The sequence below is a fragment of the Porphyromonas sp. COT-108 OH2963 genome (assembly GCF_000768895.1).
Lineage (GTDB): Bacteria > Bacteroidota > Bacteroidia > Bacteroidales > Porphyromonadaceae > Porphyromonas_A > Porphyromonas_A canoris.
Genome location: NZ_JRAP01000008.1, coordinates 57,672 through 115,342 on the forward strand (window position 1 = coordinate 57,672; position 57,671 = coordinate 115,342).

44 protein-coding genes and 1 pseudogene (2 of these 45 cut by a window edge) are annotated in these 57,671 nt (G+C 44.6%); 31 read left to right on the forward strand and 14 right to left on the reverse strand.

The genetic code is table 11. From position 1 onward, the window contains the following. The 8 genes from purH to HQ39_RS09185 all read left to right on the forward strand — a co-directional run. A protein-coding gene (purH, locus tag HQ39_RS03980; RefSeq protein ID WP_036863989.1) for a bifunctional phosphoribosylaminoimidazolecarboxamide formyltransferase/IMP cyclohydrolase crosses the window boundary here: on the forward strand, positions 1-1,322 show its 3' portion. Its footprint begins 190 nt before the window's first position; only the last 1,322 of its 1,512 coding nucleotides appear in the window; its start codon lies beyond the left edge, outside the window; it ends in the stop codon at positions 1,320-1,322. A gap of 42 nt (positions 1,323-1,364) precedes the next feature. Beyond that, positions 1,365-2,384: a rod shape-determining protein gene (locus HQ39_RS03985; RefSeq protein ID WP_036845739.1), complete on the forward strand. Its 1,020-nt coding sequence runs from the start codon at positions 1,365-1,367 to the stop codon at positions 2,382-2,384. Between the two features lie 24 nt (positions 2,385-2,408). Next, the gene (mreC, locus tag HQ39_RS03990) at positions 2,409-3,260 is read left to right on the forward strand and encodes a rod shape-determining protein MreC (RefSeq protein WP_036863991.1); all 852 of its coding nucleotides are present in this window, start codon (positions 2,409-2,411) and stop codon (positions 3,258-3,260) included. A gap of 18 nt (positions 3,261-3,278) precedes the next feature. Continuing rightward, positions 3,279-3,800, forward strand: a complete 522-nt coding sequence (locus HQ39_RS03995) for a hypothetical protein (RefSeq protein ID WP_036863994.1) — start codon at positions 3,279-3,281, stop codon at positions 3,798-3,800. Further along, positions 3,797-5,680 (forward strand): penicillin-binding transpeptidase domain-containing protein, encoded by a 1,884-nt coding sequence (locus HQ39_RS04000; protein WP_036863996.1) that lies wholly within the window; start codon positions 3,797-3,799, stop codon positions 5,678-5,680. The genes HQ39_RS03995 and HQ39_RS04000 overlap by 4 nt, the downstream gene beginning before the upstream one ends. Continuing rightward, complete coding sequence (rodA, locus tag HQ39_RS04005) at positions 5,655-7,097, forward strand: rod shape-determining protein RodA (protein WP_036863997.1); 1,443 nt, start codon at positions 5,655-5,657, stop codon at positions 7,095-7,097. The genes HQ39_RS04000 and rodA overlap by 26 nt, the downstream gene beginning before the upstream one ends. Positions 7,098-7,150: 53 nt before the next feature. Further along, positions 7,151-9,022 carry a ribosomal protection-like ABC-F family protein gene (gene abc-f, locus HQ39_RS04010; protein WP_036863999.1) on the forward strand — a complete coding sequence of 624 codons (1,872 nt, stop codon included), beginning with the start codon at positions 7,151-7,153 and terminating at the stop codon, positions 9,020-9,022. A 106-nt stretch (positions 9,023-9,128) separates the two neighbouring features. Further along, positions 9,129-10,529, forward strand: coding sequence for a DUF3078 domain-containing protein (locus tag HQ39_RS09185; RefSeq protein WP_052079427.1), 1,401 nt, complete (start codon positions 9,129-9,131; stop codon positions 10,527-10,529). 1,052 nt (positions 10,530-11,581) lie between these two features. Here the strand turns inward: HQ39_RS09185 and HQ39_RS04025 are convergent. Further along, the gene (locus tag HQ39_RS04025; RefSeq protein ID WP_036791635.1) at positions 11,582-11,833 is read right to left on the reverse strand and encodes a DUF4248 domain-containing protein; all 252 of its coding nucleotides are present in this window, start codon (positions 11,831-11,833) and stop codon (positions 11,582-11,584) included. A 690-nt stretch (positions 11,834-12,523) separates the two neighbouring features. Here HQ39_RS04025 and HQ39_RS09190 point away from each other — a divergent pair. After that, positions 12,524-13,021: an HU family DNA-binding protein gene (locus HQ39_RS09190; RefSeq protein WP_052079428.1), complete on the forward strand. Its 498-nt coding sequence runs from the start codon at positions 12,524-12,526 to the stop codon at positions 13,019-13,021. Here HQ39_RS09190 and HQ39_RS09740 read toward each other — a convergent pair. Next, positions 13,018-13,143: a hypothetical protein gene (locus HQ39_RS09740; RefSeq protein WP_255359381.1), complete on the reverse strand. Its 126-nt coding sequence runs from the start codon at positions 13,141-13,143 to the stop codon at positions 13,018-13,020. The genes HQ39_RS09190 and HQ39_RS09740 overlap by 4 nt on opposite strands. Before the next feature lie 35 nt (positions 13,144-13,178). On the opposite strand from HQ39_RS09740, the gene HQ39_RS04040 reads away from it, so the two are divergent. The 3 genes and pseudogenes from HQ39_RS04040 to HQ39_RS04050 all read left to right on the forward strand — a co-directional run bounded on the left by HQ39_RS04040 (position 13,179) and on the right by HQ39_RS04050 (position 15,919). Then, a complete protein-coding gene (locus HQ39_RS04040; protein WP_036864006.1) occupies positions 13,179-13,640 on the forward strand; it encodes an N-acetylmuramoyl-L-alanine amidase in 462 nt (153 codons plus the stop codon). Positions 13,641-14,012: 372 nt separating this feature from the next. Next, a complete protein-coding gene (locus HQ39_RS09685) occupies positions 14,013-14,309 on the forward strand; it encodes a hypothetical protein (protein WP_235317638.1) in 297 nt (98 codons plus the stop codon). A gap of 302 nt (positions 14,310-14,611) precedes the next feature. Beyond that, positions 14,612-15,919, forward strand: a pseudogene (locus tag HQ39_RS04050) (IS5 family transposase). Positions 15,920-16,022: 103 nt separating this feature from the next. On the opposite strand, the gene HQ39_RS04055 reads toward HQ39_RS04050, so the two are convergent. Together HQ39_RS04055 and HQ39_RS04060 are read right to left on the reverse strand one after the other, a co-directional pair. Continuing rightward, on the reverse strand, positions 16,023-17,594 hold the full coding sequence (locus HQ39_RS04055; protein ID WP_036845725.1) for a RagB/SusD family nutrient uptake outer membrane protein: 1,572 nt from the start codon (positions 17,592-17,594) through the stop codon (positions 16,023-16,025). Between the two features lie 22 nt (positions 17,595-17,616). After that, positions 17,617-20,598 (reverse strand): SusC/RagA family TonB-linked outer membrane protein, encoded by a 2,982-nt coding sequence (locus HQ39_RS04060; protein WP_036846322.1) that lies wholly within the window; start codon positions 20,596-20,598, stop codon positions 17,617-17,619. Between the two features lie 667 nt (positions 20,599-21,265). Here HQ39_RS04060 and rnr point away from each other — a divergent pair. From rnr to HQ39_RS04075, 3 genes are all read left to right on the forward strand, one after another. After that, the gene (gene rnr / locus HQ39_RS04065) at positions 21,266-23,452 is read left to right on the forward strand and encodes a ribonuclease R (protein ID WP_052079430.1); all 2,187 of its coding nucleotides are present in this window, start codon (positions 21,266-21,268) and stop codon (positions 23,450-23,452) included. A gap of 19 nt (positions 23,453-23,471) precedes the next feature. Continuing rightward, positions 23,472-24,509 (forward strand): 23S rRNA (adenine(2503)-C(2))-methyltransferase RlmN, encoded by a 1,038-nt coding sequence (rlmN, locus tag HQ39_RS04070; protein WP_036864011.1) that lies wholly within the window; start codon positions 23,472-23,474, stop codon positions 24,507-24,509. Positions 24,510-24,573: 64 nt separating this feature from the next. Beyond that, positions 24,574-25,779: an aminopeptidase C gene (locus tag HQ39_RS04075; protein WP_036791622.1), complete on the forward strand. Its 1,206-nt coding sequence runs from the start codon at positions 24,574-24,576 to the stop codon at positions 25,777-25,779. A 162-nt stretch (positions 25,780-25,941) separates the two neighbouring features. Here the strand turns inward: HQ39_RS04075 and HQ39_RS04080 are convergent, their stop codons facing one another. Then, positions 25,942-27,588, reverse strand: a complete 1,647-nt coding sequence (locus HQ39_RS04080; RefSeq protein WP_036864014.1) for a PL29 family lyase N-terminal domain-containing protein — start codon at positions 27,586-27,588, stop codon at positions 25,942-25,944. A gap of 282 nt (positions 27,589-27,870) precedes the next feature. Then, a complete protein-coding gene (locus HQ39_RS04085; protein WP_036791615.1) occupies positions 27,871-28,569 on the reverse strand; it encodes a porin family protein in 699 nt (232 codons plus the stop codon). A gap of 491 nt (positions 28,570-29,060) precedes the next feature. Here HQ39_RS04085 and HQ39_RS04090 point away from each other — a divergent pair, with 491 nt between their 5' ends. The 14 genes from HQ39_RS04090 (at position 29,061) to tsf (ending at position 46,610) form a co-directional block, all read left to right on the forward strand. Beyond that, a complete protein-coding gene (locus tag HQ39_RS04090; protein WP_036864016.1) occupies positions 29,061-32,321 on the forward strand; it encodes a SusC/RagA family TonB-linked outer membrane protein in 3,261 nt (1,086 codons plus the stop codon). Between the two features lie 20 nt (positions 32,322-32,341). Further along, a complete protein-coding gene (locus HQ39_RS04095; RefSeq protein ID WP_036864019.1) occupies positions 32,342-34,342 on the forward strand; it encodes a RagB/SusD family nutrient uptake outer membrane protein in 2,001 nt (666 codons plus the stop codon). An 893-nt stretch (positions 34,343-35,235) separates the two neighbouring features. Continuing rightward, on the forward strand, positions 35,236-36,408 hold the full coding sequence (locus HQ39_RS04100; protein ID WP_036845717.1) for an AIR synthase related protein: 1,173 nt from the start codon (positions 35,236-35,238) through the stop codon (positions 36,406-36,408). Then, positions 36,409-37,497 carry a peptide chain release factor 1 gene (gene prfA, locus HQ39_RS04105; RefSeq protein ID WP_036845715.1) on the forward strand — a complete coding sequence of 363 codons (1,089 nt, stop codon included), beginning with the start codon at positions 36,409-36,411 and terminating at the stop codon, positions 37,495-37,497. Between the two features lie 25 nt (positions 37,498-37,522). Then, complete coding sequence (lpxD, locus tag HQ39_RS04110; RefSeq protein WP_036864022.1) at positions 37,523-38,587, forward strand: UDP-3-O-(3-hydroxymyristoyl)glucosamine N-acyltransferase; 1,065 nt, start codon at positions 37,523-37,525, stop codon at positions 38,585-38,587. Between the two features lie 18 nt (positions 38,588-38,605). Continuing rightward, on the forward strand, positions 38,606-39,988 hold the full coding sequence (locus tag HQ39_RS04115; RefSeq protein WP_036845698.1) for a bifunctional UDP-3-O-[3-hydroxymyristoyl] N-acetylglucosamine deacetylase/3-hydroxyacyl-ACP dehydratase: 1,383 nt from the start codon (positions 38,606-38,608) through the stop codon (positions 39,986-39,988). An 8-nt stretch (positions 39,989-39,996) separates the two neighbouring features. Continuing rightward, a complete protein-coding gene (gene lpxA, locus HQ39_RS04120; RefSeq protein ID WP_036791595.1) occupies positions 39,997-40,788 on the forward strand; it encodes an acyl-ACP--UDP-N-acetylglucosamine O-acyltransferase in 792 nt (263 codons plus the stop codon). Between the two features lie 37 nt (positions 40,789-40,825). Further along, positions 40,826-41,401 (forward strand): IS1096 element passenger TnpR family protein, encoded by a 576-nt coding sequence (locus HQ39_RS04125; protein ID WP_036845692.1) that lies wholly within the window; start codon positions 40,826-40,828, stop codon positions 41,399-41,401. Between the two features lie 7 nt (positions 41,402-41,408). Next, positions 41,409-42,323: a tRNA (adenosine(37)-N6)-dimethylallyltransferase MiaA gene (gene miaA / locus HQ39_RS04130; protein ID WP_036864510.1), complete on the forward strand. Its 915-nt coding sequence runs from the start codon at positions 41,409-41,411 to the stop codon at positions 42,321-42,323. Positions 42,324-42,342: 19 nt separating this feature from the next. Further along, positions 42,343-42,951, forward strand: a complete 609-nt coding sequence (gene yihA, locus HQ39_RS04135) for a ribosome biogenesis GTP-binding protein YihA/YsxC (protein WP_036864025.1) — start codon at positions 42,343-42,345, stop codon at positions 42,949-42,951. A 794-nt stretch (positions 42,952-43,745) separates the two neighbouring features. Then, positions 43,746-44,201 carry a 50S ribosomal protein L13 gene (gene rplM / locus HQ39_RS04140; RefSeq protein ID WP_036864027.1) on the forward strand — a complete coding sequence of 152 codons (456 nt, stop codon included), beginning with the start codon at positions 43,746-43,748 and terminating at the stop codon, positions 44,199-44,201. Between the two features lie 2 nt (positions 44,202-44,203). Next, the gene (gene rpsI / locus HQ39_RS04145; RefSeq protein ID WP_036791584.1) at positions 44,204-44,590 is read left to right on the forward strand and encodes a 30S ribosomal protein S9; all 387 of its coding nucleotides are present in this window, start codon (positions 44,204-44,206) and stop codon (positions 44,588-44,590) included. Between the two features lie 158 nt (positions 44,591-44,748). After that, entirely contained in the window at positions 44,749-45,597 is an 849-nt protein-coding gene (gene rpsB, locus HQ39_RS04150; RefSeq protein WP_036792721.1) for a 30S ribosomal protein S2, read from the forward strand. 188 nt (positions 45,598-45,785) lie between these two features. Next, positions 45,786-46,610, forward strand: coding sequence for a translation elongation factor Ts (gene tsf / locus HQ39_RS04155; RefSeq protein ID WP_036791581.1), 825 nt, complete (start codon positions 45,786-45,788; stop codon positions 46,608-46,610). 438 nt (positions 46,611-47,048) lie between these two features. Here tsf and HQ39_RS04160 read toward each other — a convergent pair whose 3' ends face one another. The 8 genes from HQ39_RS04160 to HQ39_RS04195 all read right to left on the reverse strand — a co-directional run bounded on the left by HQ39_RS04160 (position 47,049) and on the right by HQ39_RS04195 (position 53,997). Beyond that, a complete protein-coding gene (locus HQ39_RS04160; RefSeq protein WP_052079431.1) occupies positions 47,049-47,744 on the reverse strand; it encodes a GNA1162 family protein in 696 nt (231 codons plus the stop codon). Continuing rightward, entirely contained in the window at positions 47,741-48,106 is a 366-nt protein-coding gene (locus HQ39_RS04165; RefSeq protein WP_052079432.1) for a DUF4810 domain-containing protein, read from the reverse strand. The genes HQ39_RS04160 and HQ39_RS04165 overlap by 4 nt, the downstream gene beginning before the upstream one ends. Positions 48,107-48,121: 15 nt before the next feature. Beyond that, a complete protein-coding gene (locus HQ39_RS04170) occupies positions 48,122-48,478 on the reverse strand; it encodes a hypothetical protein (RefSeq protein WP_152565498.1) in 357 nt (118 codons plus the stop codon). Positions 48,479-48,487: 9 nt separating this feature from the next. Continuing rightward, the gene (locus HQ39_RS04175) at positions 48,488-49,426 is read right to left on the reverse strand and encodes a CsgG/HfaB family protein (RefSeq protein ID WP_036864033.1); all 939 of its coding nucleotides are present in this window, start codon (positions 49,424-49,426) and stop codon (positions 48,488-48,490) included. A gap of 90 nt (positions 49,427-49,516) precedes the next feature. Continuing rightward, entirely contained in the window at positions 49,517-50,671 is a 1,155-nt protein-coding gene (locus HQ39_RS04180; RefSeq protein WP_036864035.1) for a cytochrome d ubiquinol oxidase subunit II, read from the reverse strand. A gap of 33 nt (positions 50,672-50,704) precedes the next feature. After that, positions 50,705-52,267, reverse strand: a complete 1,563-nt coding sequence (locus HQ39_RS04185) for a cytochrome ubiquinol oxidase subunit I (RefSeq protein WP_036864038.1) — start codon at positions 52,265-52,267, stop codon at positions 50,705-50,707. Between the two features lie 54 nt (positions 52,268-52,321). Beyond that, positions 52,322-52,561, reverse strand: coding sequence for a DUF4492 domain-containing protein (locus tag HQ39_RS04190; protein ID WP_036791565.1), 240 nt, complete (start codon positions 52,559-52,561; stop codon positions 52,322-52,324). Positions 52,562-53,445: 884 nt separating this feature from the next. Further along, on the reverse strand, positions 53,446-53,997 hold the full coding sequence (locus HQ39_RS04195) for a Fe-S-containing hydro-lyase (RefSeq protein WP_036791563.1): 552 nt from the start codon (positions 53,995-53,997) through the stop codon (positions 53,446-53,448). Between the two features lie 209 nt (positions 53,998-54,206). On the opposite strand from HQ39_RS04195, the gene HQ39_RS04200 reads away from it, so the two are divergent. After that, the gene (locus HQ39_RS04200; protein WP_036864041.1) at positions 54,207-57,206 is read left to right on the forward strand and encodes a putative LPS assembly protein LptD; all 3,000 of its coding nucleotides are present in this window, start codon (positions 54,207-54,209) and stop codon (positions 57,204-57,206) included. Next, positions 57,166-57,671, forward strand: partial view of a CPBP family intramembrane glutamic endopeptidase gene (locus tag HQ39_RS04205; RefSeq protein ID WP_036864044.1) — the 5' portion only. 499 nt of this gene lie beyond the right edge of the window; 506 of the gene's 1,005 nt are visible here — the first part of the coding sequence; it begins with the start codon at positions 57,166-57,168; its stop codon lies beyond the right edge, outside the window. Before HQ39_RS04200 ends, HQ39_RS04205 begins: the two co-directional genes overlap by 41 nt.

The following is a 57,671-nucleotide window of genomic DNA, read 5'->3' on the forward strand; positions in this document are numbered from 1 at the left end:
CGATCTTTGGCGGACGAGTGAAGACTCTTCACCCAAGCATTATGGGTGGGATACTGGCAAGGCGTTCCAATGCCGATGATGACAAGCAGTGTGCAATGTACCAGATCCCGCACATAGATCTGGTGATCGTGGATCTCTATCCGTTTGTCGATACGATAAAGAGCGGTGCGGAGCATCAAGCCATCATAGAGAAGATAGACATAGGCGGTATCTCTTTGATACGGGCTGCTGCAAAAAACTATGCGGATGTCGTACTCTGCCCTTCGATAGCACACTACAAGACGATAGAAGGCATCCTTGAACGTGGCGGCATAACCTCGGAAGAGGAGAGACGTGCCTTGGCAACAGAAGGATTCAAGCTCTCTGCCATGTATGATGGAGCCATTGCGTCTTACCTCGCAGGGGAAAGCGTTGAGGAGTCCATGCCTTTGAGATACGGAGAGAACCCTCATCAAAAGGCGAGCTTTAGAGGAGACATTGATGCGTTTTTCACCAAACACAACGGGAAAGAGTTGTCCTACAATAATCTTCTCGACATAGATGCTGCTGTCGGGATCATAGAGGAGTTCAGTGCAAAACCGGCTTTTGCCATACTGAAACACAATAACCCATGCGGATTGGCAACAGGCGAAAATGTCAAAGATGCCTATATGAGAGCACTCTCTTGCGATCCGCTCTCTGCATTCGGAGGCATACTCGTAACCAACAGAGAGGTAGACCTCTCCGCCGCAGAGGAGATAGGCAAACTCTTTTTTGAGGTGATCGTTGCTCCCAAATACTCCGAAGAGGCTCTGAACACTCTTAGGGAGAAAAAGAACAGAATCATTTTGGAACGCAAAGAACACTCTACGCTTCAAGACCATCTGCTTCGCACCTGCCTCAATGGTACTCTCGTACAAGAGAGAAACTGCTCTTCTCAAAGCGAAGAAGAGTGCAAGACCGTAACAGAGAAGCAACCGACGGAAGCGGAGATAAGAGACATGCTCTTTGCTAATAAGATTGTGAAGCACTGTAAGAGCAATGCGATAGTTTTGGCTAAAGACGGACAGCTGTATGCCGCAGGTGTTGGACAAACTTCGAGAATAGATGCCTTGAAACAGGCGATAGAGAAAGCAGAACGCTTCGGCTTCTCTTTGCAAGGGGCTGTACTGGCTTCGGATGCGTTCTTTCCGTTTAGCGACTGCGTGGAAGAGGCCCACAAAGCCGGCATAACAGCAATCATACAACCCGGAGGCTCTGTCAGAGACGAAGAGTCGGTGGCTGCCTGCAACAACTTCGGTATAGCCATGTGCTTTACCGGAACAAGGCATTTCAAGCATTAAAAGGAAAAGAATAACAAGAATACACAGACACAGAGAAAAGATATGGGCTTTTTTTCATTCAAACATGAGTTGGCTATGGACTTGGGGACTGCTAATACCGTCATCATTCATGATGGAAAGGTGGTGGTGGATCAGCCCTCCTATGTCACGATCAATAAGAAGACAGACAAAGTGGAGGCTGTGGGAGATATGGCTTACAGCAACTTTGAAAAGGAGAATAACGATCTGCGTTCCATTCGTCCCTTGAGAGACGGTGTGGTGGCAGACTTGGAAGCGTGTCAGGTGATGATACGCGAACTGATCAGAAAGGCTATTCCGGGAAGAGGATTTCTTCCAAGATCTTTGAAGATCGTCATCTGTATCCCTTCCGGCAGTACCGACGTGGAGGTCCGAGCCGTAAAGGAGGCTGCAGAGAAAGCCGGCGCCAATGAGGTGTATCTGATACACGAACCGATGGCTGCGGCAATAGGAATAGGACTGAACGTTCTGGATCCGATGGGTAACATGGTAGTGGATATAGGTGGGGGTACTACCGAAATTGCCGTAATATCTCTCGGTGGTATCGTTTCCAATAAGTCCATAAAGGTTGCCGGAGATGAGCTCACGAACGATATAGTGAACTTCATGAAGACGGAACACAATATGAGGATAGGTGAACGTACGGCAGAACAGATCAAGAAGAGCGTAGGCTCTGCTTTGATCAACCTTGAAAATCCGCCCGAAGAGTTTGAGGTGTGCGGACAAGATCAGGTAGGCATACTTCCGAAGATCATAAAGGTGAGCCACAAGGATATTGCCGAATGTTGGGAAAAGTCCATACTGAAAATAGAAACCGCCATAGAGAATGCTCTTGACAACACTGCGCCTGAGCTGTATGCAGACATCGTTCGCAACGGAGTCTATCTTGCAGGCGGTGGTGCTCTTATCAAGGGATTGGACAGACGTTTCTCCAACAAGTTCAAGATACCTTTCCATGTGGCGGAAGATCCTCTTCACATGGTTTCCATGGGGACATACGAAGCTCTTAAGAACACAAGCAAATACAGACTGCTTATAAAGTAAGCGGAATAAAGCCTCTGCTCCGAAGTGCATAAACTCTTTGAACTCCTAAGGAGAAATATACATGTCTTGCTGTTTGTTCTTCTTGAGATCATAGCAGTAACGTTGATGTATAACAGAAACAACTACCACGGAAGTGTTCTCTTTGGCACATCTAACCGGCTGGTAGGGTATGTCATGTCTTATAAAGGGGAGTTCGATAAGTATAGAGGGCTGCATGATGCAAACTTGGAGCTGATGCGTTCCAACGCTTTACTGGAGAAAGAGCTGCTGAAACTGAATGCAACCATAGAGCGATATAAGGTAGACAGCCTTTCGTATAATACGGTCTTTGCAACGGAAGAGAGTCCGGCATCCGATTTTGAGTACTCTGTTGCCGAAGTGGTGGGGCGTACAAACCTCACGAAAACAATCTATCTTACAATAAATAAAGGTAGTCGGGACGGAGTCAAACTCGATATGGGCGTTCTTTCAACCAAGGGAGTCGTGGGGTCTGTCGTGGCTGTTGGAACACATTTTTCCAAAGTACTTCCTTTGATCAATAACTCTTTCTCTCTGAGTTGTAAACTTTCCAATCAGGAGTATTTGGGTAGTCTTCAATGGGATGGAGAAGATTTGACACACTCCGTGCTTACCAGATTGCCCAAACATCTTTCCTATACACCCGGAGATACGGTGCTGACAAGTGGTTTCTCCACAATCTTTCCGAAAGGTCTCTTTGTTGGTATCGTGGAAGGAGAGACCAAGTCCACAGACGATAACTTCCTATCTCTTCGGGTAAAGTTGGCTACCGATTTCGAGAGACTCCGATACGTATATATGGTGGAGAATATACACAAGTTTGAGAGGGATAGCCTGGATAAGGTTTCTATCAAATAGGATAAAGCTTTTCGTGAAATGTGGCGAAAAATCTCACTTCTGCTTCTTCAGCTGCTGCTGTTTGTGCTGCTTCAAGCTCTGTTCTTCAATCATATCAGAGTGTATCAGTATGCACTCCCTTTGGTCTATCTCTATCCCATATTCTCGGCCAGTGTAAAACTACCGCGCTGGAGCATTATCCTTTCAGCTTCTCTTGCCGGACTGCTGTTGGATGTATTCATGAATACCATGGGGATAAACATGTTTGCCGCAACCATTGTGGCATTTCTACGCAGACCATTCCTGCTCATCTTTATGGATGAAGAGGAGTTGGAAGAAGGGACAGGAAGGCCTGATACAAAAAGCTTAAAGCTGACGGGGTATCTTTTATACCTTCTCTTCTTTGTTACTCTGCTTGTGTCTCTCACCCTTTTTACGGAAGCATTCTCCGTCTACATGTTTTCCCATCTGCCGCCCTATATTGTAGGGACATCACTTCTGAGTATTCTTGTTACTCTTATCTTCCACTACTTCAATACCAGAGCTAACAAGCTGAAATGAGAAAGTCAAATCCCAGATTTGCCATCCGTAAGGTGTACATAGGGCTGGGGTTTACTCTGGTCATTCTGTTCTTTATATATCGTCTGTTTTATCTGCAGCTTCTCTCCGATGAGTACAAGATAAAAGCAGACGGTAATGCTTTCTACGAAAAGATAATCCACCCGTCGCGTGGAATGATATACGATGCCAAAGGAAAGCTTGTGGTGTATAATAAGTCCTCATCGAATATCATGGTTGTAACCAAAGAGGTTACTCCTTTCGATACGTTGGAGCTTGCACGGATACTGAATGTCGAGCCGGAGTATATTGCTCAACGTTTTGTGGAGATCCGAGATAAGAAAAAAAACAGAGGTTATACCCCTTTCCTTCCTCAGCTTCTTATCTCACAAATCTCGGATCAAGAGGTTGCGCTGCTACAAGAAAAGCTGTATCGTTTTCCCGGATTCAGTATAGAGAGTCGTACCGTTCGAGACTACAATCATCCCGTTGCCGCTCTCATTCTTGGCTCCATAGGCGAAGTTCAACCCGAAGATATAGAGCGAGATCCCTACTATATTCCGGGAGACTACTCTGGTCGTACCGGATTGGAAGCGAGCTATGAGAAAATACTGAGAGGTGTAAAAGGGGTAGAAGTTCTTCTTAGAGACTCCAAAGGTCGCATACAAGGGAAATATAAAAACGGGGAGTTGGATAAAGAGGTGGTCTCAGGGCATGACCTGCATCTCGGACTCGATATAGAACTCCAAGCATACGGCGAGAAACTGATGCTGGGAAAGCGAGGAGCAATAGTAATGATCGAGCCTGAGACAGGGCTTGTACGCTGTATGATTTCGGCTCCATCCTTCAACCCCGGTATGCTTGTAGGCAAAGAGAGAGGTAAGAATCACAATCTGTTAGCCAAAGATACTCATAAGCCGCTCTTTAATAGAGCGATTATGGGGACATATCCTCCCGGATCCACTTTCAAGCTGGCACAAGGAGCAGTCTTTTTGGCTGAGAATGTCATCACGCCTAACACCGTTTACAGTTGTCATGGCGGTTATCCTTTGCTCGGCGGACGCCCTAAGTGCCACCCTCATGGCTCTCCCTTGAGTATAGTTCCGGCTATCGCGACTTCATGTAATGCCTTTTTCTGTTGGGGGCTGCGAGCGATGTTGGAAAACAAATCCAAGTATGGATCTATCCAAAACAGCTTCGACATTTGGAAAGATCACATGGTTGCAATGGGATTCGGTTATCCTCTAAAAGTGGATCTGCCCGGAGAGAAAAGAGGATATATACCCAATAGTCAGGTCTACGATAATATTTTCAAGAAACAGTGGAACTCATCCTCCATTATCTCTATCTCCATCGGACAGGGTGAGATACTTACCACTCCACTACAAATAGCCAATTTAGCCACAATCATTGCCAACAAAGGACATTTCTATACTCCTCATATTGTCGAGAGAATAGATGGATTACCTGCCGATACGCTTCATGTAGAAAGAAGAAGTACCAAGATGCCGGCAGGCATCTTCCAATATCTTGATCAGGGAATGGCGGCAGCAGTAACCGGAGGTACGTGCAGAAAAGCAGCAATACCGGGCATCGAAGTATGTGGCAAGACCGGTACAGCAGAGAATGCCCATGGAGAAGACCACTCCATATTTATGGGATATGCCCCGAGAAACGCTCCCAAGATTGCGATCTGCGTCTATGTCGAAAATGCCGGCTTTGGAGCATCTTTTGCCGTACCGATAGCCCGACTTATGATGGAGAAGTATCTTAAACCCGATGAAGAGCTAAGCCCTGACGGTAAAGCATACGAACAAAAGATGCTCTCTACACAACTCATCCCAATACACCCGGAATATGGAGGACAAAATAAATCCCTTTAAGCAGCTGGACTATATCACTCTGCTTGTATATATACTGCTTGCGGCTGTGGGATGGTTTACCATAGCCTCTGCTACCTATGAGATGGACAATGCTCCACTGTTGGATTTCAGCGGCAGAGCAGGAGCGCAGCTGATTTGGATAGGAGCAACTCTGCTCATAGGCGGAGCATTGATGTTTATAGATCTGAATCTGATCAAGTCCTCTTCTTTCTATCTCTATGTCCTGATGCTTTTTGTGCTGCTGCTCACCATATTTATAGCTCCGGAAATTAAGGGTTCTCGTTCATGGATTGCCATCGGTTCGTTTCGGATACAGCCTGCGGAGTTTAGCAAGATGGTTACAGCGATGGCATTGGCAGCATGGATGGCAAGATACGAATTCGATCTCCGCAGCAGAAAAGAGTTTTTTGTGGCAGTCCTCATTGTTTTTGCCCCGATTCTTTTAATCATCGGACAGAATGAAACCGGCTCTGCCGTGGCTTTCTTCGGACTCATTCTTGTCTTTTATCGTGAAGGGTTAAGTGCTCTTTACCTTCTTCTCATCACGTTCGTTGCCTCTTTCGTGATATTGTCTATCCGCTTTTCGGGAGAAAATATAGGTGGCACCAATCTTGGTCTTCTCTTCTGCTTTTCACTCTTATATATTGTATCTGCCATCCTGGCTCTTCGCTATGTACGAGTAAGAAGACTATGGATACTGTGCCTTGGCATTCCGGTTGTTGCGGCTATCGGTTTCGGCATCGCCTCTCTCTTTATGCCTGTAAACTGGGCATGGGTTCCGATCTCTTCCGGTATCATATTCGCCATCATCGGAGGCCTGAACTATCTCTTTCGCAGACATCTTCCAAGCCTGCTCATTGTCGGCTTCATGCTCTCTTCCGTTGCCATATATTCGAGTGTCGATTACTTCTTTTACAATATCCTCCAGCCTCACCAGCAGATCCGTATTCGCAGTTCGTTGGGGATGGAAGACGATCCGAAAGGGATTGGATATAATGTCAATCAGTCCAAGATAGCTATCGGCTCCGGAGGACTCTTGGGCAAAGGATTTCACAACGGAACACAAACCAAGCTGAAATACGTACCGGAGCAGGAGACAGACTTTATCTTCTCTACCATCGGAGAGGAACAAGGATTTGTGGGAGCATCTGCCGTACTTCTCCTCTTCCTGTTTTTGGTTTGGCGGTTGCTGATAGTGGCAGATCGTCAATCCACTATATATGGCAGGGTCTACGGCTATTCTGTGGCATCATTCTTTATCATACATATTGTTATCAATATCGGCATGGTTCTCGGCATCACTCCCGTCATAGGCATTCCCCTTCCGTTCTTCAGTTATGGAGGCTCCTCCATGCTCAGCTTCTCTTTGCTCATCTTTCTTCTCCTTAAGATAGACTCGGCAAACAAGCCTCACTGATACGCTTTCAACTCTTTTTACCCTCTAAAGATCCAATAAATACGATACTCAAAATGGCAAATCCGTACCTACAAGTAGAAGATCTCACCAAGTCTTTCGGCAGTCTGTTGCTCTTTCAGGACATCTCTTTTGGCATTGCCGAAGGGCAACGCATAGGGCTGATTGCAAAAAACGGAACAGGGAAGACTACTCTGATGAATATTTTGGCAGGTAAAGAGGGCTACGATAGCGGGAATATTACCTATCGGAACGATCTTCGTGTAGGATACTTGGAGCAAGATCCGCACTACCCGGCAGACCTTACCGTATTGGAAGCATGCTTCATGCACGGCAACGAAACGGTGAACCTCATCCGCGAATATGAGCATTGCATGCAGACAAAAGGGCATCCCGGAATGGAGGAGCTGCTATCACGGATGGATGCCGCAGGGGCTTGGGAGTACGAGCAACAAGCCAAGCAGATACTTTCGCAGCTTAAAATCACCGATCTTGACCAAAAGATCGGAACACTTTCCGGCGGTCAGCTCAAGCGTGTAGCCCTTGCCAATGTCCTTATCACAGAGCCGGATCTGCTCTTTTTGGACGAGCCGACCAACCATTTGGACCTTGAAATGACGGAATGGTTGGAGAATCACCTCTCACGGACACGCATCAGCCTGCTCATGGTAACGCACGACAGATATTTTCTGGACAGGGTCTGCTCCGAAATCATAGAGATAGACCACAAGCAGCTCTACCAATACAAAGGCAATTACAGCTATTATCTCGAAAAGAGAGAAGAGCGCATGGAAGCTAAAAGTGCAGAGATAGAACGAGCCAACAACCTCTACCGCACCGAGCTGGAGTGGATGAGACGAATGCCTCAAGCCAGAGGACACAAAGCAAGATACCGCGAAGAAGCATTCTACGAGCTGGAAAAAGTGGCAAAGCAACGCTTCCAAAACGAAGAAGTAAAGCTCTCCGTGAAAGCCTCTTATATCGGCAGTAAAATCTTTGAAGCAGAAAATCTCTGCAAAAGATTCGGAGACCGCATCATACTTGACCGGTTCTCCTACATCTTTGCCCGCTATGAAAAGCTCGGCATTGTCGGCAACAACGGAACGGGCAAGTCCACATTTCTCAAAATTCTCTTGGGAGAGATCTTGCCGGACAGCGGTAGTTTAGAGATAGGCGAGACCGTCAGATTCGGGTACTACTCTCAAGCCGGACTCTCTTTCAACGAAGAGATGAAGGTGATAGACGTCATTCAGGAGATAGCCGAAGTGATAGAGTTGGGCAACGGGAAGCATCTCACCGCCTCTCAGTTTCTACAACACTTTCTCTTCTCTCCCGAAGCGCAGCACAGCTATGTACACAAGCTGAGTGGAGGAGAAAAAAGAAGACTCTATCTCTGTACCGTTCTGATGCGTAATCCCAACTTCCTCATACTGGATGAGCCTACGAACGATCTCGACATCATAACACTCAACATCCTCGAAGAGTATCTCCGTGAGTTCAAAGGCTGTGTCATCGTGGTCTCTCACGACAGATATTTCATGGACAAAGTGGTGGATCACCTGATGGTATTCAACGGTCAGGGAGACATTCGAGACTTTCCGGGCAACTACACACAGTATCGAGAGTGGCAGGAGCTCCACAAACAGCACGAGAAAGAAAACACCAAGCCGAAAGAAGAAAAAGTCGCACGCATCCGCCTGAACGATAAGCGCAAGCTCTCCTATAACGAAAAGAAAGAGCTGGAAAGACTGGAAACAGAGATTGCCGCTCTCGAATCCGAAAAAGAAGAGATAGAAACAGCTCTTTGCAGTGGAACATTGGATATTGATACTCTCACGAAGCACTCCATACGTCTTCCGGAATTATCCAACGAGATAGACGAAAAGACATTACGATGGATGGAACTGAGTGAGATAGAGCAAAGTTAGCAGAGCAGAGCAACTATCTTTTGTATATTTATTGTAACTTTGTGGCGAAAAGCACAGACTAAATACAACTAAATCCGGAAACACACATCCCCAAAGATCGTAAGTTATGAGACTGATATTTAGAAAAATTCCAGCTGTATTGTTGCTGGTTCTATCTCTCCATGCACTCAATATCACAGCCCAAAATAGCGAGACACCTCCCCCACCGTTACGGAATAGCTCCTCCTCCATTGCAGAGATTCTATCCAAGCAGATCGTTCCGATTCCGGAGGGATACACCTATAAAGACACAACGATATTCTCTCAGCTGTTTCTCCCTATCGTATTCGACATCAATAAGATGTGGGACGAAAGAGCATTCTCTCAAACCGTAGAAACACAAAAGGAGCAGGGATACAAGCTGCTCAATACACCTTCGGCACTTTCTCTGGTAGCTGTTGCAGACTCACTCTCCATAGAGCCGGCCGCTCCGGTAAGCTCGTTTGTAACATCGTGGCAGAATGGCAAATCTTTCCTTCGAGACTTTATGGCATCCAACGTGGCTCTCGTAAACATGACATCCGAAATGCTTCCGAAAGCCATCACCCTCGAGAAAGTGGATGCCGTGAAGTATGACAACCGTTTTGAGGTAAAGCAAGGACCCGCGATCTCTGCACAGGAAGAAAATTTCGAGACGGCAAAAGTAGACCCTATCTACTGGATCAAAGGTTTTGAAAGTACCATCCAATTCTCCCAGAACCATATTTCCAAGAACTGGCACAAGGGAGGAACAAGCAACCTGAACATCTTTGCCCGAAACTTCTTTAGCTTGAGCTATGTCAAAAACAAAGTGAAGTGGACCAATGAATTGGAGTCTAAAATCGGGATCTACAACGCTCCAAACGATACCGTAAACAAGTATAAGATCTCCGAAGACCTCCTGCGACTCTACTCCAACTTCGGTATCAAAGCAACCTCCAACTGGTACTACACACTTTCAGGAGAGCTTCGTACCCAGCTGCTTAAAAACAGAAAAGAGAACAGCAAAGACCTTATCACGGCACTCCTCTCCCCTCTTGCTGTGGATGCCGGTCTCGGTATGAAGTACGAGATAGACAAGAGGTTCGACAGTGATAAGTTCAAACGTCTTCGCTTTTCTGCCAATATCGCGCCCTTCTCCGTGAGCTACAAAGCGACCATCAGAGAGGATATAGACAAGGCCCGTGCCGGTCTCAATCCGGATCAGACCTACATCGTCGCTTTCGGATCCACGATGCGCGCGGCTCTCAACTTTGATATAAGCCAAACCGTCAACTGGCAAAGCCGATTCTATTATGGTACGACATTCAAGCGCATAGAGACAGAGTGGGAAAACACGCTATCCATATCGCTCAACCGCTACTTCTCCACCCGTCTCAACGTAAACCTCAGATACGATGATGCTGTAAAGAACACCGGCGGACGCTTCAGAGATCTTCTCCAGTTTACAGAGCTGTTTAGCTTCGGCTTCAACTACAAACTGCGTTAAACGCTCTACGGAACAAGCATAGAAAAGTCCTCTCAAGACAGTGTCTTGGGAGGACTTTTCCATTTTACCCCCTCCTTCAGAGCAACTTCTTTTCCCGTTCCCAAGAAGTCATTCCTTGTACCCTTTCTGCAAACAGAGAGTCCCGGCACAGAAAAAGAAAAGGCAAAAACCGGAAGAGAAAAAAGCGTAAGCAGAGAGCAAACGAAAGTGATTCCGGGACTCTATCTCACAACAGAAACCGATGTCAAGAATAAGGATAATTTGAGACATAAAAACAGGAGTAGTTTCTGCACTTTTCTCCCTCCTCGAAGCCTTCATTTTTATATATTCCATACCGCAAAAAGCCCACTTTTTTCCGTCTCTCTATTTTGATCGGAGGGGTCGTTTTCAGAGCAGCGCCCAATTTGTTAAATCAGCCTGTTTTATTAACATAAATTCCGATACCTGTTCACTCAAAACACTAAACGAGCATATTCTTTCGGCTTAACGTGTTTAATTTTTCAACGAACACGTTTACCGATTTCATTAAACACGTTTACCGGATTCGGTTAACGTGTTTAGCCAAAACAATCAATAAGCTGATTATCAACAAAGTAAACAATTTCAGCTAAAAACGCCCCCTTTTACCCACATTTTTGAGTTAAGATATATTCACAACGAGCCGCGCCAAAATCAACACTTATTAACGCAAAAAAGCCCCATGGAACGGACTGAGAAAAAATTTTTTCCAAATTCGAGATTTTGCCATATCAAATTGTAAACAAAAAGATTACATTAAAATGACTTCCTCAAAAATGAAAAAATCATTCCAAAATCTCATCTAAACAGCCTGACCAGCCACTCTCCATTTTTATATAAAAGCTCCCGGAAAAACGGGTTGTTTTTTTTATCCTCCGAGACAATGCTAAAGAAGATAATTCAGAACTTGCATTTCAACTTTAAGAAAACGAAATAGCCGTGATACAAATCCGATTTTCGGGATTTATACCACGGCTTCTTAAAAACGGGATTGAGTATTTCGGAAAGAGATAAAAGGAAAAAGGAGGGAGGCATTACACGTCCCATGCACCAAGATATTGCTTTAGAAGCTCCAGGTGGGCAGGGAAAAAGCTCCTTTTATTCATCTGCCAGCCATGCGCTTCCAATGCTTTCTTTAGCTCCGGATACTCTTCGATGTCTCTTCTGAACTTTTGAGAGGCATATCTTGGAGAGTAAGTTGGGTAATAGCATACGGCAACTTCTTTCACGGTCATCACGGCATATTTTGCTTTTTGTCTTTGAATAGTGTTTTGGTTCTGTGTCATGCTGTTTTCTGTTTTACTTGGTTACGATATGATGGTTTTATAGAATAATCTCTCACTCTTTAAGTTTGGAGCCCTTGAAACAGCTCTCAAATCAGAGTCTGTAAACGGCTTGAGTTTTAAGCAACCCGTTTTCTGTCTTTTCTTCAATCTCTTACCGGGAATAACGGATTGAAGAAAAGAGAAGAAAGAGTATGGCAAAAAAATAGAGAGAACAGGCTCTGTCTTCTCCCTCAACGAAACCAAACCATACTTTTTCCGGCTGCGAGGGCTCTCTTTGGCGCCTATTCCGCCCTCTTCCAAAACCTCCTTATATATATAGGTATGGCTTCCGGTGCTTCGCTCTCTTCCTTAAACAGAAAAAGGCAGGCTTTGCAACGCTCATGAGAGTCCCTCTTAAAACTCTTCGTCGCAAAGTTAAACAGTTATTTCCATTATTGCAACACTTTTCACTTTAAGAGAAAAGAGAGCCGGTTTGACAGGAAAAGAAGAAAAACAGATCACTTCTACAGCAAATAAATGATTAGTAAAGCGATTATTCAAATACGACCGAGAACGACCTCTTTTTACAGAAGTGCCATCCGGTGTGTTATAACTTTGCAATGTCTTAAGAGAGAAACGGCAACTCGCCACTCTCCAAAGGACACCAAAACCTAACTATTTTATTATTCACCATCTAAAAACATTTTTATTATGGCAATCTATTTCAAAGTTCAAGAATCGAAAAACGGCATCAACAAAAAGAGTGAAAAGCTCGTCTTTGCAAGAGCCAAAAGCATCGGAGACGTCGGAGTGGAGGATATGGCAAAGCTTATATCGGAACGCTCTTGTGTATCCACCGCAGATGTCAAAGCCACTTTGGACAACCTCGCATGGGCTTCGTCATTCTTCCTCAAGCAGGGTCTGCGTGTGAGTCTGGGCGATCTTGGAAGACTCTCTCTTGTGATCAAAAGCAAAAGCACAACGGACAAAGAAAGCTTCAACATCTCTAAGATCGAAGGAGCAAAACCGAGATTTCACGCCGGTAAATGGCTAAGAGCAGCCATCAAAGAGGCATCGCTGACCAACATAGAGGAGTACGCCAAAAAGAAGAACAAGCCGGAAGCAGGCGGTTCTGCCGATAACACTTCAGGCAGTGGCGCAGGAGACTCGACAGGAGAGCAGAACGGCGGCGGCGAAGGATCTTTCTAAGCGTACGCACCGACACCGACAGCCCCACTCTTTATCTCTCCGGGATGCTCTCTGACGGCTTCTGAGAGGATGAATGACAAAGACCGGAGCAACACCTCTCTTGCTCCGGTCTTCTTTCCCAAACAGATTTTTAACCATAATACCAAGACCTGTAACAATGGATAACAACAGACGAAAAATAAGACTCATAGTGCTGCATTGTAGCGCAACACGGATAGATGGCAACTACTCCGTTGAAGATTTGAGAAGAGATCACACTGCGCGCGGATTCCGAGGCATCGGCTATCACTTCTACATCCGTACAGATGGCTCTCTGCACAAAACCAGAGAGATAGAGGAAATAGGTGCACATGTTTACGGACACAATGTAAACTCCATAGGGATATGCTACGAAGGTGGCATAGGAAAGGATGGACAACCGGCAGATACTCGGACAGTGGAGCAGAAGCATACGATAAGAACTCTTCTGATAGCTCTAAAACACTTTTATCCGGATGCTGCGATAGTCGGGCATAGAGATTTAAGCCCCGATAGAAACAGAGATGGAAAAATTTCTCCTGATGAGTGGATAAAACTCTGTCCCTGCTTTGATGCCAAACAAGAATATAAACAGCTGTAAGGCTCTACCTCTCTGAAACAGATGGAAATAAAACAACCGGGCTTGAAAAAGCAGAGAGAAATACAAGAAATCCCTCTTGTAAAACAAGAAAAAGAAAAATATCCAAAGTTTGAGAGCAACTCAATAGCACCAATATTCCCTATCGCAAAACAGATGGATAAGAAGCAACAGAATTTGAAAAAGCAATCCGGAACAAAATGCAATTTTATTGTAAAACAGAGGAGAGCAATCCTTTCAAACATGGAGAGAGATTCAACCTCTCAAGCAGTCCCTAACACAATACAGATAAAAAAGAAACAACCGAACTTGAGAAAGCAATCTCAAGCACAACAGTCCCCTATTGTAAGACAGAGGAGAGCAAGCCATTCAAACATGAATAGCAATTCTATCGAGCAGATTGTTCCTATTGTAAATCGGATTATACCGGGCGATAGAGAAAAAGCATCCTCATCTCTCTTTTACAAAAAGATAAGATACACGATGGCTACATCCCTTCTTGTAGCAGGTGTTGTAGTAATCTTCTTCGGGCTTCTCTACGAACCTCAAGGCGAGATTCACCACTCAATCCTCACACTATTCGGAGAACTTGCCACATTTGCCTGCTTTCTATTAGGGATAGAACCTGAAAATAAAAGAGGAAAGAAGCTTTCAAAGCAGGAAAGTTATTAAAATAATAACTTATGGAGGTCTTTTTCAAAGGTCACTATTTGGCAAAAACCTCTTTCCCAAAAGCAATTTCGAGAAGTACTTCAGATACAAGTCACTGAGAGAGAAGAGAACGGAAGGTACTTACGATAAGACCAGATCCGAATCTTAAATAATACAGCGAATAAGGTACTCCCCAAAAGTCTCTTATTTAGTCGTCCCTTAAAAAGCTGTCTAATTACTGATATTCAGTATATTATATTGAAAATCCCTTTGATAAATCTGCAAGTTTTCTTATCTTTACAGTGAGAAACTTGCAGATTTTCATGATTAAAAAGCTTCATCATAGTCCTTCATTATTCAGCAGCTTATCAGACCTGTTGAATTCATCGCACCCACTCTATAAATTAGCCGACAAAATAGATTGGGCAAAATTCGATACGGCTTTCGAACCTTTGTATTCTCAGAACAATGGTCGCCCTGGTAAGCCGATTCGTCTGATGTGTGGCTTGTTGATTCTCAAGCATCTTCGCAATCTCTCAGATGAATCCATTGTGGAACAATGGAGTTAAAATGCTTATTATCAGTACTTTTGTGGCATGCAAGAGTTTACACCCTGTGCCCCCTGCGCCTCTTCTGAATTGGTGCATTTTCGCAATCGCATTGGGGAAAAGGGTATAGAACTTATTTTTCAGGAAAGCATTCGTGTCAATAACGAAGAAGACGATGAGCATCATCATGATACCGCCTTTATCGATTCTACCGTTCAAGAAAAGAATATCACCTTCCCAACTGATGCCAAGTTGCATAAAAAGATTGTCCGTAAGGTTCTGGATATCGTCGAAAAATTAGATCTTCCTCTTCGCCAAAGCTACACTTTCGTTTTGAAGCGCATTTATCGCGACCAACGTTTCCGCAATCACCCCAAGAACCTCAAGAAGGCACTGAAAGCAGACAAGAAATTGCGGACCATAGCGGGGAGATTAGTTCGAGAACTCAAGCGTAATCTTGGATCGGATTCTCGCCACACTGGATTAATTGAGAGGTTTGAAGCCATTCTTTCACAAAGACGTAACAGCCGGAAAAAGATTTATTCTATTCATGAACCCGAGGTGCAATGTATCAGTAAGGGGAAAGAGCACAAGAAGTACGAATTTGGCAATAAGGTATCTATCATACGTTCGGTTACAGGTATTATCCTTGGAGCCCAATCTTTTCGTAATGAATATGATGGTCACACCATAGAATCCTCGTTAGCACAAGTGGAACGTCTTACACGAAGAAAGATCAAAATACTTGCGGGCGACAGAGGTTATCGTGGCAAGAAAGAGATTAACGGCACTCAGATTTTAATTCCAGATTCCCCAAAATCCTCAGATAGCAGGTATCAGAAGTGCAAGAAACACAACCTATTCTGCAAGCGAGCAGGCATAGAACCCACCATTGGACACTTGAAATCAGATCATCGTTTAGGGCGCAACTTTTACAAGGGATTGGTAGGGGATGATATAAACATCCTGCTGGCAGCGGCTGCTTATAACTTCAAAAGAGCTATGAAAGCTCTTTTACACTTGCTCAAAATAATAAGCGAGAAGCCATTCATCCATGACTTCTCGCTTAGCAATGCTTTTTAAGGGACGACTAGGTACTATCTCCAGAATCAAACATAATATATAAAAAGAGAGGTTGCCTGCAGAGGCAACCTCTCTTTTTATCCAAACAAATATCAGATGTGGATTACCAACCCGGATTTTGTTGTCCTTTCAGATTCTTATTTATAAGCATATCATTCGCAGGAATTCCCCAAACGAACTTATTATGTCCAGCAGGAATTTCCAACTCATAATAAGGTTTAGATCCAGCCCCCCTAGATAAAGCTGCAATATTCTGAGGAGCTCTTCTTATCATAGGCATATTCCAACGTCGAAGATCCCAAAGCCTATGACCTTCAAAGGCAAGTTCCCGAGTACGCTCATTCTTAATTTCCTCAAACAACTCATTCCCTGAAAGATTTATAGGATCTAACCCTCTTGCACTCTTCAACTCATTTAAAAGTGTTTTAGCAATATCTTCTTTTCCGGACATGTAGGCTGATTCCATTGCTATCAAATAGGATTCTGCTATGCGAAATACCTTAGGAGCTTGTCGTCCTGTAGGAACAACACCAAAGAATCTATTATTTGTCAGATCTGCAAGAGTCGGATTACCCCAATACTTAATAATAGTGATAAGTCCTCCAAATACACCCACACCGCTAACGTATACACGATGCCTATTGTCCATTTCAAAATAGACTTTCTTTCTATAGTCTTTTTCACTATACAAATCCAACATCCACTGAGTAGGGAACCAATGAGCAGTTACAAACGGATAACGATTAGAATTTAAAGGAGAGAAATAGTTATTCACAGAAGAGGGTATCTCATCCGGTTTACTAACAAATAACTGTAAAATGTCCTCCGTAGAATCATCATGACGCCACATGTTAAATAGAGCTTCAGCTGAGTTAACCAAAGGGAATACCTTGGAATCAATAAGCTTCTTAGACAACTCTAAAGCTGTGGTATAATCTTTCTTCTCTAAACTAACTCTTGCTTCCAAAGCATCACAAGCAGCTGGAGAAAAGCGAGTATTTTTAGGTTTATTTTCAATTTTCTGTTCCATATAAACCTTTCTTGCAAAAGCAATATCTTCTGATATTTGCTTATAAACAGCTTCATTTGTCGCACGTCCCGGCTCTTCATTTATGTTATAGACTAAAACAAGAGGAACACAAAGATCACTTGCAGCAGTAGCTTGGTTATATATTGTCCCATAACGCTTAGCCAATTCTGCATAATAATAAGCTCTTACAAATCTGGCATTAGCTTCAAATAGTTGCAGAGTAGCAATATTCTCCTTACCCTCATCACTCGTAGCATCAAATGTAGCTGCTAATTTAGGCAAATTAGTCAGAATAAGATTGGCATTCTTTATCGCACTATAATAAGCTTCCCAAATACCAGAAATATCATAGTCTGAAGAAGTTAACTTTATCCAACCATGAGGGAACCCGGAATTGTTTCCAAAATCCTTCGCAGCATTGAGTTGATCAGCTTGGACATCGGCAATTTTAACAAAATCCCCATATTGACGCGCTCTAAAGGAGGAATACACTCCATTATCCCAATTCTTCGCATGCGCCATGGTTTCAAAAGAATTCTCAACCTCTCCCGGTATTGTACTTTTAGGAAGCCTTTCCATATCGCAAGATGAGAAAAACAGCGCTCCCAAGACAAAGGCCCCAATAAGATTTTTTATCTTTTTCATAATAAATCAACAATTAACTTTGTTAGAAATTCAGTTCAAGTCCCACAGAAACCTGTTTTGTATTAGGGTTAGCTCCAAGAGTCAAATTACTATCAACCTCAGGGTCGACACCATCAAACTTAGTAAAGGTTAGCAAGTTCCGTCCAGAAACAAAGACTTTTGCTCCTCTTATAATATTTTGCTTAGCCAATAGCGATTTAGGTAAAGTATAACCTAAAGTAAGATTTTTCAAACGTGCAAATGACGCATTTTTTATCATACGGCTATCGAATTCAACAAAGTTATGGGCCAAAGAAGGATACTTTGTTACATCTCCAGGGTTCTTCCAATAATCTAAGATCTCTTTTCGAACATTCATCGAAAACACATATGGGTTCTGAGAGAAAAAGTAGTCATCATTTGTGATCAAGTGCTTTCCTAACGTAAAAGCAAAGTCTGCCTGCAAACTAAACCCATAGAACTGTGCGTTCAAACCAAAACCGCCATTGATAGGAGCTTGACGTGAAATACCTGTATTCTGAGCTAACGCATCCGAACTAAAAGGCTCCTCATCGGTCGGAGTAAACACATCCTTGTCATCTTTATTAGTTATAGCATTGTTAGCTCCAGGATTATACCACTGAGGTGCTCCGGTATTAGGATCGACCCCCTTCCAAATAGGATAAAAGAAAGTAACTGGCTGTCCTACAACATAGGCAAGACCATAGTTGTGCATAATCCAAGTATCTAATCCTCTGAACAATTCAAGAATTTTATCTCGGTTGTAGTTGAAATTTCCGTATAGAGCGACAAAGTTTCCATTGCTCTTGTTATTATAGACATCAACATCCAAACGAATATCAACACCTCTATTCTGATATTTTCCCACATTTTCTTTTAGAGAAGAAAATCCCGAAGTATGGGGATAAGGAACATCCATCAGCATAGAAGAAGTCAACCTATTATAAACCTCGACATTCAGTCCTATTATATCTAATATTCTTGCATCAAAGCCGAGAGTCGTTTTCCATTGAGTCTCCCAAGTAAGTTTCGGATTTCCAGGAGAAGAAAGCCCCCAAGAAGCTCCAGAATCATATTGACCTATCTTACCAACTTGTTGTTGAGCTTCGTAATTGCCAATACCAGCATTACCAGAAGTACCGGTACTAAACTTCACTCTCAGATTATCCAACCAGTCAATATCCTTAAGAAAACTTTCATTTTTAGCTTTCCAAAGTAAACCGAGAGAACCAAATGAGGCATTTTTATTGTCAGCTCCAAATCTGGATGAAGCATCATTACGAGCGGTCAAATCAACAAAATACTTATCCCTATAACTGTAAGATAATTGGGCAAAATAAGACAAGAATGCGGATGCAGAATAAGACTCTCCTAGCTCTTTATCCTTAGTAACAGAAGACAATAGAATGAGCTTATCATCTATCAAACCCTGCCCTTCTCCCCTAAAGCTCTCATATCTATTATCTATATACTCCTGGCCTATTAGAGAAGTTATTTGATGATCATCTCCTATTCTAAACTTATATTCTGCCGTATTAGTAACTGTCCAGTTAATATCGCGTCCAAAAGACTGTCGTCTAAAACCATTTCCAAAGGAATCTCCGAAAGAAGGATAACGAGTAGTCGTTCCACGCGTATCAGTTAATTCGAGTCCTACCTGAGAGCGTATTGTCATGCCTTTAAACGGAGTAATAGTCAAGTTCCCTGCCGAAACCATTGTAAGAGATCTACTATTTGAAGGTATCTTATCCGCCAAGTAGCGAGGAGACCAACGGTTCCAACCAGGTATTTTAACGTCATAATACTCGTTTCCGTCCTTGTCGTAAGGAGAGTACCATGGAAGAGCTAAAGAAGAGAGACCTCCATTGGTACTGTTCCTTGTGTATTGATTTGTTTCAGAGACATCATAAGTAATGGCCGTATTTAGCCCAACCTTGATAATAGGGTTCAAATTACTATTGATATTGGCCCTTATATTATATCTTTCATACCCTGAACGATACCTTAGTCCTTGTTGTTGAAGAAAACCGGAGGAGATGTAGTAGTTAGTACTTCCTGATCCTCCGGAAAAAGCGATATCTGCGGTCCTTAGGGGTTGATTTTTCTTAAAATAATAATCGTGCCACTTTGTGTCAATACCGGATTCCCAAATTTTATTAATCTTCTCCTCAGTCTCATCATCATAAAATTTCAGATCCTTGTATAACTGTCCTAATTCCCTTGAGTTCATCAGAGACTCATAATAGTCCTTATTTGCAAGATTTGACACCCCATACTGAGTTCTAAATGTTATATTTCCTCTTTCAGAAACACGACCCTTTTTGGTAGTTATATAAATAACTCCATTCGCAGCACGAGCACCATAGATAGACGTAGCAGCGGCATCCTTTAAGACCTGGAAACTTTCGAAGTCGTTAGGATTCATACTCATTACAATCCCCGCACCCACAGGCATACCATCTAACACGTAAAGAGGAGTAGAGGAAGCTCCAAGAGAACCACTACCGTGAAGTCTTACAGAAGATATTTCAGAGGGTTCTCCAGAAGAAGAAAGCACCTGCAAACCAGCGACTTTACCTTGGACAGCATCAAAAGGATTCGCCACTGGCTTTTGTTCCAAATCCTTGGCTCCAACTTTGACAACCGAAGCCGAAGTATTTGTTATAGCTTTTCCTGATCCATAACCGATAACAACAACATCCTCAAGAACAGAAGACTCTTCTTTCAGAAGGATTTTCAAATTTGTGCCAACGGGAACTTCTATTGTGGTCATCCCCACCAATGAAACAACAAGCATCTTTTCTGTTGCAGGGACATTAAAACGGAAGCGTCCCTGAGCATCTGTATAAGCTCCGCCCTTGCCACTTTTCGCTTTTACTGTGACTCGAGTGAGAGGCTGATTGTCCTTTTGGTTGAGAACCACACCGGACACCTCCTTCATCTGTGCGACGACCGATCCTACGCTTATCAATAGGACGGTCAGCAACAACATAAACTTCTTCATAAGCATATTAATTATTTGTAAACCTTTGTACCAAGCTTCCAATAAATCAGCCCCACTCCGACAGTGATAAGACCTATACTGTTTGCTTGCTACACCTAAAACACTAAAATTCTGTATATAAACCAATTACCAAACCTCTTACAAAGAAAGATCTCCAATGTATTCTTCGGGTTCTTTCATACTGCTTATCATGAGGGTTTGACTCTGCTACAAATAACGAAAATCTTTTCGTTATTAACAAACATTTTTGTAACAGCCCTATCACTTTAACACACAAGAAACCACTTTTTAACAATAATACACAAGAAGAAAATTGATAAACTTACTTTCATTTGATGTTAAAAATATTGGGAGAAGATGAATTTGCTCATGAAAGAAAATCCCTTTGATTAAGCATCACGATGAGGAAGTCTATTCCACTCCCATTAAATAAAAGAAGAAACGATTTTAGGAAAAAGAGTACGTACGGAAAGACATCCTTATGAATCAGATAACGATTGGCACTATATTAAAAAAGCATAATATTACTTCAACAGAAAGGCATTCCTACAAATCCCTCCATTTACATCATTTTTAAGAATTGGGGCTCTTTCCTTTCTTGCACTCACAAGTGCAAGAATAATAGTACCTTTGCGAAGAAAAAAAGACTCAATAAGATCTTTGAAAGATGACAAGACAAAATAAAAAGAGTAGAGCCTCAAGAGGATCTATAAGAAGTAAAAACGCAACATATTCTACAATAAAAGATGCTGTTCTAAAGCATCTCTATTCCAATCCTACCAAAACATTCAATCCCAAACAACTCGCTTCAAACCTTCGTCTTAACGTAGGGAATGGAAGAATTTTCATACAGCAAGCTCTTAATGAACTCAGAAAAGAAGAGAGTATCAATGCCATAGGGAATCATCGCTATCGTCTCAATTATAAAGGAGACCGGTATGATGCAATATTCATAGCTCGTGCCAATGGAAGACATACGGCAAAGGCTGTAGAGAACGATGAAATATTCTTAATAGACAACAGAGATACTCGCAACGCCCTCAATGGAGATCGGGTGCGTATAGAGGTTCTGCCTAAAACTTTTTCCCATAGCAATAACAGAGCTGCTCGAGTAGTAGAAATCTTGGAACGTGCACAATGGAATTACGTGGGGGTATTACAAAAGCCTCTCGGAGCAAAAGCGGGCTTTGTAATCCCGGAAGGCAATAAGATTCAGAACGATATCTTCATCCCGGACAAGCACACAAATGATGCAAAGGATGGAGATATGGTATTGGTTCGAGTAATAGAATGGAGACAGGAAGACAAGAATCCTGTCGGAGAGATAATAGATGTACTTGGACGACCGGAAGATAATGACACCCAAATGCACGCAATATTAGCGGAGTTTGGACTTCCATATAAATATCCGGAAGAGCTGGAGCAGTTGGCAAACGAGTTTCCTGAAGGGCTGTCCGAAAAAGAGTTTTTGACAAGGGAAGATCTAAGACATCTTACCACCTTTACAATAGACCCGATAGATGCCAAAGATTTTGATGATGCAATCTCCTATGAACGGCTTGAGAACGGTAATGTTAGCGTGGGAGTTCATATCGCAGATGTTTCTTTCTATGTGAAGCCAGGCGATCCGATAGACATTGAAGCTCAAAAAAGAGCGACGAGTATTTATTTGGTGGATCGTACGATACCGATGTTGCCGGAACGTCTTTGCAATGATTTGTGTTCTCTCAAGCCCAATGTGGATCGTCCTGCTTACTCCGTAATATTCGAGCTCAACGATAAAGCGGAAGTGGTGAACTACAATATCGTAAAAAGCATCATCCATAGCGATGCACGTCTGACTTACGAGCAGGCGTATGAAATAATCAAAGGGGAAGGAGATCCGGCCGAAGAGGTAAGGCAATCCATCATCCATCTTAGCGAAATTGCTCAAAAAATCAGAAGCAGAAGATTTGAAGCCGGGGCTATCAACTTTGAAAGGCAAGAGATTAAATTCATTCTTGACGATCAAGGTAAGCCGACCGATGTTTACACAAAAGAGAGCAATGAGGCTCACCAGCTCATTGAAGAATTTATGCTTCTCGCCAATAGAACCATCGCCCAACATGTAACCGAAAAACATTTGAAGGGTCATCCCAAGAGAGCTTTTATCTATCGTATCCATGACTTGCCCAATGAGGCAAAGCTGCAAGACCTTTCCAAATTCATGATGAAGCTTAAGTATGTACTCAAATTGGACGGCAACAAAGAGCACATATCAAAGGCGCTCAACGAAATGCTTGTGGCTTTTCGAGGCAAACCGGAGCAAAATATGTTGGAAACAATAGTATTGCGAACAATGTCCAAGGCAATATATACGACAGATAATATCGGACACTATGGATTAGGATTTCCTTTCTATACTCACTTTACATCTCCCATCAGAAGATACCCGGATGTTTTGGTACACCGATACCTTTGGGCATACGAACATGAACAGGAGTTGGACAGTCCCGGCATATTAGAGTCGCAAGCCCGCCACTGTTCGGATCAAGAGCAGTTGGCATCTCAAGCAGAACGTGCATCCATCAAACTCAAACAGGTAGAATACATGTCCGATAAGATCGGAGAAAGATTCGAGGGCATGATAATAAGCGTTACAGATTTCGGATTCTTTGTAGAAATCAAATCCAATGGTTGTGAGGGTTTAGTGCCCATACACTCTCTTACAGATGACTTCTATGTTTACGATGAAAAGAACTTTTGTTTGATTGGAAGGCAGTACGGCAGAGTCTTCAAACTGGGAGACAGCGTAGAGATAGAGGTTGACAGGGTAAACTTCGAGAGAAAACAGATAGACTTTATTCTCTGCTGAAAATAACAATAGACCAATCATGAAAACACTTATAGGTCATACGCTGAAAGAGCTTGAAGCTTTGGTAAAAAGTCATAACCAACCCAAGTTCAGAGCTAAGCAGATTGCGGAGTGGCTTTACGTACACAAAGTAACAGAGATAGAAGAGATGAGCAACCTGCCCATCTCTTTTCGACAACAGCTTTCCGAGAATTATACCATTGGACGCCATGTTCCCATTACCACACAACGTTCTAAGGACGGCACGGAGAAATATCTCTTTTCAGTAGATACAAAAAAAGGCTTGCGAGAGATAGAGACCGTCTATATCCCCGAATCCGATCGTGCAACACTATGTATATCCAGCCAAATAGGCTGTAAAATGAATTGCTCATTTTGCCATACCGGCAAGATGGGCTTTTTATTTAATCTTCCCTCGGCAGAGATCATCAATCAGTTTCTCTCCTGTCCTCATGTAGAAAAGTTGACAAATATCGTGTTCATGGGCATGGGAGAGCCTTTGGATAACTATGATGAAGTATCAAAAACCTTAGAAATACTAACTGCCCCATGGGGCTTGGCATGGAGTCCGAAGCGAATTACTGTAAGCACCATAGGGTCGAGAGATGGGCTGCTAAAACTATTACAGGAGCAACAGTGTCAGGTAGCCATAAGCATTCACTCCCCATACCCGGAAGAGCGAGCTGCTTTAATGCCTGTGGAGAAAGCTTTCCCGATAGAGGAGGTCATAGCAACGCTTCAAAAGTTCGACTTTTCAGGGCAGCGCCGGCTGTCGTTCGAGTACATTGTCTTCGATGGTCTCAATGATGATCTTCGCCATGCGGAAGCTCTTATCCGCATACTCAAGCCTCTGCTTCCCGATTGCAGGATAAATCTTATTAAGTATCACTCTATCCCAGGCGTGGATCTTCGTTCGCCTTCTCCGGTAAGAGTACAAAGTTTTGAGGACTATCTCAACTCTAAAGGAGTCAGATGCACGACCAGAAGATCACGAGGGGAGGATATCTTTGCCGCATGCGGTATGCTTGCCACTACGAAAGGCAAGAAGCCGCAATAGCAAAAGTTTGTCTATCTTTGGCTGCGAATGTTCAATAACCTATATACTAATAACAAAAACAGAAATGAAAAGATTATTTCTTTCTCTTGCTCTGATCTGCGGTGTATTTTCACTGCATGCACAAGAGGCATCTACAGATGTTAAGAAAAAAGAGGCTTATGTATTCACCCCTGTGAAAGAGCTCAAGATCACACAGGTAAAGAATCAGTCCAGAAGCGGTACCTGCTGGTCTTTCTCCGGTATAGGATTTTGGGAAGCCGAAATGTTGAGAATGGGTAAACAACCTGTTGATTTAAGCGAAATGTTTGTTGTAAGCCACAGCTACAAAGATAAGGCTGTGAAATATATTCGTACAGACGGACACATCAACTTTGCTCAAGGTGGTTCGTTCTACGATGTGCTTTATGTTCTCAAGCATTACGGAGCTGTTCCAAGCACCATAATGCCCGGTCTCAACTATGGAACCACTATCCACGCACACAGCGAACTCGAAGCCGGAGCAGTGGGCTTCCTTAAAGGAATTGAAAAGAACCCTAACAAGAAGCTTTCCACAGCTTGGAAGCGTGCATTCGACAGCATCATAGATGCTTACTTGGGCGAACTTCCTACCGAGTTTTCTTACAATGGCAAGAAGTACACACCAAAATCTTTCGCAGAAAGTATCGGTTTGGATGCAGACAACTATGTTTCTCTCACTTCATACACCCATGTTCCGTTCTACTCTTCATTCGTGATGGAGATTGCGGACAATTGGCGTCACTCCAGCAGCTACAACCTTCCGTTAGAGGAATTGATGGCTACAATGAAGAATGCTATCAATACCGGTTATGCGATAGCATGGGGTTCGGACGTTAGCGAACCGGGCTTTACTCGAGACGGATATGCTCTTCTTGTAGATGTTGAAAGTGCAGAAAACTCCGGCTCAGACCAAGCACGTTGGGTTGGAGCCACTCCAAATCAAAGGAATGAAATGATCCGTGATCTTGTAACACACATCAATACTCCCGAGATCAAGGTTACACAAGAATATCGTCAAGAAGGATACGACAACAAGACCACAACAGACGACCACGGTATGGTTATTTATGGTATTGCTAAAGACCAAACAGGAAAGCTCTTCTTCATGGTTAAAAACTCTTGGGGAGAGACCGGAAAGTACAAAGGAATCTGGTATGCCTCAGAAGCATTTGTTGCCGGAAAGACGATGAATATTGTTGTGCACAAGAACGCTATACCTAAAGAAATTAGAGCAAAGTTGGGCTTGAAATAAGACATCCCTACCAAACAGAGCAAAAAATATAAAGGGCGAGACGGAATAATTTCCGTCTCGCCCTTTTCTGATTCTTGTTTTGAGTAGAATAGGAACGGAGAAACTAACCCAATGTTTCGGCTCTCTGTTCCACAAAGATTTATCTTCCCAAAGATGACTCTCTTATTTTTTTCTCATCAATCGGACTGGCAGGGCTGACTTCTTCTCCATCGTGTGAATACGAGAATAGTTGAACTCCACATCAAACATAAAGCGGTAAGCATAAGAGGCGTACTTCTCGTACGTATCCGCATTCCAGAAAACACTTGTACGCCTATCTAGAACTATCCCTCCTACTCCTTCTCCGTGCTCATTACAATTCATATAAAAACCAGTGGTGATGAATGTTCTAGAGATATCCTTTTCTTTATTGGTTGCCCAATACTCTTCTTTGGCGACATCAGCCAACACTGTGGTATCATCTCCCAAGTGACGAATCGTAACTGTATAGGTAAAGAAGGCACTTTTTTCCTGTTTCAAAACATACCTATACGCGGCTCTATATTTGCTGCCGTTACCCTCAAGACGTACTGCATACGAGATACCGTTGCCTACACCCTGATAGTAACAACGATAAGTACTCTTGGTGCCATCCAAAGTAATATCTTCGTTTTTCTCAACAGGACCGAATGTTGAGTTAAGAAGCAACACCTGCATAGCTGCCGGAAATACCGTAAGCATTTCATCCTTTGTGGGCACAGCATATTGATCTCCCAATGAAGGATTATCTCCTAATATCGATTTCCCCTCTACGTTTCCGTTAGAATCTTTTACTCCCATAAGTCTGAACCAAGAGAAGAAACCGATATCGGTATTATTACTCAGATCTGTAAGAAAATCGGTTCCCGTTTTGTTCAGATAGAATTTCGACATGTAAGACATCGGGATAAGAGGATTCATCTCTTCGTCTCCGGTTATGGGAGCAGCTCCTTCAATAATAACCACATTGCACTCTGCTTTCTTACCTCCTGCTATTGCTATGATCTTAACAGCACCTTTAGCCAAAGCCGCTACGTTACCTTCATTATCCACTGTTGCCAAAGTTTCGTTAGAAGATTGCCAGACTATCAGTGTAGAAGCAGCCTCTGCCGGTTTGATAGTCGCTCTTATCTTAAAGCGTTCTCCAACTTTAAGTTGCTTCTGAACCGGATCTAGAATGATCTCTTTCACCTCCACTATGGCAGGTTTCTTAGGAATAATAAACTTGTGTCCGTTATATTCGATGATGACGGATTCGTCTGTTTCGGTAATCTTCAATACTTCGGAGAGATCCTGCCCGGTAGCCTTTACCGGTTTTCCGTCTGCACCAAGAACGAGTTGCCAAGTTTTACCATCGTCAACGCTCACTTCCCACAATCCATTTCCATTCACTCTCAATTTTGGTGCTATACCTGAGGCTTTTATTTTATTACCGTCGGCATCACGCATAAAGTCGCCATTCAAAGTCCAGTAGAGCTGCCCATCGGTATCGGTTTTCACTCCAACCGCACTTCCGTTCTTTATTACAATCTTAGATCCATCACTCATAACGAGTTCGTAGCCGCTCTTGTCCGCAAGCTCTGTATAGGATACTATTCCTATCTTTTTGTTTTGAGCATCCAACAACTCCTTCATCGCCTTGATGTCGGAATTGGTCGTTGTCATTAAAGTCTCAAGATTTTTCAGCCGGACTTCGTGTTCGTCTAATCTTTTTCTTAGATCACTCAAATCCGAACATGCCGTAAAAAGAATAAATACCGGCAATAACCAGAAGAAAATACTTCTATTCATCTCATAAGTTTTTAATAAGTTAGAAATAGGTTATTACATCTCTTGAAGTTCGGCAAGCGTACAAATGCTTTGCAAAACCTCACTGCACGAAAATAAAAATAATAATTGCGAAATACAAATATTTGTTTAACCTTTCTCCGAAAGTAGTATTTCTCATCCGGGTACTTAAAGGTCAAAACAAATACAACGATACCCCATTATCTCATGCACCAAATCAAAAAAAAGAAAAGGCGGAAAGAGTATCCCCCTTCCGCCCCTATGAAAGTCTTTATGTCTGACCTTTTAGAATCTGAATCCTATGGAAGCATAAGCATTAAAATTCTTCAATGTGGAAGATGAACCAACACCCAAAAGGTCTCCCAAAAGGGACTGCACCTTAACATTATTGGTAAGACCATACTCGGTACCTATGCGGAAAACAGCTCTTGAAAAGTCCACAGCCACAGAAGCGTTAATACCGGCATCAAATCTCTTAAATTCCAATGACTTTTTTACAGACTCCGGCATTGAAAACAGATCCATGTCAGAGTCTCCATAAACACCTTTACCGCTGAGAGCATAAGCAAAATAAGGACCGACCTCAGCGGAGAAACCTAATGTCGGACTCAACTCTGCACGAAATCCGAGATTAAGAGGAACAGAAAGATAGTGGTAGTTGAGGTGTGCTCTGTTGGCTTTGGCATTATCTCCGCTCAAAGGACCAAGACCAAAAATCTTTCTAAAGCTATTCAGATCATAGTTTCCTCCTTGAGACTTAAAAGTAAGACCCGGAGCAATGTACAAACCACCACCCAATCCGATTTCCGCTGCACCGGATACCCGGTAGCCCATCTTTACTTTAGAGTTCAGATCAACAGAACTGGCTTTGAACTCCACTATGGACATTACGCCTCCCACTTCTATTCTCGGACGAATGTTTTGCGCGTTTGCAGTAAATAGCCCTCCGGCTAAAAGTAACAGTGCTAAAAGTTTCTTTTTCATTGGTATTTCTGTTTTTTAGAGGAAAAAACGCTTAAAGCTTCTTTTTGTTCTACTCAAACCTTCTCTCCTTAGGGTTATACATAGAAAGCACAAATATGATATGCCTTCTTAAAATATCACCTTGCCATACAAGCCGATTGTGTCGGTTGTTTTACAAGGCAGTGCATGACAAATGTATAAAGAAGAAGCACAAGACACAACTTTACATCTCTCTTTTAATCTCTTCTCAAAAGAAACAATATTATTTTCGATAAAATCTCTATAAAAAAAGAGGAACTCTTTTGACTACTCAAATAAAGATGGCACAGACACAAGGATAGAGGAGCAAAAAGAGATAAACACTCTTTCTGATAAAAAAATAAATATGAAGAAAATGAGTCTGACAAAACTCCGATATCCTAAAAAATACATACATTTGCATTACCGCATAAACATTTTTTAGTTACCATATCCACAAAAAGAACAGAAATACACTATTTAGATATGTAATTATGAAAAAGGACAATTTTTCTAAAGGCAGAGATCTAAGCATCAGACTCCCCTATCGAACAATGGCAGGGGTACTACTGGCAGGTCTCATGACAGCACTGAGCCCGACAGCTACGGCAGCCGACTCGAACACTACTACCACTCAGCAGCAAGACACAAAAAGTGTTTCCGGTACTGTTGTAGATGAAAAAGGCAATCCCGTGCCTGTTGTTGCGGTTCGCGTTACAACCCAAATAGGTAAAGGAGCACGTACAGACGAAAAGGGAAGATTTACCATCAATGGTCTTACCCCGACAGATGTCTTGGAAGTATCTTTCATGGGATACGAAACAGTGCGCATTACCGTAGGTAGCCAAACTACTCTCAAGATCGCACTTAAACCTTTGACTTCACAGTTGGAAGAGGTTGTTGTCGTGGGCTATGGTACACAAAAGAAAGTTAATCTTACCGGAGCAGTTTCCAATGTGGATTCAAAGCAGCTTCAAACTCGACCTGTTCAGAACGTGGCTCAAGCACTTCAAGGGGTTGTCCCGGGATTGAACTTCAGCGTTACAAACTCCGGAGGTGCTCTTAACAGCAGATTGAGCATGAACATCCGTGGTAGCGGAACCATCGGTGAAGGATCATACTCCAGCCCGTTGGTACTTATCGACGGAGCAGAAGGAGACATGAATACTCTTGCAGCCAATGACATCGAAAGCATCTCAGTATTGAAGGATGCGGCTTCCAGTGCCATCTATGGTTCTCGTGCGGCATTCGGTGTTATTCTTATCACCACAAAGAGTGGTAAAGAGGGCAAGAGCAGATTCTCCTACAACGGAAATATGCGCTTCAATACAGCAACACAGATCCCTACAATGATGGACTCTGAAATGTTTGCAAACTACTTCAACCGTGCAGGAGCAAATGCAGGTGAAGGTATCGTCTTCCCTAACGACGTACTCGAAAAGATTCGTCTCTACAAGCAAGACCCGAATAACGAAAAGGTCAGATTCGGTACCATGTGGAATGCTGCCAAAGGCGAATGGGCAATGTACGATGAAGGAAACTGGGCAAATACCAACTGGTTTAAGGAAAACTACCGCTCAAATGCGCCTTCACAAGAACACAATGTTTCGTTTTCGGGTGGCACATCCAAGCTAAACTACTACATCAGTGGAGCATTCTTGGATCAAGAAGGTCTTATCCGTTATGGTCAAGACAAGTTCAACCGTTACAATGTATCCGGAAAGTTCTCGGCTGAAATCACTCCTTGGTTCAACATTACCTACAACAACCGTTGGATTCGTGAAGACTACTCTCGTCCAAGCTACATGACCGGTCTGTTCTTCCACAACATCGCACGCCGTTGGCCTGTGAATGCGGTTACAGACCCGAACGGACACCTTATTTCAGGTCAGGAAACCATCCAAATGAGAGATGGAGGTAAGGACATCAACCAAAAGGACTTCTCCAACCAACAGATTACGTTCCTTGTAAAGCCGGTGGAAGGCTGGACCATTAAGTTGGAAAACAACTACAATACCACTTATAACAACAACCACTGGGATGTTCTTCCTATCTTCAGATACGACAAGGACGGCAACCCTCATCCTACATCTCGCGAAGGTGGAGACGAAGGACAGACCCGTGTTTCGGAATCTGCATGGAAGAGCAGTTACTTCAACGGTCGTTACTTCACAGAGTATTCCGAAAAGTTTGGCAAGCATGACGTAAAAATGCTCGGAGGTCTCGATATAGAGATCAGCAATACAAGAAATCTCGGAGGTAATAAAAAAGATCTTATCACTCCTCTTGTTCCTACCGTAAATACTGCGACACACGACAAGCCTACATTCTATGGCGGTTACAGCCATTGGGCTACAATGGGATTCTTCGGTCGTATCAACTATATATTCGACGACAAATATCTTTTTGAAGCATCTGTTCGTAGAGATGGTTCTTCTCGCTTCATCGGAGACAAGAGATGGGGTACATTCCCAACATTTGCAGTGGGTTGGAATCTTTCCAACGAAAGCTTCTGGGAACCTATCAAGCATATCGTTCCTCTCTTAAAGGTAAGAGGCTCTTGGGGTGCTTTGGGTAACACCAATATCCAAGCCCTGTACCCTTGGTTCCTTGCACAGCCACAGGGTGTTGCCAACTCCGGATGGATTCTCAACGGAGAAAGAGTAAACACCTCCAATGCTCCGGGTATCGTTTCCTCTTCACTCACTTGGGAACGTGTAGAGTCATGGAACATTGCGCTCGACTTCTCTCTTCTTAACAACAGACTTCAAGGTAGCTTCGACTTCTTCAACAGAACAACCTACGATATGGTTTCCAATCCGGAGAAGCTTCCATCAATACTTGGTGTGGCGCCTCCTAAGATCAACAACACAGACATGAGATCTTATGGTTGGGACTTGGAAGTTCGCTGGAGAGATCAATGGAGAGGTTTGGATTATGGTCTCAAACTCGTTCTCAGCGATGACCAACAAGAGATTCTCAGATACAGCAACCCGACCAACTCTCTTAGCGACTGGTATGCAGGTCAGAAGTCCGGAGAGATCTGGGGTTATACTACTATCGGTATAGCGAAAACGGATCAGGAGATGAACGATCACCTTGCACACAGCAAGCAACCAATGGGGACACAATGGGCAGCCGGAGACATCATGTATAAAGACCTCAATGGTGACGGCACCGTAAACTATGGAAACTATACATTGGACAACCATGGCGACCTTTCTGTCATCGGTAACGCCACTCCGAGATACAAGTTCGGTATCAATGCAGATGCTGAATGGAAGGGTATCGACTTCTCCATCTTCCTTCAAGGTGTAGGTAAAAGAGACTGGTGGGACGGCTCTCCATACTCTGTTGGTGCTACAAGTCATGGTAAATGGCAGAGTGTAGGATTCGTAGAACACTGGGACTTCTTCCGTCCTGAAGGCGACCCTCTCGGAGCTAATCTTGATGCATACTACCCAAGACCTCTATTCGGAAAGGGTGGTAAAAATATGCAAAGACAAACCAGATATCTTAAGAGTGCAGCTTATATGCGTATCAAGAATATGCAGATAGGTTACTCTCTTCCTCAATCATGGATAAAAAAGGTCGGACTCTCCAGAGTACGTGTGTACACATCTGTGGACAATCTTGTTACCTTCACTAAGATGACTAAGATCTTTGACCCCGAAGCCATCGGTGGCGACTGGGGACCGGGTAAGCTTTATCCGCTTCAACGCACATGGTCTTTTGGTGTAAATGTTAATTTCTAATCCGTAAAAGAACGATCACAATGAAAAATATATTTAGTAAAATAGCTCTTATAGGAGCTCTATCCTTCTCTTTGGCAGGATGTGATTTGCTGGATAGAGAACCGCTGGATCAAGTAGGCCCGGATAGCTTTTATACCAATGCGGAACAGCTTGGAAGCTTTACGTTCAACTACTATCCCGCTGTCTTCCCTACAACAGGAGGTTGGAATGCCGGTGTTGCAGCAAGAGATAACGGCACAGACAACCAAGCCGGTGTAAATCCGAACAGAGCCTGGTTCACAAAAGATGTATGGAAAGTGCCTTCAGAAGGCGGTATCGGCTTCGAGGCAATAAGAAACGTCAACTGGTTTCTTGAGAATGTTACCGAGAAGTTGGAGCAGAAAGCGATCAGCGGATCTAAAGCAGACATCGACCACTATATTGGTGAAGCTTACTTTATCCGTGCTGCGCTCTACTTCGACAAGTTGCAAACTTATGGCGACTTCCCTATCATAAAGAAAGCTTTGTCCGATGACAGAGCTACTCTCATCGAAGCATCCAAACGTATGCCTCGTAACGAAGTGGCTCGCTTTATCCTTTCGGACTTGGACAAAGCCATCTCTATGTTGAAGGATAAAACTCCTATGAACCAACGCATTTCCAGAAATGTAGCTCTATTGTTCAAGTCTCGCGTAGCTCTTTTCGAGGGTACATTCGAAAAGTACCACCAAGGCTCCGGACGCGTACCGGGAGATCCTACATGGCCCGGTAAGGACAAAGAGTGGAACAAGGGTAAAAGCTTCAACATTGCAGGGGAGGTAGAGTTCTTCTTGAATGAAGCGATGACTGCCGCCAAAGCGGTTGCCGATGCATTCCCTACTCTTACAGAGAACAGCGGAGTGATGGATCCGGTAAAGGGTCAGCACCATGGATGGAACAACTACTACGAAATGTTTGCAGATGAAGACCTTTCAAAGTTCCCTGAAATCTTGCTTTGGAGACAGTACAGCAAGGAGAAAAACCTTGTACACTTAACATCTCATAAGCTTGCAGTAGGCTCTTCTTCCGGTTGGACACGCGCTTTGGTAGAATCTTTCTTGATGAAGAACGGTCTTCCTATCTATGCTCAAAACTCCGGATACACAAAGACAGACGAGACTGTCGATCTTGTAAAGAAAGATCGTGACGAACGTCTGCAGCTCTTCTTGTTCGGAGAGAGCAATGTGCTTTACACCAATGAAGATCCTATCGTAATGTTCAATGTTGCAAACATTATTGCGAATGACGAGTCGAGAGACGTTACCGGCTATCGTCAGCGCAAGCTTTACAACTACGACAAACGTATGCACCTCAACTCCGAGATGCACGACGTTTCCGGTACTATCATCTTCCGTGTGGCAGAGGCATACCTCAACTACATAGAGGCATCTTACGAAAAGAACAAAGTGATAGACGGCAACGCAAGAACCTACTGGGATGCACTTCGCAGACGTGCAGGTATAACAGTGGCAATAGAAGTAACAACAGGAGCCACCGATATGGCTTACGAAGCGAATACGAACAGAGAGTCTTACGACTGGGGAGCATTCTCTGCCGGCGTGGCTATCGACCCGGTTCTTTACAGTATCCGTAGAGAGCGCCGCTCCGAATTTGCAGGAGAAGGTATGAGAACCGCAGACCTCATACGCTGGAGAGCTATGGACCAGGTAAAAGACTACCATATAGAGGGCGTAAACTTCTGGGATAAGATCCATACTTATCCAAGATTCTATGGTGCCGATGGTAACACTCTCATCATTGCCGATGGCTCTTCTGCTTCCAATCTCTCTTCTAAGGAGTTGAGCAAATACATCCGCCCATACCAAAAGATCAAGGCAAACAACGATGTATTCAATGGCTACACCTTCTATCAGGCGCACTACCTCTCTCCATTCTCTTATCAAGAGTTGAGCTTGGCATCGCCTACCGGCAATGCAGAGGAGAGCAACCTGTATCAAAATCCGGGTTGGAAGGCTTCTGCGGAAACTCCTGCGGAATATTGATAACAGACACGGAATAAGCTCCTTTCCTGTCATACCCGTTTCAGGAAAGAGATATTTCAAATAAAAAGCAAGTGCATGGCAAAACGAAAGCCGTGCACTTGCTTTCTTTTTGGACTGTTGAGGATGAAAAAAGAGCGAGATTTCTCCCTTTCCGAAATCTCATTTTTATATATTCCATCCCGAAAAATACTCACTTTTTTCGGGCTCTCTATTTTGATCGGAGGGGTTGTTTTGAGAGCACGACCGAACTGTTAAATCAGGGCTGTTTTATTAACACAAATTCCGACACAGGTTCACCCAAAACGCTAAACGAGCATATTCTTTCGGCTTAACGTATTTAATTTTTCAATGAACACGTTTAGCGATTTCATTTAATACGTTTACCGGATTCGATTAAAGTGTTTAGTCAAAAACATTAAAACTCTCAATATCAAACAACTAAGTATTTTCGCATTAAAATGCACCTAAAAGGGCAGATTTCTTTATTAGGAAATATTCACAGGTATGGGCGTTAAAATTCACACCAATTAACGCGAAAAAAGCCCATGAAATGCATTGAGAAAATTTTTTCTCCAAATTCGGGCTGATTTATATCTATCTCTATTCTAAATAATTACAGACACACTCTCCGCTTCAGTCCCCAAAATGGAGTTCGGAGAGGAGCAAAAAGCGAAGATTTTCGCGGATTCATTTTTATATAAAAGTTCACCCATCGGAAGCGTTATCGCCATTGCCACATCCGGTCAAAAGCCATAAGAAAAGGGTTTGGTAGGTCATATCCTTTTTTTTTCATAGTTTTGTGTAGCAATGAATCCTGTACCGGTTCTGTATCTGCATGATACATCAGAGATTAGAACGGTAAAGAGAATGTTAATGATACTCTAAGACAACAGATGACTACAAACAACTATGATTTGCGAGGTGTATCCGCCTCCAAAGAGGATGTTCACAACGCAATCAAGAACGTAGATAAAGGTCTATACCCAAAGGCTTTCTGTAAGATTATCCCCGATATACTCGGAGGCGATCCCGAATACTGCAATATCATGCACGCAGACGGAGCAGGCACCAAAAGCTCTCTGGCGTACGCTTACTGGAAAGAGACGGGCGACCTCTCCGTATGGAAAGGTGTCGCCATAGATGCTGTGGTGATGAATCTGGACGATCTGCTCTGCGTGGGTGCCGTGGATAACATCCTGCTCTCATCTACTATCGGCAGGAACAGACTCAAAGTTCCGGGAGAAGTGATCTCTGCCATCATAAACGGTACAGAGGAGTTTCTCGAAGAGATGCGCGCTTTGGGCGTGGGCATATACTCTACCGGCGGAGAGACTGCCGATGTAGGCGACCTCGTGCGTACAATCATAGTAGACAGCACGGTTACCTGCCGTATGCCTCGCAAGAACGTCATAGACAATGCCAGCATCCGTCCCGGCGATGTGATCGTAGGCTTGGCGTCGTCCGGACAAGCGACCTACGAGCAGTCTTACAATGGAGGGATGGGCAGCAACGGACTGACATCCGCTCGCCACGATGTCTTCGGACCACAAGTGAAGCAGAGCTATCCGGAGACTTACGACCATGATCTTCCGAACGAGGTCGTTTATTGCGGAACAAAGAGACTCACAGACATGGTCGACGGAGTACCTTTGGATGCCGGACGTCTCGTACTCTCCCCCACAAGGACATACGCTCCCATCATTGCAGAGGTACTCAAGCACCACAGAGAGAAGATACATGGCATGATCCATTGCAGCGGTGGTGCTCAGACGAAAGTACTGCACTTTGTGGAAAATCTAAAGGTAGAGAAAGATAATCTGTTCCCGATACCGACACTCTTCAACCTCATTTACAGCTCCGGACGGACAGAGCCGAAAGAGCTGTACAAGGTGTTCAACATGGGACATCGTATGGAACTTTATGTGCCGGAAGAGGTTGCACCCGAAATCATTGCCATATCCCGCAAGTTCGGTGTGGAGGCTCAGGTCGTCGGCAGAGTAATGGAGGGAGAAGGGAAGAAAGAGGTTGTACTGCACACGCCTTTCGGGGTATTCAAATACGAATAAATGGCTGAGCAGATAAGCATAGTAGACAAGATAAGCGTACTGCACGCCAGATTTGAAGAGGTATCCCTTCTGATTACAGACCCGGACGTCATCGCAGACAGAAAACGCTTTGAAAAGCTCACACGAGAATACAAGGAGCTGGAGCGGATACTGGCTAAAGGCGATGAGTACACCCTTGCCGTGAAAACGATAGAAGAGGGACGGGAGATGCTGCAAACGGAAAGCGACCCCGACATGGTGGCTCTCATAAAGGAGGAGATAGCCACTGCTCAAGATGCCCTGCCGGTATTGGAGGATGAGATCAAGCTGCTGTTGGTTCCTGCCGACCCCGAAGATGCCAAGGACGCAATAGTGGAGATACGAGCAGGAACAGGGGGTGATGAAGCCGCCCTATTCGCTGCCGATCTTTATAAGATGTACGTTAAGTATTGCGAGTCGAAAGGGTGGCGGACAGAGGTTACCGGTATGAACGAAGGTACTTTGGGAGGTTTCAAAGAGATCGTATTCACGGTAACCGGAGCGGATGTGTATGGTACTCTGAAGTATGAGTCGGGTGTACATCGTGTGCAACGCGTGCCTCAGACAGAGACCCAAGGGCGTGTACACACTTCGGCTGCCACGGTGGCGGTATTACCGGAAGCGGACGAGTTTGACGTCGAAGTGAAAGAGAGCGATATCAGAATAGACACATTCTGTTCTTCCGGAGCGGGCGGTCAGAGTGTCAATACCACTTACTCCGCCGTGAGACTGGTACACATCCCCACAGGAATAGTCGTGCAGAGTCAGGACGAGAGATCCCAGCTTAAAAACAAAGCGAAAGCACTGGCAGAACTTCGGACTCGGATCTACAACCTGGAGCATCAGAAATATCTGGACGAAATAGCCGGCAAACGGAAAACAATGGTCTCCACAGGAGACAGAAGTGCTAAGATCAGGACATACAACTATCCGCAAGGACGCATCACAGACCACAGAATAAATCTAACCATGTACAACCTCTCCGCTTTTATGGGAGGAGAGATACAGGAGATGCTGGATGCGCTGATAGTGGCTGAAAATACAGAACGCCTAAAAGAGGCAGAGCTGTAAGCCGTGTCCATTATCCACGATAATCATGAAAGTAAAGATAAAAGAAATAGCCGCATATCTGGGAGGAACGGTCGAGGGTAACGAAGAAGCCGTCGTATCTCAGTTTGGAAAGATAGAGGATGCCTCACCCGGCAGTCTCACTTTCCTTGCCAATCCCAAGTACGAACAATACATCTATGAAACCAAGGCGACAGCCGTGCTTGTATCCAATGAATTCAAGCCGGAAAGAGCCATACCTTCTACCCTGATCCGGGTGGAGAATCCTTATGAGTCTCTTGCCAAACTGATGGAGTTTGCAGAAAAGCTCAAAGAAAAAGAGAGCGGAGTGGCTTCGACCGCTTTTGTGGATCCGTCCGTCACTCTTCCCAAAGATGTTTACATCGGTCATGCCGCTTATATCAGCAAAGGAGCGGTACTGCATCCGGGTGTCAAGATATTTCCATTCGTATTTATAGGTGAGAATGCAGAGATCGGAGCGGAAACCATTGTGTATCCTTCTGCCGTTGTCTCCGCCGAATGCAAGGTGGGCGAACGCTGTGTCATCCACTCTTGTGCAGTGATCGGGGCAGACGGTTTCGGGTTTGCTCCCTCCGAAGAGGGCTATCGCAAAATACCTCAAATGGGCAATGTCCTGATAGGAGACGATGTAGAGGTGGGAGCTTGTGCCTGCATAGACAGAGCGGTGATGGGATCTACCATTGTGGAGAGAGGTGTCAAGATAGACAATCTTGTACAGATCGCTCACAACGTAGTGGTCAATGAACATACGGTCATAGCCGCTCAGGTGGGCATCGCAGGCTCTACAAAGATAGGCGCATGGAATATGATCGGAGGACAATCGGGGCTTACCGGACACATGCAGACGGCTCAAAAGGTAACCATTGCCGCACGCACCGGAGTGATTTCGGATATTAAGGAGGAGGGCGTTACCTACTTCGGCTCTCCCGCTTTTCCCATAAAGAAAGCGATGCGTGCACATGCAGTCTACGGAAGACTCCCGGAAATGGACAAGCAGCTCTTCGCTCTATCCAAAGAGGTAGAGGCTCTGCGAAAAGAGCTTGACGAGATCAAGAATGGTAGCAACAAGTAACAGATAATATATTACAAGATGAAACAGCATACACTCAAAGAGTCGTTCAGCCTTTCCGGCAAGGGACTTCACACCGGTTTAGAGATTGCAATCACCTTTCATCCCGCACCGGACAATCACGGCATAAAGATAAAGCGGGTCGATTTGGAGAATAAACCGATCATTGCGGCTCTTGCTGAGAATGTGGCTCAGACCAATAGAGGCACCGTCCTACGCGATAACGGCGCACACGTAAGTACGGTGGAACACGCTATGGCTGCGCTTTATGCCATGGGGGTAGATAACTGTCTGATAGAGGTGAACGCTCCTGAATTCCCGATTTTGGACGGTAGCTCCATCCATTTTCTTGAAGGAATCAAGAAGGTCGGTATCGTTGAGCAGGAGCATCTGAGAGATTACTATGTTGTGAAGAAAAAGATAGAGGTATCGTCCGAAGATGGCAAGTCTTCTTTGATTATCCTTCCGGACGACAGCTTCGGACTGAATGTTCTGATCTCTTTCGACTCTCCGATACTCTCCAATCAGTATGCCTCTTTGGACTCTATCGCAGACTTTGAAAAGGATATTGCGGCTGCCAGAACATTTGTGTTCGTAAGAGAGATAGAGCAACTCTTGGACAACAACCTCATAAAGGGTGGAGACCTCGACAATGCCATAGTAATATATGATCAGGTACTCACTCAGGAGAAGCTGGATTCGCTCTCCGACCTGATGGGAGTGGAGAAAAAGAATGCTGCAGACCTTGGATATATCAACAATAAACCTTTGGTCTTCAACAATGAACCGGCAAGACACAAACTGCTGGATCTGCTTGGCGACCTCTCTCTCATAGGTAAAAGAATCAAGGGAAGAGTGATCGCGACCTGTCCGGGACACAGTATCAACAACGTCTTGGCACAGCAGATCCGCAAGGATATTCGCTTGAATGAAGCACAAGCACCCGTATACGATCCCAACGCAGCGCCTCTACTCGATGTCAAAGAGGTGAAAGCTCTTCTTCCGCACCGCTATCCGTTCTTGCTGGTAGATAAGATCATAGAGATAGGATCCATGCACATCGTGGGCGTGAAGAACGTCACATCCAACGAACCATTCTTCCAAGGGCACTTCCCGGACGAGCCTGTAATGCCGGGTGTCCTGCTTATAGAAGCGATGGCTCAGGTTGGCGGACTTCTTATCCTGCAACAACTCTCCGAACCGGAGCAGTACAGCACCTATTTCATGAAGATAGACAACGTGAAGTTCCGCCATAAAGTCGTACCCGGAGACACGCTACTTTTCCGTCTTCAACTGCTTGCCGAGCCACGCAGAGGCATATCCAACATGAGGGGTCTTGCCTTTGTCGGGGAGAAGTTGGTAGCTGAAGCGGAGTTTATGGCCCAGATCACAAAAAACAAGTAAAGAGAATCATGGACAATCCAAAGATAAGCCCTCTGGCTGTGGTACACCCCAATGCAAAGATTGGAAAGGATGTAGAGATAGGCCCATTCGCCATCGTAGAAGATAATGTAGAGATAGGAGACAAGACCGTACTGCATCCGCACGCTATTGTACGCTGGGGTGCAAGGATCGGCAGCAACTGTCAGATACATCCCGGAGCCGTCATCAGTGGCATTCCGCAAGATTTGAAGTTTGTCGGAGAAGAGACTCTCACCCACGTTGGAGACAATACCGTGATCAGGGAATGCGCCACCATCAACAGAGGGACAGCATCCAAAGGTTATACAAAAGTGGGCAGCAACTGTCTTCTCATGGCATACTCACACGTTGCACACGACTGCGAGTTGGGCAACAACATCATTCTCGGCAATGCGACACAAGTTGCGGGAGAGGTCGAAGTGGCAGACCATGCCATCATAAGCGGCGGTGTACTCGTCCATCAGTTTGTCCGCATCGGATGTCATGTGATGATCCAGGGAGGAAGCCGAGTTACCAAAGACATCCCGCCATACTCACTCATCGGACGAGAGCCGATATGCTACTGCGGTATCAACATTGTGGGACTTCGCAGAAGAGGTTTCACCAACGATCAGATCTTCCTCATCAACGACATCTACCGTACCATTTACAGCAAAGGACTCAATACCACCGATGCTCTGGAGGCGATAGAAAAAGAGTATCCGGAGACACCGGAAAGAGATGCCATATACTACTTCATAAAGGAGTCCAAACGAGGAGTGGTGCGAGGCGCTATGGACTAATGTTTTATTCCCAAGAGATTTTTCAGAGTTATACACAATGATATACAGATTTGTAATAGTTTCCAACGAGGTACCCGGTTTCAGACGAGACATAAAGATTGAAGCCGGAGCAAAGTTCTCGGATCTCTGCAACATCATACAGGAAAGCGTCGGCTACGCAAAAGACCAACTCTCCTGCTTCTACATCTGCGATGATGCGTGGCAGAAAGAAAAAGAGGTTCACATCATGGATTTGAGGATGAATCCGGAAGAAGATATCTACCTCATGGACAAGACCACACTGGACGATCTTCTCACTGAAGAGAAGCAAAAGCTGATGTACGTCTTCGACATGATGGGCAATAGGGCATTCTTTGTAGAGCTGAGAGAGATCATCTTCGAGAAAGAAAAAGGTCTGCCCAAGGTGGTACGTTCCGAAGGTGAACCTCCTCGACAAGGCGAAGATATAGAAGCGCTTCTTGCCGAAGAACCCACCAAGAAGGGAGCCAAAGCATCACGAGAAGATGAGTTTGGCTTTAATGATGAGTTCGACGACTTTGAAGGCACCGAGTTTGCATCACTTGACGAGCTGGACGAAGCCGGTTTCGGATTGGATGAAGACTCGCTCTACTGATAAATATTTGCCCTCTCTCATCGTCCTTTTAGGACCGACAGGAGTGGGCAAAACAGCTTTATCCATAGCCCTTGCCAAGTGGTTGGGGAGCGGTGTGGAGATATTCTCGTCCGACTCTCGCCAGATCTACAAAGAGATGACCATAGGCACGGCAGCTCCCACACCCGAAGAGTTGGCAGCCGTGCCGCATCACTTCATCGGGTTCAAGAGCGTAACAGACTATTTCAGTGCCTCTGCATTCGAGGCTTTGGCAATGGAGAAGCTCTCCTCTTATTTCAAGCAGACACCCGTGGCTATCCTTTGCGGAGGTTCCATGATGTACACGGACGCACTCTGTTTCGGGATAGACGAGATCCCCGATGTAGATCCGGACATCCGCCGAGAGCTGTATGAACAATACGACAACGAGGGTATCGGGTTTGCCTTAAAGCAACTCGAAAAAGCAGATCCGGAGTATCTGACCAAAGTGGATCGGAACAACTACAAACGCATCCTCCACGCCTTGGAAGTCTATCTCACCACAGGTCTCCCCTTCTCCTCGTTTCATCGCCGGAGTGCCAAGCAACGCCCTTTCCGAATCATCCGTATAGGGCTCAACCGGGACAGGGCAGAACTCTACGACAGAATCAATCGGAGGGTGGACGAAATGGTTCGGAACGGACTGGTAGACGAGGTCAAGGCTCTTTTGCCCTACCGCACACTCAATGCCCTGAACACGGTCGGGTATAAAGAGATATTCGAGTATCTCGATGGGATATGTACATTGGAAGAGGCTGTGGCAAAGATGAAGAAAAACACCCGAACCTATGCCCGAAAACAGCTGACATGGTACAGAAAAGCAGAAGATATAGTATGGTTTTCTCCGGAAGACTTGGAGGAGATAAAATGTTACCTCTCTTCCCGGCTCGAAATAGAAGTATAAAAGAAAACAGAGAGAGAATATGAAGATTTCGACAGCAGAATTTGTTAAGAGCTGCAGCGCTCCATCACAGACGCCCAACAGCGACGGCAGACCGGAGTACGCTTTCATCGGCAGATCCAATGTGGGAAAGTCCACACTGATCAACATGCTTACCGGTAGAAAAGGGCTTGCCAAGACTTCACAAAAACCCGGAAAGACACAGCTTCTCAACTATTTCAACATCAACGACAGCTTCTACATCGTAGACCTTCCGGGCTACGGCTATGCCAAGACACCCAAAAACATCCGAGAGGGATTTCGTAAACTGATAGAAGGCTACATCTTAGGCTCGGAAGATCTTACCAATCTCTTCATCCTCATAGACTGTCGTCACGAACCGCAGAGTATAGACATCGCTTTCATAGAGCAGATGGGCGAGCATGGCATACCATTCTCCATCGTCTTCACAAAGAGCGACAAACTCTCCGAGACCAAGCTCCGGCAAAACATAGAGAACTACAAAAACGAACTGCTGAAAAGCTGGGAAGACCTCCCTCCCATCTTCATCACATCCGGCGAAAAGCTAAGAGGAGCGGACGAACTTTTGGAGTATATCGAAGAGATCAATCAAAGCATAAAGCAGAGGTAAAAAAGGGCGCTTCGGAGCGCACTTTTATATAAAAACGGACTCCCTGAAAATGCCTCCGAAATCCTCTTCTCCGAACCGGTTTCAGCTCGGAAAAATTTCTTTATTCTCCTAAATCTTTACATCTCAACCGAATACGAGAAATCGCGAATTTGGAAAAAATTTTTTCTCAGTCCGTTTCATGGGCGTTTTTCGCGTTAATTGGTGTAAATTTTAGCACCCAAACCTGTAAACGTTTCCTAATAAAGAAATCTTCCTTTTCAGGTGCTTTTTAGGGTAAAAACAGGTAATCGGTTGACATTTAGCGTTTTGATGATTTCGACTAAACACTTTAATCGAATCCGGTAAACGTATTAAATGAAATCAGTAAACGTGTTCATTGAAAAATTAAACACGTTAAGTCGAAACAATATGCTCGTTTAGCGTTTTGGGTGAATATGTGTCAAAAATAATGTTAATAAAACAGGGTGATTTAACAAATTCGGCACCCCTCTGAAAACACCACCTTCAATCAAAATAGAGAGAGCATTTCGAGAGGGGAAGCGATCGGGATGGAATATATAAAAATGAGCAAGAGGAGGTTGAATGAAAAAGGAAGAAAAGGAGGGGAACAGGATCGTATGGCTAATTGAAAAAAAAGTCGTACATTTGCAAGCCGATTATTATCAACCGGGACCCTATGGGTCTCTTTGTATGAACCGTTAGACCGGAGCAGATTTGCACAATGAGTGTGTCCGCTCGATGGCAAGAGAGCAAAGGTCGAACATTTTATTTACCAACAAAAAAGTTTATAGAAAGTGGATACTTTAAGTTTCAAGACCATTTCTGCAAACAAGGCAACTGTGACAAAAGAGTGGGTCGTTGTAGATGCAACAGGCCAATCTCTCGGAAGACTATGCTCTAAGGTAGCAAAGCTACTGCGTGGCAAGTACAAGCCGAACTTCACTCCACACGTTGATTGTGGTGATAACGTTATCGTTATCAATGCAGACAAAGTAGTTCTGACCGGAAACAAATGGACAGGTAGAGAGTACCTATCACACACCGGATACCCGGGAGGACAGAGATTAACGACTCCAAAACGCCTCATGGATAAGGGTGCGGACAGACTTTTCAGAAAAGTAGTAAAAGGTATGTTGCCTAAGAACCGTCTTGGCGACAAGATTATTAAGAACCTTTATGTGTATAGCGGAGAGGAGCATGCTCATCAAGCTCAACAACCTAAAAGCATAGACATCAACACTCTTAAGTAATTATGGAACAGATAAATGCTATAGGCCGTAGAAAAGCTGCAGTGGCACGTGTTTACGTAAAAGCAGGCAGTGGAAAGATTGTTATCAACAAGAAAGAGCTGGAACGCTATTTCCCTTCTTCTATACTACAATTCGTAGTAAAGCAGCCATTGGCTAAGTTGGAGGCTCTGGACAAGTACGACATCAAAATCAACCTTAAGGGTGGTGGTTTCAAAGGTCAAAGCGAAGCAGCCCGTCTGGCTATCGCAAGAGCTTTGGTGAAGATCAACCCGGAAGACAAACCAGCACTACGTGCAGAAGGATTCATGACTCGCGACCCACGTTCTGTAGAACGTAAAAAACCGGGACAACCTAAAGCTCGTAAGAAATTCCAGTTCAGCAAGCGTTAATATTACGGTACATTTTCCGAATATCAACCTTGGAGAACGAACTATTCAGTACAAAAATTATTTATTCAACCGTTTAGTATCTAAACTTGCAAGACATCGACCGAAAGGCAATCTACTTGCATGTTGAAAGTGTTAAACACAAAAAGAAAGTAAACGCAATGTCAAGAGTAACATTTGACCAACTATTAGAGGCAGGTTCGCACTTCGGACACCTCACAAGAAAGTGGAATCCTGCTATGGCGCCCTATATCTTTATGGAGCGCAACGGTATTCATATAATCGACCTACACAAAACAGTTGCCAAAATAGACGAGGCTGCTGAAGCCTTGAAAAAGATGGCTGCACAAGGCAAAACAATCCTTTTTGTAGCCACAAAGAAGCAAGCCAAAGAGACCGTAGCTCAATACGCTGAGTCTGTAGAGATGCCATACGTAGTGGAAAGATGGCCGGGCGGTATGCTTACCAACTTCCTTACTATCCGCAAGGCTGTAAAGAAGATGGACTCTATAGATAAGATGACAAAGGACGGTACCTTTGACAACCTTTCTAAGAGAGAAAAGCTCCAAGTGGAAAGACAACGCGCAAAGTTGGAACGCACTTTGGGTTCTATCTCAAACATGAGACGTCTTCCTTCCGCTCTATTTGTAATAGACGTTCTTAAAGAGCACATTGCCATACGTGAAGCTCAACGCTTGGGTATTCCTGTATTTGCAATCGTGGATACTAACTCCAACCCCGGAAACATCGACTACGTAATCCCTGCGAATGACGATGCTAAAGACTCTATCAGTGTTATCCTCAATGCAGTTTGCGAGGCTATCAAGGAAGGAAGTCTTGAGCGTAAGATCGAAAAGGCAGACGAGAAAAACGAAGAAGAAGCAACTCCGGTAAAAAGAGAAAGACGCACTCGTAGCGGAGCTCGTAGAGAGCGCACAAAACAAGAAGATAGCGAAGCACTTAACGCTCGCTTGGTAGATAAGTACGCTAAGAACAACGACGAAGAGTAATTTCAGACCCTTTCGCAGCAAAGCTGCAAGACTTAGACACTAAATAATCTTTATGATAGACGTACCTTTTCTACCGCCAACCGAGCAACAGAAAGGTACGTCTATCTTTTTCAAATAACGCTAAGAGCTTCCCCTATGCTCTTACGCAACAAAAACTTAAACGTATAACCCTTAATAATAAAGAGACAATGGCAGTTACAATGGCAGATATCGCCAAGCTCCGCAAAATGAGCGGTGCAGGTATGATGGACTGTAAGAAGGCACTCGAAGAAGCCAACAACGACTTCGACAAAGCGATGGAAATCATCAGAAAGAAAGGTCAGGCTGTGGCAGCAAAACGTTCGGACAGAGAAGCATCGGAAGGTTGCGTTCTTTCTAAAACAGAAAAAGGCTTTGCCGCTATCGTTGCTCTAAAGTGCGAAACAGACTTCGTGGCTAAGAACGAAGAGTTTATTAAACTGACAGAAGCAATACTCGACTGCGCTATGACCAATAAGCCAAAGACAATGGAAGAACTCGCTGCTCTTCCTATGACCGATGGTAGAAGCGTTGCAGAGCATATAACAGATAGAATCGGTGTTACAGGAGAGAAGATGGAGATCGGTTTCTACGAGTTTGTAGAAGCTACCGGCGTATCTTCTTACATCCACCCGGGTAACATGTTGGCTACCATCGTTGGTTTCAACGAAGAGGTAGAGTACCAGGTTGGACGCAACATCGCTATGCAGGTAGCTGCAATGAACCCTGTGGGTATCACTGCAGAAGATGTTCCTGCTAAGATTGTTGAGACAGAAAAAGAGATTGCTCGTGAAAAGGCAATAGAGTCCGGCAAGCCGGAAAACATCATCGACAAGATCGTTGAAGGTTCTCTGCAAAAGTATTTCAAGGAAAACACTCTTCTTTCTCAAGATAATATCAAGGACAACAAGCAGACTGTAGAGCAGTATCTTAAGTCTGAAAGCGCAACTCTTACGGTAACAAACTTCAAGCGCGTTACTTTGAACGTAGAGTAAGCACAGTCTGACATCATAACATCGGTGGCAATACTTCTTGCTGCGATCCTGAAACAAAAAAATCCTCTGCTCTTTCCGAGCGGAGGATTTTTTTGTTTACTATTCTATGCGAACAGCTTTAGAAGTTATGTTATACAGCTTTACTTCTTGTGTTAAACGTGTATAAAATTGGGAACCAAGGTTTGATCGGGACAAATCAAGGGCTGACTGCCACAAATCAAGCCTTGAAATTCAAGAACCAAACCCCGATTTATAGCAGTGAAAAGGTTTACCAAAACTTCTTGCACTGTATAAATCGGTTTCCAAATAGGTTTAATGAAACTTTCGTACCGGCTTATCTTACGACCATAGAGCAGAGAAGAGATCTCCTAAACAGAAAACGGGTGTGGCAGAAACCATATCCGCCACACCCGTTAATCTTGTTTATAATGAATTTTACTACCTCACCACGGCAGTGATATGCTTTTCTCTTGCAGGAATATCACCATCTTTTCCATACTCCGGAGAGTATCGTCCGAAAGGCATATCGGCAAGGATAAACCGGTTTGCCTTTCTGGCAGCGACGATCTTATCCGTTACGGCTGTGGAGATAGCACCGGCAAGCAGATCCACCAATCCGTTACCGGAATTGACGCTAAGGTCTACCGTTACATTGGCACTCTTTTGGAAGATGATCTCATCCGTCTTGGCGGACTTCAAGATATACTCCACCTCCACATACATCTGAGATAGAAGACTCGCCTTCTCCCACTTTTTTATTCGGGTGAACAGCACTGCATCCGTTCCGAAAAAGTCAAGAAACGGTTTCATGGAGCCTTCTACAAAAACCTCTGCATCGTTTGCACTCTCCTGTTGGAGCAGTTCCATGGAGAGAAATGGAGAGAATACGTAGTAGCCTCTCTCTGCCAAAGGCTGTGCAAGAGAGGTGAAGAAAAACTCCTTTGCTTCCACATGATTGGTCTCGTTGATAGGAGGCATGATAAGGATGGAAGCAGGTCGCTCTTCGTACATCTTCGGATAAGCGGTGCGTCTGGTAGTGGTGGTAACGCTGCAGGAGAGCATCAGCCAAGCCATCATGAGCAGTGCGGAGGCTCTTGCCATCCGCTTCGGAGAGAGGGTTATATGCTTTTTCATCTCTTCTTGTACTGTTCTACGATTCTACTTATATACTTCTTGCTCTCCGGGTATAGCTCCATCTCTTTTTCAAACATCTCTATCCCCTCCTCCACTTTATTCTGCTTAATGAGCACAAGAGCATACTCGGCATATATTCCGGGCGGCACTGTCCGACGAGATCCAAGCTGTCTCTCTATGATCTTTTTGTAGGTTGCGATCAGGGCATTCGTATCTTCTTCGGAGCGTGTCTTCATTGCCCTGTAAGAGGCATCCTCATAAGAGTACCAGCTGTAAAGGGATCTTGATGCTTCGCAAGAAGATAGCAGAAGCACCATGCCTGCCACACCTGCCATGAGAGCAGGCATTTTCTTTATCTTCATTTCGTTCGGCGGAGATTAAGGAAGCAATACGGTCTTGGAGCTTTGGGCTGAAACAAAGATTTGAAGCTCTTTGATCACCCTGCCGGAAGAAAGCGTGCGCAACACCAACGTGTGTCTTCCGGGCTTGATGGCTATTCCGGCTTTTTTCTTGCCCACGTGCTTCTCTTTGAGAACCTCGATATTGCCCGCGTGAACGCCATCCACCTCCACGGCGACCATTTCTCCCACATAGTTTTGAGCCGCTGCCACCACGACGTATGCCACATCGGCACGTCCGCCATGTATGGAAGAGGTAGAGCCGCAACCCGATAAACCCAATGCTGCCACTGCTACAAAAAGAGTGGCAAAAAGAAGTCTTATACTTTTCATCATCTTTGATATTTACTCTTTATCCTGTTCTTGAACGTAATATTTGTCGAGAGAGTTGAAGTCGAACGCACCCTCCACGATGGTTACAATGGCAAACTCAGTCATCGGCGTATCTCCTGCCACCATCTCTACCTTTATAACGGCTGTCTTCTTGCCCGGAAGCTCAAACTCCACACCCGTTTGAGGGTTCTTGACTCTCTTGCCACGAGTATAGACATCAAACTTATCGTTCACCTTCAGACCCTGAGAAGCTCCACCGGCAATAACGATGGCTTCGTTGTCCGCACTGATGAGATAGGTCTTCCAAGGCTTATCGGTACACTTGTTGATGATGTTCTCGACCAACTGATCTATGGCTCCGGATATTGCCTTGTCGCTAAGAGTGGCATCGTATCCGGCTTTCCCTCCAAATCCGAGCGTGGTCTTGGCTGTGGTTTCTGCGTACCCCTTGCCCTCTTCGGAGTAGATCACCATTCCTGTGGAGACGTCCACAATCCTGATACTTACGCCTGCCTCCACGATCTGACTCTTTTCGTTGGAAAACACCCCATCTTTACCGGTTACTTTACGACCAAACTCCGTGATGGAACCAAGTATCAGATAGTCCGCCCCAATCTTATGAGAGATGTTTCCCTTCTCTATCTCCGCCTGCACTTTGTCTATATCGGAGCGTTCGAGTAAGATGAACTTTTCGGAAGCCGTAAGCTTTGTGCTGAGGATGTCGAGCGCTTGCTTCGCCATGGGATCGTTCTCACGATTGTAGAAGATGCCCTTGCCGTACTGCGTTTCGTTGGAAAAACGACCGATGGCAACCTTCCACTTGAGGCTTCTTTCCGGCTTTTCCATACTCTTTTCACGGGTTGTCTCCTGCACTTGTGCGGCAAGAGGCGTTATACTGCTCCCGAACATGGGGATCAACATCAGTGATGCTCCCAAAACTAATTTCTTCATGATATTATCGGTATAAAAGTTAAGCGGGAATACACAGCGGTCTGCATATTCCCTGCTTGGTAAAAAACTTAAACGTTTACTGTTTCAACATCAATAGATATGAGCGTCTTTGTCTTTCATCTCATCCTTTGTGATCTTGTGGAAGTCCAGCTGTCTCCATGCGTAGAAGATGTACGCAAAGACAAAAGGAACCGCTATGGAAACATAAGCCATCACTTTCAGAGTGAACTCCGATGACGAACTATTGCCCAAATGAAGCGAGCTTTGAGGGTCCGCCAAAGAGGGATAATAGGCTGTATTGTTCCATCCGGCAAGCAAGAAAAGAACGAGCACCGTCAGCACCACACCCACTCCCTGATACCAGATACCCTTGTTGAAGCTCTTATCAAGTGCAGAACGACCGATGCCGTAAAGCACCAAGACCACTCCGATAAGGAGAACAACGATCAAGGCAGGTATGTCCAACAGGTTGTGAAGATACTTATACTCTTTGGGTTCAACAACTCCCGTCGTCGGATCCACAGCCCATCCTGTCGTTGTAAGAAGGAATGCAAGGAATGCAAGGAACGTGGCAAGGAAGATGACTGCATTGGGCAAGATGCTCTTGCGAGCACGAGCACGGAGAGCGTCATCGTCGATATTGTTGATGAAATAAAGCAATCCCGTAACGCGTGAAAGGAACAGCACCGCAATACCAAGGATGATATTCCATGGGGTACTCCAGATCGCCTCTAAGCCGTGAAAGCTATTGGTCCAGTAAGAAATGGTCGAATTGCCTATATTAACGAGATTATCCTTTTCCACCATAAAGTTTGCTCCGGTAAAGAATGTACCCACAGCAGTACCGATAAGCAACGGACCCATAATGCCATTGATGAACAGGAAGATTTGGAAAGTCTTAGATCCCCAGACATTACCCCGCTTGTTCTGATACTCATACGATACCGCCTGAATCACAAAACAGAGCAAGATGAGACTCCAAACCCAATACGCACCACCAAAACTTGTGGAGTAGAACAGAGGGAAAGAGGCAAAAAACGCTCCTCCGAAAGTTACCAACGTAGTAAATGTAAACTCCCACTTGCGTCCGACAGAGTTAATCAGCATACGTCTGTTGATAGGTTCTTTGCCTATCGTGAATATGAACGACTGCCCACCTTGAACGAACATAAGGAAGACAAGAAGTGCTGCAAGAAGCGAGATTACAAGCCACCAATAGTGTTGAAGAAATATATAAGAATCCATATTAGTCCTTTTTTCTGAATGATACGATAGGGTTTACTTGTTCTCTTGCTTATCTTCCAAGTTTGGTCCTTGCTTTATCGCCTTGAACATGATACCGAGTTCGGCAATGAGCAAGATACTGAAAAGGACAAGGAAGAGCGTAAACGTAACCTGAACAGATGTGGTAGAGAGTTTGGATACAGCGGCTTTCACCGGCAAAATATCCTGTATCGCCCAAGGCTGTCTTCCCAGTTCGGCTACGATCCATCCCGCTTGAGAGCAGAGATAAACCAAAGGAACGGAGATTATGGCAGCGTATCCGTACCACTTCACATGCTGCAAACGATTCTTCCGAATCATCCACAAAGAGAATGCAAACAGCAACAGGAACACAAATCCGAGTGTTACCATCACACGGAAGCTGTAATACAACAATGGAACGTGAGGGATAAGCTCACTCGGAGAGTCGAAATAGCCATATCCGAAATGCTTGAAGTTCTCTTCCAAAACAGCTCTATGCTCTGCCGCAGCGGCATCATCACGCTTTGCTTTTGCCTCTTTGTAGTGAGCCAAAGCGGTGATAGCCATCTTGCCTCTCTCTATACGTTCTGCCGCGGACGGGATCACCTCTCCGGTGTTGGAGGTATATCCTTCTATAATATCCTTAATGCCCGGAACGTAGCCGGAAGCAGTATGTGTACCGAGAATGGAGAGTCCGTAAGGTATCTCTATATTGAAAAGGAACGGATCCACATTATCGTTATAAGCTTTCTTGTTCGGATTTACGATTCCAACGGCACTGAGAGGCGCTTCGGTACGACCTTCATAGTAGTTTTCCATGGCTGCCAACTTCATCGGCTGGTATGTTCCGACCTGAACAGCGGATGTATGACCGGTGATGATGGTAAGAATCACAGCCAATGAACCGAACCACGAAGCGATGCGGATGCTCTCTATCGCAAAACGTTGCTGACGCTTGCGAAGAAGATACCAGCCCGAAATACCCACTACAACGATAGCACCCAATATCCAAGAAGATATAACGGTGTGCAAGAACTTGAACACTGCAACAGGCGAAAGTGCCACAGCCCAGAAGTCGAGCATCTCATTGCGGAAAGTATCGGGGTTGAAGTGCATCCCCACAGGGTATTGCATCCAGGCATTAGCCACCAAAATCCAGTAGGCGGAGAGCGTTGCTCCTATGATGGTAAGCCATGTGGAAGCGAGGTGAAACCGCTTGGAGACCTTGTCCCAACCGAAGAACATAACGGCAATAAAGGTAGCTTCCATGAAGAAAGCAAAGATACCTTCAATAGCCAAAGGCGCTCCGAAAATGTCTCCTACGAGCCAAGAATAGTTGCTCCAGTTTGTACCGAACTGAAATTCCAGAATAAGCCCCGTAGCGACCCCGATGGCAAAGTTTATACCAAAGATCTTTTGCCAAAACTTGGCGGTTTCTTTCCAAAAGTTGTCTCCGCTTCTGTAATACTTCGTCTCGGCAATAGCCATGACAACACCCATACCCAAAGTGAGCGGAACAAACAACCAGTGATAAATGGCAGTAAGAGCAAACTGAGCCCTTGACCAGTCTATCAATGATGTGTCTATCATTTCCATAAATTAAAATATATTAAGTTGATTACTATTAGTCCTTCTGATTCCGTGTCATCATCACCGTCTGTTGATAACCTCTTCGGTTACAAACTTGGCTTTTTCCTCAGGAGTCTCTGCTTTTCCGGATAGATAATTGGGGAAGAAAAACAGTTTAAGCACAAAAAACATGATGAACAGCTTGATTCCGATAATCATCCACAGGGTCTTGCCTAAGGTCATGTTTCGGAACCCATCCACATAAAACCGATACACACGAGTGAAAATATTTCTTTGCTTTGCCTCTCTCTCTTTTTTCATTCTTTGTTTAAGCTATTGTTAGAACACAAGTGCTAATTTATAAATACTCCACCATTCCTCCAAATATTAGTGCCCTGATATTCTGCTTTTTCGCTATTATTTGACCTTCCATCCCTGCCATCGGATGCTTTAGTTGTTGCCACTCTCTATTTCAGCCCCAATGGTTAAAGGCAAAAATGCTTTTTTCGGCACACCCAGACCACCATATTTTCTCTCCGAATCTACTCCTTTTTCCGGCAAAAAGGATGGGAGTAGGGATGGGATGTTTTATATAAAAATGGAGTCCGGGAAAGTTGCCGGATGATGCCGCTAGTCAAATCCGTTTTCAAGCCATCCCGACAAGAGAAAAGAGCAACACACTAACAATCAGAAGGATATAAAAATCTCGTTTTCGGGCACAACTCTCCTCTCGATCGGTTTCAGAGCCGTTTTTCGAGTTAATATAGCTGAAAATATCGCCCCTCTCATGCAAACAATTCTTAACGACAAAATCCCCCTCAAACAGCCCCGAAAAGGGGCAAAAAAAAGCTAAACCATTTACAAACAACGGATTAGCTAAAAATCCTAAACACTTTAATTGAATCCGGTAAACGTATTCAATGAAATCGGTAAATACGTTTACCGATTTCGTTGAATACTTTAAGCCGACAAAATATACTGCTTTATCGTTTTGAGTAAACCTGCATCGAAAATGGTGTTAATAAAACAGCCCGAATTTAACAGTTCGGTCGCGCTCTGAAAACACCCCTTCCGAGCAAAATAGAGAGCGAGAAAAAAGTGAGCATTTTTCGGGATGGAATATATAAAAATAAGATCCCCGAAAAGGAGAAATCACACTCACTTTTCGGGGATCCGTATTGCCTTAAATCTTTCGGCTCGTAGGGTTACTCTTGTGCATATTCTGCCATTCCCTGCTCGTAGCTGTTGTTGCCACGAGAGTCTATTGCCACTATCACGGGAAGCTCTTCCACGTAAAGTTCTCTAATGGCTTCCGGTCCGAGATCTTCAAAGGCAATCACTTTGGCACTCTTTACACTCTTTCCCATCAGTGCAGCCGCACCGCCTATTGCAGCGAAATAGACACCGGTATGCTTCTTCATGGCATCCACCACAGAGTGATGACGAGATCCTTTGCCTATCATCACCTTGAGACCTTTGGAGATCAGGAGTGGAGAGTAAGCATCCATACGTCCGCCGGTGGTAGGGCCTACCGAACCGATCGGCTGCCCCGGTTTGGCAGGACATGGACCTGCATAGTAGACGGCTTGCCCGTTAAAGTCGAACGGCATATCTTCTCCCCGCTCTATCATCTCGCATAAACGCTGATGAGCAGCATCGCGTGCCGTGTAAATAGTCCCTGTAATGTAGTACATCTCTCCTGCTTTCAGGGATGCCAGAAGAGCGTCCGTAAACGGAGGTTCTATAATCTTCTTCATCGCTTTGATATATTGCCGGGTGCGTCGTACACCCTTTGGTTTCCATATATAACCCATTGCGCCCCGGAGCTATCTCACGATATCTCGCACCCAATGTCTTATCGCAGGAACAAAGGTACAATTTATCCCTCAGAGGATAACCGTAGGAGGAGACACTTTTTTTTCCTACTTTTGTGGTTGCATCTTTATACGGCAGCACAAGGTTACCCATGAACAAAGGCACACCATATATCATCTTGGTAGGTTGTATAGTCCTCGCTCTTACGCTTCTCTCCATTCCGGCAAGAGGAGCAAAGGGAAAAGAGGGCAGGCCTTATACATCCTATCGCTGGGAAGATAGTGTAAAGCAGGAGGACACAATGGCAAAGATCACGGCTCGCAAAGCGGACTCTCTGCCCGTCAAAGCCATAGAAGGCGACTCCTCTGCACGGCAGACCGCTCCGAAAGACAGCCTTCTGAAAGAAACCGTGGCGAAAGACAGCACGGGATCATCGGCGAAAGAGAAAAAAGATAGCGTTGCAGCCGGGAAAGCTGTCTCTACCCGAAAGAAGAGAGGACCTCGTCCGCAGAGTGCTCCATCCGATACCACCGAGCAGTCCGAAGAGACATTCACGGCTCCGATAGAGTTTGAGGCATCGGACTCCACGATAGTATTTCCTAAAAAGAACATGGCTCGTCTGTACGGTAACGCGCAGGTGAAATACACCGAACAAGAGCTTACCGGAGACTATATCCGTATGCTCATGGACAGTGCCTCGGTCTATGCTACGTACAGAGATGTTCCAGATTCGGTGAAAGCCAATACGGAGATCAACTATCCTAAGTTCAAAGACGGCGAACAGAACTATGAAGCCAAGACGATGAACTACAACTTCCGTAGCAAAAAAGGGTACACGACAGACATCGTAACCCAACAAGGCGAAGGCTTCATCATCGCAAAGAAAACTAAGAAGCGGGAAGACGGCAGTATGTTCATGCAGGGAGCAGAGTACACAACCTGCGACAATCATGACCATCCTCACTTCTACGTCTCCATCACAAACTCTAAAGTGAGACCTCAGAAGAACCTCATCTCCGGACCGTTGTACCTTGTCATCGCAGACGTTCCGCTTCCGCTGTTTCTTCCGTTCGGGTTCTTCCCGTTCTCCAAATCGTATGCAAGCGGTATCATCATGCCCTCTCCGGGAGAAGACTCAGAGCTTGGATTCTATATGCGAAACGGGGGATACTACTGGGCTATCAACGATTACGTGGATCTCCAAGTAACGGGAGACATCTACTCGTTAGGCTCTTGGGCGGTGAATGCACAGTCCAACTACGCCAAGCGATACAGATACTCCGGCAGCTTCGACGCCAGCTATCTCAATACTGTACGTGGAGACAAGCTCTCAGGAGACTATAACAAGATCAACAACTTCCGTATATCTTGGCAGCACAGACAGGATGCCAAAGCGAATCCATACCGTACACTGAGTGCAAACGTCAACTTCTCGACCTCCACCTATAACCATAACAATCTGGATGCGCTGTATAATCAGGCAAGAATGGGAGAGAATACGAAAAGCTCCAGTATCAGTTTCACGCAACGTTTTCCCAATAGTCCCATCACCATAAGCGGGTCTATGGATATTGCTCAACGCTCGCAGGACAGTACCATATCGCTTACACTGCCCAACATATCCATAAGTATGAGCCGCATCTATCCGTTCAAGCGCAAAAAGCCGATAGGGAAAGAACGTTGGTACGAAAAGATTCAGCTCTCTTACGATGGTCGCATACGCAACTCGATCACCACGAAGGAGAATAAGCTGTTCCAGTCCAGCCTGGTGAAGGATTGGAACAACAGCTTCGAGCATTCCATTCCGATAAGTGCATCATTCGACTTGTTCGATTACATTAAGATCAGTCCCTCCTTCAGCTATAAGGAGCGTTGGTTTACAAGAAGGATAGAAAAAGCATTCGATCCGGCTAAACAACGTGTCGTGGTATCCGATACAACCTACGGGTTCAATCGTGTTTACGACTTCAACACTTCGATATCCGCCTCCACAACGATATACGGATTTTGGAAGCCTCTTCCGTTCTTGGGCAAAAAGCTGGATATGATACGGCACAGGCTCGAACCCTCTATCTCTTTCTCCTGGCACCCGGATTTCGGAGATCCGTTCTTTGGATTTTGGAAACCTATACGCTATCAGACTCCGGATGGTAAGCAGATGGAGGAGTTTTATTCGCCATTTGAAGGACAGGGTGTTCCCAATAGAGGAAAGTTCGGAGGCATAAGTTTCAATCTCTCTCAAAATATTGAAGCGAAACTGCGAGACAGCAAAGACTCCACCTCTTTCTATAAACGAAGCATCATAGATAACCTGTCTACCGGAATAAGTTATAATATGGCAGCGGATTCGCTAAACTGGAGCGACATCAATGCCTCAATAGCTTTAAGGTTTACAAATACCATAGCTCTCCGTCTCGGTGGTAGCTTTGAGACTTATCTCTACGACTATGAAAAGAATGGAGATAATATCCGTCCGTACAAGACGAATAAGCTACGTATCCTCAATGGTAAAGGCTTTGGGCGTTTCAGGGGAACCAGTACTTCGTTCTCTTACAACCTGAATCAGGATACGTTCAAAAGTATTGCCGACTTCTTCTCGGGCAAGAAAAAGGACAAAGATGACGGAGATAAAAAGGGAGAGAGCGGCAGTTCGAGCTCCCGTGAAAGCGGTATGGACAGCATGGGATCGGGTATGGGTCGAGGTCAGGAACAGGATGGTTCTCTCAAGCGATCACGCTCCAATGATCTGGGTGAATACGATTCCAACGGCTATCTGAAGAGTGATATGAAGTGGAATCTCGGCTTCAACTACTCCATCAGCCTCGGTTACAGCAACGAGTTCGACACTCGGATCAAAGAGTTTAAGTATCAGCTCCGGCACGACCTCTCGCTTAACGGACAGTTTAACCCGACCAAGAACTGGAACTTCAACTTCTCGGCAAACTACAATTTCGAGTTGAAGAAGATCACCAACATGTCTTGCAACATCACGAGAGACCTTCACTGTTGGTCGCTTACAGCAAGTTTCATTCCGATAGGGCCGTATAAATCGTACAACTTTACCATTCAAGTAAAATCAAGTCTATTACAAGATCTAAAATATAAACAGAGTGACACCCCAAAATTCAACACCGCAGAATCCTGGTATTAACCCGGATGAACAACTTCCTATTCAGCAAGAAGAACATCTTTATACCATTTATCCTCCCACTCCTTACCCGAAAACCAAAAACCTTGCACCCGTATGGGTGGCATTGGTTACACTTGTAGGAGTTTATCTGATACTTACTTTCCTCGCTGCTCCACTCATAGTCGGGCTGGATTTTATACTCATGGCGAGTATAACCTCAACCCTATTGGACAATATCATTGTAGCTATCGGTTCTTTCCTTTTGCCCGCAATTGCCCTGAACTATCTTCACCTTAAAGGCTATGGCAATAAGATATTCACCGCCAAGCATGAACAGAAAAAGGGGATGCTTGGGATAGTAATCGCCGCCATAGCCTTAACGATTATTATATCCACTCTTCTGGCTCAAACGATAGAGAAGATCCCTATTCCCGAATCGCTTAAAGCCATACAAGAGTTTTTATCGGAGCCGAATAAGCTGATCTC

Bases quoted from the DNA above. Each gene is read 5' to 3' on its own strand.
- HQ39_RS03985 (WP_036845739.1), top strand. From the start codon at position 1,365: ATGGGCTTTTTTTCATTCAAACATGAGTTGGCTATGGACTTGGGGACT.
- HQ39_RS03995 (WP_036863994.1), top strand. From the start codon at position 3,279: ATGTGGCGAAAAATCTCACTTCTGCTTCTTCAGCTGCTGCTGTTTGTG.
- HQ39_RS04000 (WP_036863996.1), top strand. From the start codon at position 3,797: ATGAGAAAGTCAAATCCCAGATTTGCCATCCGTAAGGTGTACATAGGG.
- rodA (WP_036863997.1), top strand. From the start codon at position 5,655: ATGGAGGACAAAATAAATCCCTTTAAGCAGCTGGACTATATCACTCTG.
- abc-f (WP_036863999.1), top strand. From the start codon at position 7,151: ATGGCAAATCCGTACCTACAAGTAGAAGATCTCACCAAGTCTTTCGGC.
- HQ39_RS09185 (WP_052079427.1), top strand. From the start codon at position 9,129: ATGAGACTGATATTTAGAAAAATTCCAGCTGTATTGTTGCTGGTTCTA.
- HQ39_RS04025 (WP_036791635.1), bottom strand. From the start codon at position 11,833: ATGACACAGAACCAAAACACTATTCAAAGACAAAAAGCAAAATATGCC.
- HQ39_RS09190 (WP_052079428.1), top strand. From the start codon at position 12,524: ATGGCAATCTATTTCAAAGTTCAAGAATCGAAAAACGGCATCAACAAA.
- HQ39_RS04040 (WP_036864006.1), top strand. From the start codon at position 13,179: ATGGATAACAACAGACGAAAAATAAGACTCATAGTGCTGCATTGTAGC.
- HQ39_RS09685 (WP_235317638.1), top strand. From the start codon at position 14,013: ATGAATAGCAATTCTATCGAGCAGATTGTTCCTATTGTAAATCGGATT.
- HQ39_RS04055 (WP_036845725.1), bottom strand. From the start codon at position 17,594: ATGAAAAAGATAAAAAATCTTATTGGGGCCTTTGTCTTGGGAGCGCTG.
- HQ39_RS04060 (WP_036846322.1), bottom strand. From the start codon at position 20,598: ATGAAGAAGTTTATGTTGTTGCTGACCGTCCTATTGATAAGCGTAGGA.
- rnr (WP_052079430.1), top strand. From the start codon at position 21,266: ATGACAAGACAAAATAAAAAGAGTAGAGCCTCAAGAGGATCTATAAGA.
- rlmN (WP_036864011.1), top strand. From the start codon at position 23,472: ATGAAAACACTTATAGGTCATACGCTGAAAGAGCTTGAAGCTTTGGTA.
- HQ39_RS04075 (WP_036791622.1), top strand. From the start codon at position 24,574: ATGAAAAGATTATTTCTTTCTCTTGCTCTGATCTGCGGTGTATTTTCA.
- HQ39_RS04080 (WP_036864014.1), bottom strand. From the start codon at position 27,588: ATGAATAGAAGTATTTTCTTCTGGTTATTGCCGGTATTTATTCTTTTT.
- HQ39_RS04085 (WP_036791615.1), bottom strand. From the start codon at position 28,569: ATGAAAAAGAAACTTTTAGCACTGTTACTTTTAGCCGGAGGGCTATTT.
- HQ39_RS04090 (WP_036864016.1), top strand. From the start codon at position 29,061: ATGAAAAAGGACAATTTTTCTAAAGGCAGAGATCTAAGCATCAGACTC.
- HQ39_RS04095 (WP_036864019.1), top strand. From the start codon at position 32,342: ATGAAAAATATATTTAGTAAAATAGCTCTTATAGGAGCTCTATCCTTC.
- HQ39_RS04100 (WP_036845717.1), top strand. From the start codon at position 35,236: ATGACTACAAACAACTATGATTTGCGAGGTGTATCCGCCTCCAAAGAG.
- prfA (WP_036845715.1), top strand. From the start codon at position 36,409: ATGGCTGAGCAGATAAGCATAGTAGACAAGATAAGCGTACTGCACGCC.
- lpxD (WP_036864022.1), top strand. From the start codon at position 37,523: ATGAAAGTAAAGATAAAAGAAATAGCCGCATATCTGGGAGGAACGGTC.
- HQ39_RS04115 (WP_036845698.1), top strand. From the start codon at position 38,606: ATGAAACAGCATACACTCAAAGAGTCGTTCAGCCTTTCCGGCAAGGGA.
- lpxA (WP_036791595.1), top strand. From the start codon at position 39,997: ATGGACAATCCAAAGATAAGCCCTCTGGCTGTGGTACACCCCAATGCA.
- HQ39_RS04125 (WP_036845692.1), top strand. From the start codon at position 40,826: ATGATATACAGATTTGTAATAGTTTCCAACGAGGTACCCGGTTTCAGA.
- yihA (WP_036864025.1), top strand. From the start codon at position 42,343: ATGAAGATTTCGACAGCAGAATTTGTTAAGAGCTGCAGCGCTCCATCA.
- rpsI (WP_036791584.1), top strand. From the start codon at position 44,204: ATGGAACAGATAAATGCTATAGGCCGTAGAAAAGCTGCAGTGGCACGT.
- rpsB (WP_036792721.1), top strand. From the start codon at position 44,749: ATGTCAAGAGTAACATTTGACCAACTATTAGAGGCAGGTTCGCACTTC.
- tsf (WP_036791581.1), top strand. From the start codon at position 45,786: ATGGCAGTTACAATGGCAGATATCGCCAAGCTCCGCAAAATGAGCGGT.
- HQ39_RS04160 (WP_052079431.1), bottom strand. From the start codon at position 47,744: ATGAAAAAGCATATAACCCTCTCTCCGAAGCGGATGGCAAGAGCCTCC.
- HQ39_RS04165 (WP_052079432.1), bottom strand. From the start codon at position 48,106: ATGAAGATAAAGAAAATGCCTGCTCTCATGGCAGGTGTGGCAGGCATG.
- HQ39_RS04170 (WP_152565498.1), bottom strand. From the start codon at position 48,478: ATGATGAAAAGTATAAGACTTCTTTTTGCCACTCTTTTTGTAGCAGTG.
- HQ39_RS04175 (WP_036864033.1), bottom strand. From the start codon at position 49,426: ATGAAGAAATTAGTTTTGGGAGCATCACTGATGTTGATCCCCATGTTC.
- HQ39_RS04180 (WP_036864035.1), bottom strand. From the start codon at position 50,671: ATGGATTCTTATATATTTCTTCAACACTATTGGTGGCTTGTAATCTCG.
- HQ39_RS04185 (WP_036864038.1), bottom strand. From the start codon at position 52,267: ATGGAAATGATAGACACATCATTGATAGACTGGTCAAGGGCTCAGTTT.
- HQ39_RS04190 (WP_036791565.1), bottom strand. From the start codon at position 52,561: ATGAAAAAAGAGAGAGAGGCAAAGCAAAGAAATATTTTCACTCGTGTG.
- HQ39_RS04195 (WP_036791563.1), bottom strand. From the start codon at position 53,997: ATGAAGAAGATTATAGAACCTCCGTTTACGGACGCTCTTCTGGCATCC.
- HQ39_RS04200 (WP_036864041.1), top strand. From the start codon at position 54,207: ATGAACAAAGGCACACCATATATCATCTTGGTAGGTTGTATAGTCCTC.